Annotated in this window: 42 protein-coding genes (2 of these 42 only partly in view); 15 read left to right on the top strand and 27 right to left on the bottom strand. The window is 59.9% G+C overall.

Translation table 11 applies throughout. The features are described from left to right. Positions 1-120: the start of a flavin reductase family protein gene (locus QWJ34_RS18505; protein ID WP_302730129.1), read on the bottom strand. 522 nt of this gene lie to the left of the window's left edge; only the first 120 of its 642 coding nucleotides appear in the window; the start codon lies at positions 118-120; its stop codon lies off the left edge, out of view. Positions 121-454: 334 nt separating this feature from the next. Here QWJ34_RS18505 and QWJ34_RS18500 point away from each other — a divergent pair, with 334 nt between their 5' ends. The 4 genes from QWJ34_RS18500 (at position 455) to QWJ34_RS18485 (ending at position 7395) form a co-directional block, all read left to right on the top strand. Continuing rightward, on the top strand, positions 455-1501 hold the full coding sequence (locus QWJ34_RS18500) for an ABC transporter substrate-binding protein (protein WP_302730120.1): 1047 nt from the start codon (positions 455-457) through the stop codon (positions 1499-1501). A gap of 421 nt (positions 1502-1922) precedes the next feature. Continuing rightward, a complete protein-coding gene (locus QWJ34_RS18495; protein WP_302730118.1) occupies positions 1923-3842 on the top strand; it encodes an AraC family transcriptional regulator in 1920 nt (639 codons plus the stop codon). Between the two features lie 173 nt (positions 3843-4015). Beyond that, positions 4016-5053, top strand: a complete 1038-nt coding sequence (locus tag QWJ34_RS18490; protein WP_302730116.1) for an ABC transporter substrate-binding protein — start codon at positions 4016-4018, stop codon at positions 5051-5053. A gap of 722 nt (positions 5054-5775) precedes the next feature. Continuing rightward, on the top strand, positions 5776-7395 hold the full coding sequence (locus tag QWJ34_RS18485) for an AraC family transcriptional regulator (protein ID WP_302730114.1): 1620 nt from the start codon (positions 5776-5778) through the stop codon (positions 7393-7395). Here QWJ34_RS18485 and QWJ34_RS18480 read toward each other — a convergent pair. The 5 genes from QWJ34_RS18480 to QWJ34_RS18460 form a co-directional block, all read right to left on the bottom strand. Further along, positions 7373-9052 (bottom strand): GDSL-type esterase/lipase family protein, encoded by a 1680-nt coding sequence (locus tag QWJ34_RS18480; RefSeq protein WP_302730112.1) that lies wholly within the window; start codon positions 9050-9052, stop codon positions 7373-7375. The genes QWJ34_RS18485 and QWJ34_RS18480 overlap by 23 nt on opposite strands. 99 nt (positions 9053-9151) lie before the next feature. Continuing rightward, positions 9152-10039 carry an aldo/keto reductase gene (locus QWJ34_RS18475; protein ID WP_302730110.1) on the bottom strand — a complete coding sequence of 296 codons (888 nt, stop codon included), beginning with the start codon at positions 10037-10039 and terminating at the stop codon, positions 9152-9154. Between the two features lie 184 nt (positions 10040-10223). Next, a complete protein-coding gene (locus tag QWJ34_RS18470) occupies positions 10224-11255 on the bottom strand; it encodes a FecCD family ABC transporter permease (protein ID WP_302730108.1) in 1032 nt (343 codons plus the stop codon). Positions 11256-11257: 2 nt separating this feature from the next. Continuing rightward, the gene (locus QWJ34_RS18465; protein WP_302730106.1) at positions 11258-12313 is read right to left on the bottom strand and encodes a FecCD family ABC transporter permease; all 1056 of its coding nucleotides are present in this window, start codon (positions 12311-12313) and stop codon (positions 11258-11260) included. A 280-nt stretch (positions 12314-12593) separates the two neighbouring features. After that, positions 12594-13724: a glycoside hydrolase family 88/105 protein gene (locus QWJ34_RS18460; RefSeq protein WP_302730104.1), complete on the bottom strand. Its 1131-nt coding sequence runs from the start codon at positions 13722-13724 to the stop codon at positions 12594-12596. Positions 13725-13971: 247 nt separating this feature from the next. Here QWJ34_RS18460 and QWJ34_RS18455 point away from each other — a divergent pair, with 247 nt between their 5' ends. The 4 genes from QWJ34_RS18455 (at position 13972) to QWJ34_RS18440 (ending at position 18151) form a co-directional block, all read left to right on the top strand. Then, the gene (locus QWJ34_RS18455) at positions 13972-14625 is read left to right on the top strand and encodes a DUF998 domain-containing protein (RefSeq protein WP_302730102.1); all 654 of its coding nucleotides are present in this window, start codon (positions 13972-13974) and stop codon (positions 14623-14625) included. Between the two features lie 139 nt (positions 14626-14764). After that, positions 14765-14956 (top strand): hypothetical protein, encoded by a 192-nt coding sequence (locus tag QWJ34_RS18450; RefSeq protein ID WP_302730100.1) that lies wholly within the window; start codon positions 14765-14767, stop codon positions 14954-14956. Positions 14957-15212: 256 nt separating this feature from the next. After that, entirely contained in the window at positions 15213-17345 is a 2133-nt protein-coding gene (locus tag QWJ34_RS18445) for a methyl-accepting chemotaxis protein (RefSeq protein ID WP_302730098.1), read from the top strand. A gap of 218 nt (positions 17346-17563) precedes the next feature. Continuing rightward, entirely contained in the window at positions 17564-18151 is a 588-nt protein-coding gene (locus QWJ34_RS18440) for a GNAT family N-acetyltransferase (protein WP_302730096.1), read from the top strand. 145 nt (positions 18152-18296) lie between these two features. Here the strand turns inward: QWJ34_RS18440 and QWJ34_RS18435 are convergent, their stop codons facing one another. The 4 genes from QWJ34_RS18435 to QWJ34_RS18420 all read right to left on the bottom strand — a co-directional run bounded on the left by QWJ34_RS18435 (position 18297) and on the right by QWJ34_RS18420 (position 21765). Next, the gene (locus tag QWJ34_RS18435; RefSeq protein ID WP_302730094.1) at positions 18297-18572 is read right to left on the bottom strand and encodes an HPr family phosphocarrier protein; all 276 of its coding nucleotides are present in this window, start codon (positions 18570-18572) and stop codon (positions 18297-18299) included. 251 nt (positions 18573-18823) lie between these two features. Then, a complete protein-coding gene (locus QWJ34_RS18430) occupies positions 18824-19657 on the bottom strand; it encodes a hypothetical protein (RefSeq protein WP_302730092.1) in 834 nt (277 codons plus the stop codon). Continuing rightward, entirely contained in the window at positions 19644-21161 is a 1518-nt protein-coding gene (locus QWJ34_RS18425) for an aminotransferase-like domain-containing protein (RefSeq protein ID WP_302730090.1), read from the bottom strand. Before QWJ34_RS18425 ends, QWJ34_RS18430 begins: the two co-directional genes overlap by 14 nt. 178 nt (positions 21162-21339) lie before the next feature. Next, complete coding sequence (locus QWJ34_RS18420; protein WP_302730088.1) at positions 21340-21765, bottom strand: MerR family transcriptional regulator; 426 nt, start codon at positions 21763-21765, stop codon at positions 21340-21342. A 149-nt stretch (positions 21766-21914) separates the two neighbouring features. On the opposite strand from QWJ34_RS18420, the gene QWJ34_RS18415 reads away from it, so the two are divergent. The 3 genes from QWJ34_RS18415 (at position 21915) to QWJ34_RS18405 (ending at position 24091) form a co-directional block, all read left to right on the top strand. Further along, positions 21915-22832: a helix-turn-helix transcriptional regulator gene (locus tag QWJ34_RS18415; RefSeq protein WP_302730086.1), complete on the top strand. Its 918-nt coding sequence runs from the start codon at positions 21915-21917 to the stop codon at positions 22830-22832. Positions 22833-22936: 104 nt separating this feature from the next. After that, positions 22937-23452: a DinB family protein gene (locus QWJ34_RS18410; protein WP_302730084.1), complete on the top strand. Its 516-nt coding sequence runs from the start codon at positions 22937-22939 to the stop codon at positions 23450-23452. Between the two features lie 30 nt (positions 23453-23482). Next, the gene (locus tag QWJ34_RS18405) at positions 23483-24091 is read left to right on the top strand and encodes a YdeI/OmpD-associated family protein (RefSeq protein ID WP_302730082.1); all 609 of its coding nucleotides are present in this window, start codon (positions 23483-23485) and stop codon (positions 24089-24091) included. A gap of 23 nt (positions 24092-24114) precedes the next feature. Here the strand turns inward: QWJ34_RS18405 and QWJ34_RS18400 are convergent, their stop codons facing one another. Then, positions 24115-24510 (bottom strand): response regulator, encoded by a 396-nt coding sequence (locus tag QWJ34_RS18400; RefSeq protein WP_302730080.1) that lies wholly within the window; start codon positions 24508-24510, stop codon positions 24115-24117. A gap of 172 nt (positions 24511-24682) precedes the next feature. On the opposite strand from QWJ34_RS18400, the gene QWJ34_RS18395 reads away from it, so the two are divergent. Further along, positions 24683-25582 (top strand): helix-turn-helix domain-containing protein, encoded by a 900-nt coding sequence (locus QWJ34_RS18395; RefSeq protein ID WP_302730078.1) that lies wholly within the window; start codon positions 24683-24685, stop codon positions 25580-25582. A gap of 208 nt (positions 25583-25790) precedes the next feature. On the opposite strand, the gene QWJ34_RS18390 is transcribed toward QWJ34_RS18395, so the two are convergent. The 10 genes from QWJ34_RS18390 to QWJ34_RS18345 all read right to left on the bottom strand — a co-directional run bounded on the left by QWJ34_RS18390 (position 25791) and on the right by QWJ34_RS18345 (position 40187). After that, a complete protein-coding gene (locus QWJ34_RS18390) occupies positions 25791-27491 on the bottom strand; it encodes a M3 family oligoendopeptidase (protein ID WP_302730076.1) in 1701 nt (566 codons plus the stop codon). A gap of 126 nt (positions 27492-27617) precedes the next feature. Next, entirely contained in the window at positions 27618-29333 is a 1716-nt protein-coding gene (locus QWJ34_RS18385; protein ID WP_302730074.1) for a M3 family oligoendopeptidase, read from the bottom strand. A 135-nt stretch (positions 29334-29468) separates the two neighbouring features. After that, entirely contained in the window at positions 29469-29660 is a 192-nt protein-coding gene (locus QWJ34_RS18380; RefSeq protein WP_302730072.1) for a hypothetical protein, read from the bottom strand. Positions 29661-29901: 241 nt separating this feature from the next. Continuing rightward, positions 29902-31005 carry a glycoside hydrolase family 18 protein gene (locus tag QWJ34_RS18375; RefSeq protein WP_302730070.1) on the bottom strand — a complete coding sequence of 368 codons (1104 nt, stop codon included), beginning with the start codon at positions 31003-31005 and terminating at the stop codon, positions 29902-29904. Between the two features lie 112 nt (positions 31006-31117). Beyond that, complete coding sequence (locus QWJ34_RS18370; protein WP_302730068.1) at positions 31118-33988, bottom strand: transglutaminase domain-containing protein; 2871 nt, start codon at positions 33986-33988, stop codon at positions 31118-31120. Between the two features lie 6 nt (positions 33989-33994). Beyond that, positions 33995-35041, bottom strand: a complete 1047-nt coding sequence (locus QWJ34_RS18365; RefSeq protein ID WP_302730066.1) for a carbohydrate-binding family 9-like protein — start codon at positions 35039-35041, stop codon at positions 33995-33997. Continuing rightward, positions 35041-36447 carry an alpha-L-fucosidase gene (locus QWJ34_RS18360; RefSeq protein ID WP_302730064.1) on the bottom strand — a complete coding sequence of 469 codons (1407 nt, stop codon included), beginning with the start codon at positions 36445-36447 and terminating at the stop codon, positions 35041-35043. The genes QWJ34_RS18365 and QWJ34_RS18360 overlap by 1 nt, the downstream gene beginning before the upstream one ends. A gap of 197 nt (positions 36448-36644) precedes the next feature. Continuing rightward, the gene (locus QWJ34_RS18355) at positions 36645-38249 is read right to left on the bottom strand and encodes an extracellular solute-binding protein (protein WP_302730062.1); all 1605 of its coding nucleotides are present in this window, start codon (positions 38247-38249) and stop codon (positions 36645-36647) included. A 45-nt stretch (positions 38250-38294) separates the two neighbouring features. Then, the gene (locus tag QWJ34_RS18350) at positions 38295-39200 is read right to left on the bottom strand and encodes a carbohydrate ABC transporter permease (RefSeq protein WP_302730060.1); all 906 of its coding nucleotides are present in this window, start codon (positions 39198-39200) and stop codon (positions 38295-38297) included. Between the two features lie 33 nt (positions 39201-39233). After that, the gene (locus QWJ34_RS18345) at positions 39234-40187 is read right to left on the bottom strand and encodes an ABC transporter permease (RefSeq protein WP_302730249.1); all 954 of its coding nucleotides are present in this window, start codon (positions 40185-40187) and stop codon (positions 39234-39236) included. A gap of 595 nt (positions 40188-40782) precedes the next feature. Between QWJ34_RS18345 and QWJ34_RS18340 the strand changes: the two genes are divergently transcribed. From QWJ34_RS18340 to QWJ34_RS18330, 3 genes are all read left to right on the top strand, one after another. Further along, positions 40783-43101, top strand: a complete 2319-nt coding sequence (locus QWJ34_RS18340; protein ID WP_368046839.1) for a helix-turn-helix domain-containing protein — start codon at positions 40783-40785, stop codon at positions 43099-43101. Positions 43102-43261: 160 nt separating this feature from the next. Continuing rightward, positions 43262-43852 (top strand): YjgB family protein, encoded by a 591-nt coding sequence (locus QWJ34_RS18335; protein WP_302730058.1) that lies wholly within the window; start codon positions 43262-43264, stop codon positions 43850-43852. A 233-nt stretch (positions 43853-44085) separates the two neighbouring features. Beyond that, the gene (locus QWJ34_RS18330) at positions 44086-44712 is read left to right on the top strand and encodes a nitroreductase family protein (protein ID WP_302730056.1); all 627 of its coding nucleotides are present in this window, start codon (positions 44086-44088) and stop codon (positions 44710-44712) included. Positions 44713-44860: 148 nt separating this feature from the next. On the opposite strand, the gene pepF is transcribed toward QWJ34_RS18330, so the two are convergent. The 6 genes from pepF to QWJ34_RS18300 all read right to left on the bottom strand — a co-directional run. Further along, positions 44861-46672 (bottom strand): oligoendopeptidase F, encoded by a 1812-nt coding sequence (gene pepF, locus QWJ34_RS18325; protein ID WP_302730054.1) that lies wholly within the window; start codon positions 46670-46672, stop codon positions 44861-44863. Positions 46673-46855: 183 nt separating this feature from the next. Continuing rightward, complete coding sequence (locus QWJ34_RS18320) at positions 46856-48565, bottom strand: cellulase family glycosylhydrolase (protein ID WP_302730052.1); 1710 nt, start codon at positions 48563-48565, stop codon at positions 46856-46858. Between the two features lie 228 nt (positions 48566-48793). Then, positions 48794-50035 carry an MFS transporter gene (locus QWJ34_RS18315; protein WP_302730050.1) on the bottom strand — a complete coding sequence of 414 codons (1242 nt, stop codon included), beginning with the start codon at positions 50033-50035 and terminating at the stop codon, positions 48794-48796. Positions 50036-50565: 530 nt separating this feature from the next. Then, positions 50566-53445: a GH36-type glycosyl hydrolase domain-containing protein gene (locus QWJ34_RS18310; RefSeq protein ID WP_302730049.1), complete on the bottom strand. Its 2880-nt coding sequence runs from the start codon at positions 53443-53445 to the stop codon at positions 50566-50568. A gap of 63 nt (positions 53446-53508) precedes the next feature. Further along, the gene (locus QWJ34_RS18305) at positions 53509-56754 is read right to left on the bottom strand and encodes a cellobiose phosphorylase (protein WP_302730048.1); all 3246 of its coding nucleotides are present in this window, start codon (positions 56752-56754) and stop codon (positions 53509-53511) included. A 253-nt stretch (positions 56755-57007) separates the two neighbouring features. Further along, positions 57008-57671 carry the 3' portion of a LacI family DNA-binding transcriptional regulator gene (locus QWJ34_RS18300; protein WP_302730047.1) on the bottom strand. It continues 344 nt past the right edge of the window, so the window shows 664 of its 1008 coding nt (coding positions 345-1008); its start codon lies off the right edge, out of view; the stop codon is at positions 57008-57010.

Here is a 57671-nt window from a genome sequence, read left to right as displayed (position 1 = left end):
GACGATTCCGTGCCCGCTCGCAAACGAAGTCACCCACGCGACCGGTCTCGGCACGATCGTGCCGGTCATGAGTTTGTACAGAAGCTTGTTGTCCAGCCGCTGCGGATCGAAAATAGGCATGATGGATCGGAACTCCTTTCGGGTACTGTTTTTCATTCTCCGGTTCTTCCTTTCTATTGTAAGTGCCGAATCGGCAATCTCCAAATCCGCGAGCGGCAAGTTTGCTGCATGGCCCGCCTCCTCTGCCCGGCCTCAAAACAGGATATGAGCGCGTTCTCCGTTTCCGAAGCCCGTGTTTCCTCCGCCGGTGTCTCCGCCGCCGAATCGGACTTTGCACAAAAATCCCGCCGCGCTTCGCAGGTTTGTGCATTGAGCGGAAGCGGCGTTTCTTTTATGCTGTTATTCATGATAATGGTTCTCAATCAAATACATAATCGTACAGGGGGAAAAAGTCATGATTTACAGCAGTCTTTTCAAATGGGGAGCGGGCCTGTTGACGGCGTCGCTGCTGGCGGCGGCCGTCGGCTGCTCGTCCGACGCGACAACCTCGGACGTCGGCGGCAAAAGCGCCTCGGACGCCCCGGCTGCCGGTTCACAAGCCGAATCCGCCGAAGCCGCGGCTGCCGATTCCGGCGGGCCGGATACGGAGGAGACCCAGCCGGGCGGCAGCGTAAGCTATACCGATTACATGGGGCACACGGTCGACATTCCCGCGCATCCGCAGCGCATTATCTATTACGGCGAGACGCTCGGCGACCTGCTCGAACTCGGCGTCGCTCCGGTCGGCACCGCGACCGAATATCTTGCCGGACGCATATTCAGCGGCGAAGTGCCGGATATCCAGGATGTCGGCACGCCGCCGGACCCGGAGAAATCGCTCACGCTGGCGCCGGACCTGATTATCACGGCGAATCCCGACGAAAAAGAATTCGCCACGCTGTCCAAAGTCGCGCCGGTGATTCTGTTCGATACGTTCGCGCCGCTCGAAGAGCGGATGCAGGAGCTCGGCGTGATCCTGAACAAACGCGGCGAAGCCAAGCAGTGGCTGGCGCAGTATGAAGCTTCCGCCGCGAAGATGTGGGACAACCTGCGCGCACAGGGCGTCGGCGCGGACGAAACGGCCGCCGTATTTACGTTCTATCCCGGCAACCGGCTGTTCGTGATGGCCAATTCGGGACTGCCGCAGGCACTGTACCAGAAAGGCGGCTTTACCGCCCCGCCCGCGATCCGGACAATCCTCGACGAAGGCACGGGCTTCGTGGAGATCTCGCCCGAGGTGCTCGACGAATATGCCGCCGACCGCATTTTTATCCTGAACGCCGTCGCCGACGAAGCGCAGGAATCGACCGAAGCGCTGCTGAAAACGGATATCTGGAAAAAGCTGCCCGCCGTGCAGGCCGGACACGTCTACCGCATCGATATCCTCAAAGCGACCAGCGACGCGTACACGCTCGAATGGCTGCTCGACGAACTGCCGCGAATGCTTGAAGCCGGAAAATAACGCCGCAGGCACAATTGGTTTGAACCGAACGCCGCTCTTTCTTCAAATCATTCGATTGGAATCAATGGTCGGGGAAAAGACTGGAGAACCAAAGCGAGCGGAAGGACGAATCTGAATAGCTGCGTATATACCCTTATTCAGGCTTGATCCTGCGTTTTCGGGAAAATAACGGCGCTGATACATCTATTTCGAGTTTTTTCGCTTCGATTCGGCGTTTGGCCCCCGAATAATTGCACCTGCGCCGCTATTTGAAGAAATCGAAGGGTTTTGCTCCAAATAAATGTATCTGTGCCGCTATTTTCCGCGCGGAACCCTGCCCGGCTTTCTCGACATTCTGCGGAGCTTTTCGATTTTTATTGAAAAGCTCCTTTTTCGCGCGCTACAATGATAACGGTTATCATTTGTCAAAGGAGCGATGTCGATGGACACCGAATTTTATGCGCAGGACGGCCGGAACGGCCGCGGCAGCGGGGCGCTGCCGGAAGCGCTGCGCTGCCACCTGCTGGCGTCGGAGCGCGTCGAACTATGCGGCGGCGATCGGCTCGCCTACTCGCCCGTCTATCGATTGCTGTTCGCCAGCGCCGGTTCGCTGCGCGTGGACGTCGGAGACGGTCCGCTTACGCTGCAAGCGGGCGAAGTCCTGCTGCTCCCTCCCGGCTCGGCCGCGGAGATCGGCGCCGCGGGGGAAGCTTCCCGGCACGGTACGCCGGGAGAAAGCATGCCGGAATCCGGCATGCCGAAGCAAAGCGCGCCGGGACAGAATGTTCCCGCGCGAAACCCATCGGAATGCGGCGCGCAGAGACCTGCCGCGCCGAGGCAAAGCGCGCCGCCCGATGCCCGGCGGGCGGCCGATACCGGACGGGCGGCGGGCCCGCTTCCGCAGGGTCCCGCCCCGGCGCCGCCCTGCCCCGCGCCTGCCGGCGGCGGCAAGGCGGTCTACTGCCGCTTCGACTTCACGGCGGCCGATCTGACCGAACCGGAGCCGGCGCGCTATGCCGGCGAACTGCCCGGCTTTGCCGGCGGCCTCGCCGCCGCTTCGCCGGAAGCGTCGGCGCTGGCGGAAGAACTGCACGCGCTGCGCTTCGCGCGCACGGATGCGACCCGCCGCCGGCGCCAGGCCGGCTTCGAGCGGCTGCTCGGCCTGCTGGCCGCATCCGAAGAACCGGCGTCGGTTCCCTCCGAGGCCGCGCGCGCCGTCGCGGACGGCATCGCGGCGCTGGAACGCCGCTTCGCCGAGGACTGGACGGCGGCCCGGCTCGCGGAAGCCGCCGGGCTGACGCCGCGGCGCTACGCCGCGGTGTTCCGGGCCATCACCGGCATGGCCCCGCTGGAATACCTGAACGCGCTGCGCATCGAGCGCGCCGGGCAGATGCTGCGCAGGGGCGACGGCCCCCTGCGCGAGATTGCGTCGCGAACCGGCTTTCGCGACGAGTATTACTTCAGCCGCCGCTTCCGGGCGGCGACGGGCAGCGCGCCCGGCCGCTATGCGAGGCGGGGCGAAGGCATGCTGACGGTGCGCGATTCGCTGCACCGCCGGGTGAGCGTGCCCGCCAAGCCGCGGCGGGTGCTGTATGTCGGCGAAGCCGTGGGCGACCTGCTGGCGCTCGGCATCCAGCCTGTGGGCGGACACTGCATGCCGGCGCAGAGCGGCTTCTGCGGCGAACGGCTCGGCGGCTTTATCGAACTGTCATCCGACGACGACCTGCGCGGAGCGGCCCGAATTCATCCGGACCTGATCGTCTGCACAAGCATGGACGAGCGGACCAGCCGGCTCTGGTCGAAGATCGCGCCGGTGCTGGTGCACGATTCGTGGAGTCCGCTCGGCGAGCGGATACGGCTGCTCGGCCGCTGGTTTGGGCGCGAGCGGCAGGCCGAACGCTGGCTGGAACGCTATTTCGAAGCGGAACAGGGCATGTGGCGCGGCCTCGGCGGCGGTTCGGGTTCGGGAGGCGTGCGGGAAACCGCCTCCGTGTTTTTGTTCGAACGGGGACGATTTTTCGTGATGGGCAAGATCGGTCTTTCTTCGATGCTGTATCATCCCGACGGGCTTCGTCCCGCGGAGCCGGTTCGCAGCATGCTGATCCGGGACGAAGGTTACATGGAGATCTCGCCGGAAGCGGCTTCCGTTTATGCGGCGGACCGGATCTTTATGCTGATGTCGTCTTCGCAGCCGGACCGGCGCGCCGCGGACGACTTCATGCGCGGTCCTCACTGGAAGAAGCTGAGTAAGGCCGCGGTCCGGGGCGTACACGTAGTCGAATCTTCGCGCTGGAACGCGTTCGACGCCTACAGCCGCAGCCGGCTGCTCGGCGACCTGCCCGCTTTGTTGAACGGCCGATAGACTTCCGGTTCTCCGAAGTCTATGCCTTCGGCTTGTCTTCTTCCTGCATTTTGTACAAAACAAAATCTGCATTTTTTCTATTGTTCCATGCCTGCAAAGCGATTATGATACCTTTTAGCGATAGTGATAATGATTATCATTATCTGAATATTAGACAAAAAGGAGTCATGATCATGTTCAAAACGATGAAACTTTTCCGGCCGCTGCTGCTGCTGACCCTGCTGGCGCTGCCGCTGTCGGCCTGCGGCGCCGATTCGACCCCGGCCGCCGGGAGCGCCGCGCCGGAGCAGCAGGCGGCTGCGGAAAGCCCGGACAGCCAGACCCAACCCGAAGCGAAAACCGCGGAAACCGCGGAAACGGAAGCGGAAGCTTCGGGCACGCGTACATATACGGACAGCGCCGATCGCCAAGTCGAAATCCCGGTTTCGCCGCAGCGGATCGTTTACGTGGGAAGCGAACCGGGCGACCTGCTCGCCCTGGGCGTCAAACCGCTCGGCGCTCCGCTGAGCGTAATCGGCACCCAGGTCGCTTATCCCGACCTGCTGGACGGCATCGAAGATATCGGCGTCCCGTATTCGCTGGAAAAGATCATGTCGCTGAATCCCGATCTGATCGTATTCAACGACTGGGACGAAGAGCAGTTCGCATCGCTGGAGAAGATCGCGCCGACCGTCGTAACCGGGAAAAGCGGTCCGACCGATATGCTCGACCGCGTGCGCACGCTCGGCGATATCGCCGGCAGGACGGAAGAAGCCGAAACCTGGATCGCGGGATACGAGAAAAAGGTCGAAGAAACAAAGGCTTCGCTGGACCTGCCGGAAAATGCCACCGCTTCTTCCCTGCTGCTGCTCGGCAAAACGATGTACATCATGGGCAATCAGGGCTTTAACCAGACGCTGTACGGACGCCTCGGCCTGAAACCGGCGGAAAACGTACAGAAGCTGATCGATAAAGGCGACCGCTTTATCGACGTGTCGAGCGAGCTGATCCCCGACTATGTGGGCACGGAAATTTTCGTCCTGACGAACGAAGCCGATACCGAAACGATGGAGACGCAGAACGCCCTGCTCAAAAGCTCGGTCTGGAAAACGATCCCCGCCGTCGAGAAAGGCCGCGTGCATATTCTGGACAGCAAATGGAACTTCGACGATCCGATCACGAGCGAGCGCCTGCTGGACGAACTGGCGAAAGTCATCAACGAAACGGAGTAACCCGCAGGAGTTTCCAGACATGCCGCCGGCCGCGCCCGCGCGGATTGGCATCGGAGCGCCGCCCGCAGCAGGCGGCGCTCCAGGACGCCAAACCGAAAGACTCCGCCAAGACTCCGCCGTTCGCAGCACGGGCGGAGTCTTTCGGCTGTGGAGAAAGCCGGGTAGAGTTCCAAACGGAAAATAGCGCCGCAGGTACACTTATTCGGGGCGAAACCCTTCGATTTCTTCAAATAGCGACGCAGGTGCAGCTATTCGGGCGCCAAAAGCCGAATCAAAGCGAAAAAATTCGAAATAGATGTATCAGCGTCGTTATTTCCTCGAAAACGTAAGATTAAGCCTAAATAAGGGCATATACGCAGCTATTTCGATTCTACTTAACCTTTGCTTTATTTCTCCCGAAGGGCCCTTTCCGCAACGTTTCCTGTCAATCGAACTTACCCAGTACCTTGACCGCATCAAATCCAAGGGTTGCGTTCATCGGAAACACGCACGGCTCAAGCGGGTTTTCGATGGGCGTAACCTTACCTCTTAAGCGGTCATGGTACCAGTTAGGCTTACAGCCAATTCTTTCTCGACAATCCGAGACTTCGCCGTGCGCAGCACGGGCGGAGTCTTTATCTGTCTAGACGCGGCGGGGACCCGGACGCCTGCGTCCGCGCACGCGTGCTATAATCGTCGATAGAACAAGGAACAAACCAGAAGACGTCAAAGGAGTGAGAGCAATGCGGCAGAGCGACCGGTCCGAATGGCCGTTCGATATTCAGTGGCTGGGGATGTACGCCTCGGCGCAGCAGGTCCCCCGCGAGGCTTACATCTGCGAGATCGCAGCCGGCAAAGCATGCCGGGCCCGCCTGCTCGTCCCGGACGCGCCGGAACGCGAAGACCGCCGCAGCGCCGCCGAGGTCCCGGAAGCGGAAGAACCCGAAGCGCGGCGGCTGCGCTTCGCTTTTCTTCTGCATAACCGCGCGGCGCGCGGCGGAGCGGAGTCCCCGGCCTCCGGCCTGCCCGGCGGCGGCGAATGGAGAACGCTGCCGGCGGCCCCCGCGCAGCGGATGCTGGCGCGGCTTGAGGCCGAGCCGGACGGGTCGCCGCAAAGCGCGCTGCGCCGCCGCATCGCCGCGCAGGAACTGCTCTTAGCGCTGCTCGAAGCGCGCGCGGAAGCCGCGCCCGGCGGCGCGGCGGCGGACAGCGTGCGCGAAACGGTGGACTATCTCCACCGCCACTACCGCGAGTCGCTGACGGTCGGCGAGCTGCTGAAGCGCTCGGGGGTCGGACGCTGGCAGTACAGCGCCCTGTTCCGGCAGATGACCGGCCGCGCTCCGCTCGATTACCTGAACGAGCTGCGCCTGGACAAAGCGCGCGAGCTGCTGACGCGGACGGACGATCCGCTGCGCGAGATCGCCCGCAGCGTCGGCTTTCGCGACGAATACTATTTCAGCCGCCGGTTCAGCCGGTTTATGGGCGTCTCGCCCCGCTACTATGTCCAACTGGCCCGGCGGCGCACGCAGGCCGTGCGAACGGCGGGTTCCGCGCCGGAGGGAATCCCCCGGCGCATCGCGGTCTCCGGCGGCTTGACCGGCGACCTGCTGCGGCTCGGCGTCAGGCCGGCCGCCGCTTCGCTGGCTATCGTGCGCCATCAGGTCGCTTACGGCGGCGAGCTTGCCGGCATCGCCGATGCCGGCGTTTCGCTCGACGAGCAGCGCCTGGCTCCGCTGCGCCCCGATCTTGTGATCTGCGAGAGCGCCGACGACGTCCGGCTCGAGAAGCTCGGCGCGCTGTGCCGCGCCGTATCGATCGAGCGTTTCGTGCCGCCCGACGAGCGCCTGCTGCGCATCGGCGAACTGATCGGCCGCCGGAGCGAAGCGGCGGCCTGGACTGCCGCGCACGCCGACGCTCTGCGCGGCGCATGGGATGCCGCCGGCATAGCGGACGGCGAAACGGCGGCCGCGTTCGTGCTGGTCGACGCGCGGCTCTACGTAATGGCCGGCCAGGGCCTGGCCGCCACGCTGCACCGCACGGGCGGCTTCCTCCCGTGCGCCAAGATCGCCCGCATGATCGAAGCGGGCGTGGGCTTCCGCCTCGTCCGGCTGGAGGAACTCGGCGAGTACGCGGCGGACCGCTTGTTCCTGATGCGCGGCCGCGGCGAGGCCGCGCACAAACAAGCCCGACTGCTCCTGGAGTCGGGCCTGCTGCACCGGCATGCGCCGAGCGTTCATCTGCTCGACGCCGAATGGAACTTCGACGACGCCTGGACGCGTCAGCTTCTGGCCGAAGCGCTGCCCGCCCTGCTGCGCGAAACGGCCGCCGCTCCCGCCGCGCTCACTTCGCCGGCGAAGACCTGACGAAGTCCACCACCGGCTGCGGATGTTCCAGGCCGTGCGGATGGTGCCCGCAGTCCGGCTTGACGATCTGCTCGATGACGCCTCCGCATTCAAGATAGCGCCGCGCCAGGATTTCGCCGTTTTCCGCAAACGGCACCGCTTCGTCCGCTCCGCCGGCCACCAGCAGAATCGGGATGCCGGCCCGCGCCGGGACCGCAAGCATTTCCAACAGTTCGTCCGTAACTTTGGCCGCGCCCGTGCCCGTACCTTCGGCCGCACGATATGCGCCGCGCGGGATTCCGTACACATCCAGGCAGTCCTCCCATTCCTCCGGCGAGCCGTGCCCCGCGCCGAAGCCGCCCGGCCAGCTGGCGATATCCACGACCGGCGCGTCCAGATACAGGGCGCGCGTATGCTGCGGAAACGTCTCCGCGTAGCGGACCGCGTACAGCCCGCCCCGGCTGAAACCAAACAGCACGGGTTTGGAAGCAAGATCGAACCGCCGCGCCGCGTCGCTGCGGAACACTTCCATTTCCCGCGCCGCAAACGGCGAACCGTACAGATGGCTGAGCCCGATATACCCGATATGCCAGCCCAGGCGCGCCAGTTCGAGATCCGCGTTCGCGAAATCGCCGAAGAATTCCGTCCGCCAGATCCAGGGACGCCCGTCCGCCGGTGTCCGCGGTTCCACGACCAGGCAGGAACGTCCGTTCAGTTTGTAATCCCGCCGGACCAAACCGTTCCAATCCGACAGCCGCTCGTCCAACTCGCCGCCTTCCCGCCGCGCCGCTTCGCGGATCGCAGGCAGCAGCTCTTCCACCCGCTTCAGCGCTTCGCCGAGCGGCAGCGCGTCGAGTTTGTACGGATTGCTGTGTCCCACATGCTCGCGCCAGGATGCTTTGAGCAGTTCCCTGCGCTCCGTCACAAGGTGAAGAAATTCCCCGTCTTCGCTCAGCCACTCCGGCATCTGTTCCCATTCCAGCCGAAACACCTTTTTCAGAATCGTATGCGCAATGACCGCGTGGCCGGCTTCGTCCGGGTGCACCCCGTCGCCGTATCGGAAATCCGGATTCCGCTCCCGATTTTGTTCGATAAACGCGTGCAAAGGGCGACGGATATCGACAGTTTTGAGTCCTTTTTCGCGTCCGTACGCCAGCAGCCAATCCGAGTAGAAGCCCAATACCTCGTCGTATTTCCCGTACGGATCGTCGAACGAATAATCCGGCAGGCCTTCCGGCTGCGGACGCCCGTTGACGGACAAGATATCGAACGGCGGCGGAGTGAGCAGAATAGGCTGCGCGCCGGCCTGCTCGATTTTGGCGACCATTCGCTCCATCCCGCTCCGGTAAGCGTCGAAGCGCTCCCGCGCAAACGGATGGTAGATGCCGTCGTTCATCCCGTAGCAAACAAACACCCAGTCCGGCCGGGTCTCCGCCAGCGCCCGGTCCAGCCGTTCGTGCACGTCCGGGCGCGGGAACGGATGCGTAATCTCGTGCGTGCCCGCCGCCGTTTCGCTGCTGACCCCAAGACCGATCCATTCGATCCCGCACTGCGGCAGAAGCCTGGTAAACACCGCGTCCAAATCGCGGATATAGGTACCGTTTTCCGTGATGCTGTCCCCCAGAAACAAGATGCGCTTACTGCGCGGAATCTCTGTTACTTCCGTCCACTCGCTCATGCCTTTTTCCTTCTTTCCCGCAAAATAAAACCGTTTTCGCAAAAAGCCGGCCCGCATCGCCGCAGCGACGCGAAAACCGGCTTGTTTCATTTTAACGGTTTACAACTCCAGTTCCGCCGCCCGCGCGTTGGATTCGACCTGCTCGACGCTTTTGCAGCCCGGAATGACGCAGCTGACCGCCGGATTCTTGAGACACCAGGCCAGCGCCCATTCCGCCATGCCCACGCCTTCCGGCACTTCGCCGCGGCGGATCTCTTCGACCTGCTTCAGCTTCTCGTCGACTTCTTCGCGTTCGCGCCCTTTGCGCACATTGTCTTCGAACACCGCGCCCGGTTTGTATTTTCCGCTCAGGAATCCGCTCGCCAGCGGCACTCTGGCCAGCACGCCCAGATCCTGACGCTCGCAGGACGGGAATACGCGCTCTTCCGGCACGCGGTCGATCCGGTTGTATACGACCTGAATCGCTTTGGCATTGCGTTCGGTCGCTTTGTCGGTCTGATACAGATTGTCGTTGCTGCCGATCGAGATGCCCAGGTTGCGAATCTTGCCGGCTTGAACCTGTTTGTCGAGCATCGTCCACAGCTCGTCGTTGTCGAATGCCTCGTCCGAACCCGAATGGAACTGGTACAGATCGACGTAGTCCGTTCGGAGCGCGCGCAGCGATTCTTCCAGCTGGGTGCGGATCTGGTCGACGCTCCAGGCGTTCTCCCAATGATCGTGCCAGTGATGGCCGAACTTGGTCGCCAGCACCCAGTCTTCGCGCCGGTCGCGGGACAGGAAATCCCCGATCAGGCTTTCCGACAGGTGATCCGGCCCGTAGCACTCCGCCGTATCGATCAGGTTGATGCCGAGCTCTTTGGCCCGGTTCAAGATAGCGTCCGCGTCCTGCTGGCTGTAATCTTGGCCCCAGTCCCCGCCGAACTGCCAGGTTCCCACGCCGACGACGGATACGTCCAGCCCGGTCTTGCCCAATCTTCTGTACTTCATCTCGCTTCACCTCTTCATGATGTTGGGACATCCGAGCAGCCCGTCCGCTCAACCGCTCTTTAGCCTTTTGGGATAGCGTTTACATGATAGGCGATCGGCGGGCTTTTTTCAAGTTGGATATGCTTTATACATGAAAAACAAAAACCGCTCCCCTTATCGGAGAGCGGTTGGACTGCCGGAAAAGTCATACTTTCGTTTTTGCCAGCAGATAGAGGAAATACGGCGCGCCGATCACGGCGACGACGACTCCGGTCGGGATATCGGTCGGCTGGAGAATCCAGCGGCCCAGCGTGTCGGCGACAAGCACGAGCAGCGCGCCGGCGAGTGCGGATACGGGCAGCAGCGCCTGGTGCTTCGGTCCGACGAGCCGGCGGCCCAGATGCGGCCCGATCAGGCCGACGAAGCCGATACCGCCGCTGACGGCGACGCACGCTCCGGCCAGGCCGACGGCCGCCGCGAGCAGCAGCAGACGCTCCCGTTCGATATGCGTGCCGAGTCCCGTCGCCGTCTGGTCGCCCATATTCAGCACGTTCATGACTTTGGCTTTGTAGAAAATAAACGGCAGGAAGATAATCAGCCACGGCAGCAGCGCCGCGACGAACTTCCAGCTCGCGCCCCAGATGCGTCCGGCCAGCCAGGAAGCGACAAACTGGTACTCGTCCGGGTTGAGCCGCAGCGTAAGCACGATCATCGCCGCGCTGATGCCCGCCGCCACCCCGATCCCCACAAGCAGCATGCGCGTCGGGACGAGACCTTCGCCTTTTTTGTACGACAGCACGTAGATCACCACCGCCGTCGCGCCCGCGCCGATCAGCGCAAGCACCGGCAGCAAGAACACCGAACCGGACACGCTCGACGAATAGAACGAAACGTACAGCATGACCATCAGACCCGCGCCGGCGTTGACGCCGAGGATGCCGGGATCGGCCAGCGCGTTGCGTGAAATGCCCTGCATCACGCAGCCCGAAACAGCCAGGCCGGCGCCGATCAGGATCGAGATCACGATGCGGGGCAGGCGGAACTCGAACAGGATCAGATGCTGCTGCGCCGTGCCGCCGCCGAACAGCGTGCGCACGACGTCGAGCGGCGACAATCGGATAAAGCCGGTGTTCATGCTGATAACAAAAGCAATCACGATCAGCACCGCGAAAATGCCGATAACCAGAATGCTCCGGTTGCGCTTGTGGCGCTCGGCCTGATGAATCGTCGATTCCATGCTCACAGGGCCCTCCTTTCTTTAACCGCCAGATAGAGGAAGAACGGGACCCCGATCAGGGCAACGAGAGCGCCGATCGGCGTCTCCTGCGGCGGATTGATCATCCGCGCGGCCAGATCGGCGAAGACGATCAGCAGACTGCCGAGCACGGCGGAACACGGAATGATCCAGCGGTAATCGACGCCGACCAGCTTGCGCGTCAGATGCGGAATAATCAAGCCGACGAAGCCGACCGAGCCGACGATCGACACGGCCGTTCCCGCCAGCACCAGCACGATCAGCACGCCGAACAAACGGACCGTGCCCGTGCGCTGGCCGAGTCCGGTCGCGATATCGTCGCCGAGACTGAGCAGCGTAATCGAGCGCGCCAGCGCAAAAGCGCCCAGCAGCGCCACGATTACGACCGGCAGAATAATCTTGATCTGAAGCCACTGGGTCCCGGCGACGCCGCCCGCGTACCAGAAAGCCAGATCCTGGCCGATCTTGAAATACAGCGCGACGCCTTCGCTGAGCGCGGTGAACAGCGCGCTGACCGCGGCGCCCGCGAGCACGAGCCGGATCGGCGTCAAGCCGCCTTTGGAACGCGAGCCGATGCCGTACACCACGCCCACGCCGGCTCCCGCCCCGAGAAACGAATACATCATCAGACCGAGGAACGACATCCCCGGCGCGAAAGCGAAGCACAGCGCCAGCGCAAACGCCGCGCCGGAGTTCAGGCCCAGCAGGCCGGTATCGGCGAGCGGGTTGCGGGTCATGCCCTGCATGATCGCGCCCGCCACGGCAAACGCCGCGCCTACCACGGCCGCGCCCGCGACGCGGGGCATGCGCAGCTCGCGGATAATCTGATGCTCGGTCAGGTCCGGATTGAAATGGAAAACGGCGTTCCAGACGTCGGGCAGCGCAATATCTTTCGCGCCGATCGCGATCGCCACCGCCATGCCGAGCACCAGCAGAATCACCCCGCCGACCAGAATCAACGAAGCCGCCCAGGGGCGCGAACGGACCTTGACCTGTTTCAGCGCCTGCTGCGGATCTTCAGGCAAAGCGGACGAATTCATACGCTTCCGTCCCCCTTGTACACTCTTGCATTTGTTTCACGACATCACCCTTTTCCGAGTACACCAACAGGAACGTACGCCCAATTGAGATTGATTATCAGTATAGCAGGCAAAAAAAGATTCGTCCATCACCAAGCGGCGCGAAAAACCGCTTTAAAGGCGGCTTTTTCCCGCCGCGGCGGGAAGTTAGCGCACAAAAAAAGAACCGCCTTTGCGGCCGCGGAAGCCGAAAAGACGGTTTTTTTTCCAAGAAGCTCATGTCGAAACATAAAAGCCTGCGTTACGCGCGCGGCGAAGCCTGGCTCAGTTCCGTACACATCAGGATAAAAGCGCCGGCCCCGTGCAGATCGTTCTCGCTTGTCGGACGGTTCACATAGAACGTATAATCGCCGACATTGGTTCCGACGCATACGTTGCCGATAATCACGTTCCCGGTGTCCGGATCGAACTTCAGCGCGGCGATCGAGCCGTCGTAGCCTTTCCAGGCGGTCTGCATATATTTCTCGTCCAGATAACCCAGCCGGACCGCTCTGGCGATCGCCTGGGTGTACAGCGCGGAGCAGGAACTTTCCAGCCAGTTGTCCGGCCGGCCGCCTTTATCGACGACCTGATACCACAGACCGGTCCGCTCGTCCTGGAATTTGCTCAGCGCGATCAGCAGATCGCGCAGAATCTCGATCAAACGGCTTCTTTGCGAATGGTCTTCGGGCAGGTATTCCAGAATATCCAGCAGCGCCACCGGGAACCAGCCGATCGAACGGCCCCAGAATTCCGGGGACAGCCCGGTAACGGGATCGGCCCATTCTGCTTCTTTGGTGATGTCCCAGGCATGGTACAGCAGGCCCGTGTCGGGATCTTTCATATGGTCCGCCATCAGCACGGCCTGGCGCGCGATCAGGTCGAAGTAATCGCCGTCCCCGAATGTGCGTCCGAAGCGAACGGCGATCGGCCCGCCCATGTACAAGCCGTCCAGCCACATCTGGTTCGGAAAATGTCCTTTGTGCCAGAAGCCGCCGACGGAGTTCGTCGGCCACGGCTTGATCAGCGGCACCAGCTGGTGGAGCGCTTTCTTGTAACGGTCGTCCCCGGTGCGTTCGTACAGATTGAACAGCAGGATGCCCGGTTGAATATCGTCCAGCTCTTCTTCGTGGAATTTTTTGACGACGCCTTCTTCGGTAATCTGGCTGTCCACCCAGCGTTTCAGATAATCGTAATATTTTTCTTTGCCGCTCAATCTCCAGCATTGTTCCATTCCCGACAAAAAGACGCCCTGGTGATAATGAAAATAGTTCGGCGGCAGCTGCTCCGGCTCGAATTTGGCCATCAGGGCGTCGCAGGCTTTCTCGGCCCATTCAAGCGGGGACTGCGTTTCCCCGGCGGATTGATTCCGATCGATCTTCGGTGTGTTCACGACTGAATTCCTCCTTGTGATTGCGTTGCTCTTCGAAATCCAGCATAGCAGAAAGGAATGTACGTTTTTTGCCGAAAAACCCGAAAACTATTCATATCTTGCGGCGGCGACCGATGTGCGAATTTCTTCGCAGAGACATGTGTACTTCCCGCTTCTCTTCCTTTAGCATAAAAAGTAGGATATAAAGCAGAAGGTTCAATCCGCAGATCAATAGACTTCGCCAGATTCGAAAAAGGAGGCCGTTTCCATGAATGTCATTCGAACAGTCCGTACGGGCGCCGCTTTGTTTCTGACCGCCTCGATTGTGTATCTGGCTTCCGAAACGATCGCCGCGGGCGCCTGGACGCAGCCGGCTTACCGGTACGCTTTTAACAACATCAGCGATCTGGGCGTGCGCATCGACACGATCGTCGACGGCCGGTTGATCCATTCCCCTCTTCACGCGGTCATGAACGCCGGTTTTGCGCTGCAGGGCCTGCTTTTTCTGCTTGCGCATTTGTTTATTCTGTCTTTGTTCCCGGCCGCGTTCAAAGTTCCGGGAGCGCTGCTGGCTTTTGCCCACGGGATCGGGATGGTTCTGGTCGCGGCTTTCCACGGCGTCCATTACGAAGCGCTCGATCCCCATGTAATCGGAGCGGGAATGGCGATCGTCGGCGGCAACGCCGCGCTGATGCTGACGGCCGCCGCGCTGCGATCCCGGACGCCCGCTTCTTTCCTGCCGACCGTGTCGATTGCGCTCGGCGGCCTCGGAATCGCGGCGGTGGTCTTGATGGTCCTCCATCCGTTCGGGTACCCGGCGGTATTCGAACGGATTTCCGTTTATGCGATTACGCTGGGTCAGGCGCTTGCGGCGGTCCGGCTGCTGCGGATCTCTTTGTTTTTCCGCTCCGTTTCGGGGTAAGAATTCCGCTCGCTCCTCTTTTTTGCATTTTCTTCATAAATATTGTCCACAATACGATTGGATGATCCGAAGAGAGGGTAATGTAAGGTTATCAAAATCAAATTCAACAAGAGATCAAGCTTATAAGGGGGCCTGCAGCATGGCAGCTCAAGAGATCAAAAAAGCCGTGTCCAAAGAAGAAGTGCTGCGTCTGCATTTAATCAGCGGAGAATTCTATACGGGTCCCTGTTATCCGGACACGGACCATACCGGTTTTTTTAAAGTCGATACGTCGGGGAAATCCGTTTCGCTGCCTTATTGGGCGGTTAAACGCTTCGAGCGTTTGCACTGAAAGCCGGCCGCGCGTTTTTCTGAAGTTGAACGGCTATGTCTTTTCCATATCGAATGAATAAAGATTCCGTTTCTGCGCCGGCGCGCCTGCGGAGTCTTTTTTGCGTGCGACGTTTTTTCTATACGATATTGTAGATTTTTGTCGTTTTTATGACTTTTCCTGCTCATTTTGCGGCGATTCTACCGATATATACGGTATATCAGATTTCGCCGACCAGCTTGTGCTGTCAAAAGGCGAACAAGTGGAGGATTGCCGTATGATGTCCAAATTGCTGTACCCGTTCACCCGAATTCTGTCGCGTCTGAAATATGCCCAGAAATTCGCTTTGACCAGTGTTCTGTTCGCGATTCCGCTGGCTTTGCTGTTCAGCCTGTGGCTGTCCGATACGCAGAAGCAGATCAGGACCGCCGATGCCGAAACGCACGGCGTCAAACAAATCGACGCGGTGCTGCCTTTTCTTTTATCGCTTCAACAGCACCGCGGCCAGGCCAACGCTTACTTGAACGGCGGAAGTTCGGACAGCGAAAGCAAGTTGAACGAAGCTTCCAAGCTTACCGACGAGAACGCCGCGCGCGTCGCCGAAGCGATCGGCGTTTCGGGACTGAGCGCAACCTCGTCGCAGTGGCAGGAAATCTCCGCCTCCTGGACCGCGCTGGAGAAAGAGACTCCTTCGCTTCCGGCCGCCGACAGTTTCTCCCGGCATACGGAATTGATCGAAAACACTCTGGATTTCGTGGTTAAAACGGCCGACGAATCCGGATTGTCGCTGGATACGCAGATCGATTCGTTTTATTTGATGGATATTTTTGTAAACGAAATCCCTCCGCTGATCGAACAGACCGCTTTGATCCGCGGCAGCGGAAACGGCCTGCTCACCCGCCGCGAAGCTTCGAAAACCGAGCTGACGGATCTGGCGGTCATTCATAACGAAGCTTCGCGTCAATCGGATAAGCTGAACAAGTCGCTGGACCGGTATGCCGGCCTGAACGCGGCTTCGGCGGCGCGGCTGGAAGCGGACAAACAAAAAGCGGATTCCGCTGTCGAAAGTTTTCTTACGCTTGCGCAGCAGCAGCTGCTGGACGCCAAGACCCTTGCTTATTCGCCGGCGGACTTCTTCTCGGCCGGCACGGCGGCAATCGATGCGTCGAACGCCCTGTTCCGGCAAACTTCCACGGAGCTGACCGGCCTGCTGGATCAGCGGATCGACCGCATGACGTTCAACCGCAACCTCGTCGCCGCGGTTACCGCCCTGGCTCTGCTGCTGGTGCTGCTGTTCTACGCGGCGTTCTACCGCAGCGTAAGCGGCGCCGTGCGCCTGCTGAAAGAACGTTCGTCCGCTATGTCGGAAGGCGACTTCTCGCATACGATCGCGATCGAAACGCGCGACGAGCTGGGACAGGTCGGCGATTCGTTCAACCGCATGATCGAAGCGCTGAACAAAACGCTGAGCGGCAGCCAGGACGCGTCGAGACATTCCGCTTCTTCTTCGCGGCAGCTGAGCGAGATCTCGCGCGAATCGTCGCTGGCGATGCGTCAGGTCGCCGCCGCCGTGCAGGCGGTCGCCGAAGGCGCCGATACGCAGAAGCGCATGACCGAAGATACTTCGCTGGCGATGAACGAGATGGCCGTGGGCGTCGGACGCATCGCCGAATCTTCGGCTTCGGTGGCCGACTCTGCCGCCGAAGCGTCGCAGCGCTCCGAAACCGGCGGACTCGAGCTGTCGGCCGCCGTCGACCAGATGCAGAGCATCCGCGAGTCGGTTGTGCATTCCGTCGGCAGCGTGGAGCGTCTGGACGAGCACTCGCGGCAGATCGACGAGATCGTGGCCGCGATCAAAGCAATCGCCGGGCAAACGCAGCTTCTTTCGCTGAACGCCAATATCGAAGCCGCCCGCGCCGGCGAGCACGGACGGGGCTTCGCCGTCGTCGCTTCGGAGGTCGGCAAGCTGGCCGAACAAACCCGTCTGTCCGTGGAAACGATCTCGACCCGGATCGGCGATATTCGCGGCCTGATCGGCCAAACGGTCGAACAGATGCGCCGCACCGACACGGAAACCGAAGAAGGCATCGCTTTTATCGGCCGCGCCAGCGCGGCGATGCAGGAGATCGGCCGGGCTTCGCGCGCCGTCAACAACCAGATCCAGGAAGTATCCGCAGCTTCCGAGCAAATCTCGGCGGGCGTGCAGCAGGTTACCGCTTCGGTCAGCGAAGTGGCGCGGGTCGCGCTGCGCTCTTCCGAAGAAGCGCAGTCGATGGCGGCCGCGGCCGAGCAGCAGCTCGCGGCGCTCGAAGAAATCGGTTCGTCCGCCGAAGAACTCAGCGGAATGGCCGACGGCCTGCAAAGCGATCTGGGCCGGTTCACCCTGACGCGCGGCGAAGACGCTTCGTAAGCCGACAGCCGATCCGGCGCTTTCTCGCCCGGCGGGAAGCCGCGCTTTATCCTTTTTTCAACAAGCCGTTTTCTGTGCGCTCCGGCGGACGGAAAACGGCTTGTTGGCGTGCCGGCGTTTTGCCGGTTTATTCAAGCGGTTCCAATCCGGTTAACTTTCTGGTAAGATTCCCGTCCATCCGCGGCGCTACTATCTCCAGACGAAAGAAGGACGTTTTTATGAAACCATCGACCGAATCCGCTCCGCTGCAATTTCATACGGTTTCCGACTGGAGCGACGAATTCTGGGAACGCATCCGCCCCGTCTACGAAGCTTCGTTTCCCGAGCATATCCGCAAACCCGAAAGGATCGTGCGCAACATGCTGTCCAGAATGGATGCTTTTTTGCATGAAGGCATGCTGGACGGCGTCCCGTGCGCCATGGCGCTGAGCGGCCTGAGCGCGGACCGCCGCCTGCTGGTCGTCGATTATCTGGGAGTCGCGCCGGCGTTCCGGCGGCGCGGAGCGGGCCGGCAGATGGTGATGGCGCTGGCCGATTGGGCCCGGGAGACGCCGGGCGCCGAAGGCCTGCTGATCGAATCCGAAGCGGACGACAGCGAAGAAGGCCTCGGCCGCGAACGCTTCTGGACCGGCTGCGGTTTCGAATCGACCGACTACGTCCACTCCTATATCTGGGTGCCGGAGAAATACCGCGCCATGCTGCTGCCGCTCGGCGGCCCGGGCGAACAGCGTTCCGATCTGCCCCGAAGCGGCGAAAAGCTGTTCGAATACATCGAGATGTTCCATAAAGCCAGTTTCGCCCGCTGATATCGTCGTGTTTCGAAAGCGCTGTTCGAACAGCGCCGATCGCCTATATTCAACCCGGACGACGCAAAACGGCCTCGTCCTCCGCATCGAAGCGGAGAGCGAGGCCGTTTTTTGGGGAGAGGCCGGGCGATACTTTAAACCGTAATCAATGCGGCAGGCAGCCGTGATGTTCGAACAAACCGCACATATATTCCAGCGCTTCCAGCTCGTCTTGTCCCCTGGCGCTGATGCGCACCGTGCTTCCGTCGTAAATCGGCAGCAGCATCATGCCCAGCAAACTTTTAACGTCCACGATGCGCGGATTCTCGTCCCCGCCGAAGATCAGCTTGATATCGGAAGCAAACTGGGAAGCAAGCGATGAGATGCGAAGCAGTTCATCGCGCTGAAGATCGCCTTCAATAGTAAATTCGTGCACTCTCATGGCTCGGTTCTCCTCTTTTCCGGAATGACTTGATAACGCTTCCATATTTTAGGTTGAAGAAAAACTCAGCAGCTGCGCCGAGCTTTCTTCCCTTTTCTATATATCGGCTTTCCCTGTTCGAAAGTTAGCTACCTCGATCAACGAAATGCGCTCGCCCTGGAACGAACAAGTTAATGCCTTTTTAGACATTGCGTTCGGGCTTGAAACGAGTTTGAACAAGCTGCGGAAAATAAATGGAAAAATTTATTCGGTTATTCCGACGGCGCGTCGATCGGCTCGTTTTGCGGCTGCGATCCCAGCGTCGTTTGCGCTTCCCAGCTGGCGACGCCGCCGCTGCCGTCGCGGAAATCCAGCCGGATCGTCCCCGACTGTCCGGAGCGGTCCGCGCCGTACCGATAGCCGATACGCTGATTGTCCGCGTCGACAAAGAACCCTTCCGTTCCGGCTCCTCCGGCGATCACCGCTTCCTGATACGTCGAGCGCACCGGTTCCGGCGCGGTCTCGGCGGTTTCCGCCGCGTTCGGCGAGTCCTCGGACGCCGCGCCGTCTTCGGCGTCCGAGGCCGGGGACGATTCCGCCTCGCTTTGCGCGTCCGGCTGCCAGACGAACCCCGATAGGGAATATCCGGCCGGCAGACGATTCAGGTCGAGCAGCAGCAGCCGCTGCGAATCTTCGCGTTCGACTTCCACTTCGATCTTGTCTTTCCCGTTTTCTTTGGAAGCTTTGCCGGAAGCGTCTTGATCCGCCGTATCCGCGGCGTCGCCCGATTGGCCGTCGGCCGAGCCGTCGTCGCCCTGCGCGCCGCCGGCTTCCTGCGGATCTTGTTCCGCCGAAGCGCCGCTTTCATTGCCGCCGGTTTCGTCTGCGCCGCCGTCCGCTTCTTCCTGCCGCTCCTGCGCCGAGCCGCTCTGCTGCTCTTGATTCTGCGCCGTGCTCATCTCGTCCGCCTGCGGCCCGAAGCGGATACAACCTGCGAGCAGCAGCGAAGACAGCATCAAGCCGGCGGCTGCGAGGCGAAGAACGCCCCGGCGCGCGGTTCCCGCCGCTGGAGCTTCGGCTGTCCGATTCGGTTTACGCTCCGTCAATATGATCCCCTCCCGCTTCCGGCACCTTTCGCTTATCGCGCTCTGCCGCTTTTTTTTGCTTTCCGAGTTCTTTTACCACGCCGCCGATGATTCGAAGCCCTTCCCCGATCTTCTCTTCCGATACCCGCGAGAAGCCGATCCGCAGCGTCGATTGTCCGCCTCCGTCGGTATAGAACACATCGCCGGGCATAAACACGACGCCGAGTTCCCGGCAGCGCTCCAGCACTTCTCGCGCACTCAGCCCGTTTTGAAGCTCCACGAATACGTGCAGGCCGCCTTCGCCGCTCATGCTCTTCATGGGGATATGCTCGCGGCAGCCCTGGACGGCCAGCTCGTATTTGCGTTTGTACTCCGTGCGGGCTCTTTTCAGATAACGTTCGAAATTGCCGTTGTGCAGATACTGGAACAGCAGCGCCTGGTCGAGCGTGGACGTATGGATGCTGCGCGCCCGCTTGAGGCTTTCCAGATAACCGATCAGCTCGCGGTCCGCCACGACCCAGCCCACCCGGATGCCGGGAAACAGGATTTTCGAAAAGCTGCCGATATACGCCACCGAATTGCCGGCGCCCGCGCAGGCGATCAGCGGAGCCGCATGGGCGCCGGAGTAGCGAAGTTCTTCGTTGAAGCCGTCTTCGACCACCGGGACTTCGTATTCGCCGAGCAGCCTCAGCATCTCCATCCGCTTCTCCGGCGACGTCACGATTCCGGTCGGATTGTGGTACGACGGGATCAGGTACGCCAGATCGAACGAACCGCCGTCCAGCGAAGTTTTCAGTTCTCGCATACTCATGCCGTCGCGCTCCATCTTTACCCCGGCCGGTTCGAATCCGTGCAGCTTCATCATCTTGATCGCTGTCTGGTGCGTCGGATTCTCGCACAGGATGCGCCCGCTGCCGCGGCGAATACCGCTCAGCAGCAGATCGAATCCTTCCGTAAACCCGTTGGTGATCAGGATGTCTTTGCCGGTCGTATCCACGCCTTTGCTCTGCATATATTTCATCAAATGCCGCATCAGCGGGCGATAGCCCTGGGCATAACCGTAATTCAGCAGCACGTCTCCTTCAAGCGCCATCCGGTCGAGAAAAGCGCGTTTGACGCCGTTCATATCGAACAAACGCTCGTCGGGCGCGATGCTCGTAAACGCGATCATGCCTTTTTCCCAGCGGACGCCGTGCTTCATCAGGTCCATCTCTTCGGCCAGCAGCGCACGGTCGCCCATCCGTCCGCCCCAGTCGATCGTCCCCGGCGGATCTTCCAGGTGCGCCGCGGCCCGGGCGACGAAATTGCCGCGGCCTTTGACCGCTTCGATCCAGCCCGTCCGCTCCAGTGCTTCGTACGCGCTGATGACGGTGCTGCGGCTTACGCCGAGCAGTCCGGCCAGTTCGCGCGTCGACGGCAGTTTATGATGCAGAGGCATCAGCCCCTGGGTAATCAGCGTTTCGATGTATTCTTTCAATTGGATATATGCGGGGCTTTCGCCGTCCGCCCTGAAATCGTTAAACATTCGCTCAGCTCCTTACCCTCTATCATTTCACATCCGCCCGGCAAAGAAAAGAACCGCGCCGCGGGGCATTCGCACAGGCTGTGGAATGTTCCGGCGTCCGGCGCGGTACGAGAAGTAAGGGTTGAAAAACGGCTTCGCCCCGCGATTCGGGACAGCTTCGATACTTTCGCTGCAAGAATTACGAGCCGCTGCCGGACGTCGCGCGCGCCGTATCCCAGCTGGCGGGATTGGTGGCATCCGGGATGCCGCTCTCCAGCACCGCTTGATAATGGACGATCTTCTGCTCCATATGCGCGACGCGCTGCTTGGCTTCTTCGAGCTGGACCAGCGCGGCGTCCCGGTAGGCCTGCATCATCTCGTAGCGCTGCGGAACGGTCGCATCGCCTTCCAGGCAAAGATCGACGTAGGTCTTGATACTTTCGATCGCCAGCCCGGAGCGTTTGAGGCATTTGATGCCGTACAGCCAGTTGATCGCTTCTTCGTCGAACAGCCGGATATTGTTCTCGCTGCGCCGTACGCTCGGCACCAGCCCTTTGTCGGTATAGAAACGCACGGCGTGTTCGCTGAGTCCGGTTCTGATCGCCGCTTCTTTGACGGTATACATAGCTATAGATTCCTCCTCGAAAAAACATGGGAAAGCGTCAGGCTTATTTTAACGGAAATCGGCGGCGGAAGAAATACGCGCCGAGAAGCCGTGCTATAATGAATGCACCAAACTGTAATCCGGCAAGGAACAGAAACGAGGAACGGCTTATGAAACTGGAACGGATGATCGCGATCGTTTACAAGCTGCTGAACCACGAGGTGCTGTCGGCTTCGACGCTGGCGGAAGAATACGGCGTATCGCAGCGGACCGTCTACCGGGATATCGACGCGCTGTGCGCCGCGGGTTTTCCGATCGTATCGTATCAGGGGCAAAGCGGCGGCTACGGCATTATGGAAGGTTATAAAATGGATAAAAGTCTGCTAGGTTCCTACGATGTGGAGTCGCTGGTCACCGTGCTGCGCGGTCTTTCGACTGTATTCGAAGACGATCGGGCGCAGGGGACGATCGAACGGCTGCAAACGGTCGAGCCGAATCGGCAGGGCCCAAGCGTATCGGTCGCGTTCGAGACCCGTTCGGTCGAGCCGGAAGCTCTGCCGAAACTGCGGACCGGTATCGCGCAGCGGCAGGTCGTCCGCTTCGATTATGTGAACGCCGGCAACGAACGCCTGGAGCGGGAACTCGAACCGCTGCGGCTGGAATTCAAATACCGGAACTGGTACGTGTACGGCTTCTGCCGAATCCGTGGCGACTACCGCGAATTCCGGCTGTCGCGCATGTTCCGGGTCGAATTGACGTCCGAAACGTTCGTCCCGCGCGGCGACGCGCCGCCGGACGTATCGGATCCCAAAGCCCCCCTGCCGCTGTCGGAAGTCGTGATCCGCGTGCGCCCGGAAGCGCTGGCCGAAGCGCTGGATCATTTCCAGCAGGCGGACAAGCAGTTCCACCCGGACGGCGGCATGACGCTGCGCATCGAAGTCCCCGGCCCGCTCGACGCCGGCTGGCTGCGCGCCATCCTGCTCGGTTTCGGCAGCGGCGCCGAAGTCCTGCACCCGCCCGAACTCCGCCGGCTGCTGAAGAACCAGCTGCGCGAAATGCTGGTACTGTACGAAAACGAAGAAAAATGAATGAAGGTGAAAAAGAAGTCTGACAGACTGTTGTCAGACTTCTTTTTGTATGCTGAATTCGAAAGCAAATCACGATAACTCGAATTCAAAGGAGACCGTAAACCATGAACCATCCGCTGCAAATGCTTCGCTACAACGCCTGGGCCAACCAGACCCTGCTGAACCGCATCAAAGAACTTCCGCCGGAAACGCTGCATCGGGAAGTCAACACATCCTTCCCGACGATCGCGCATGCTTTCGCCCATATGCACATGGTCGATCAAATCTTCTACGCCGTGCTAAGCGGAACGGAGATGCAGGAAGCCATGAACGCCCGGATGCCGCTCGCCGACCAACCGATTCACGACACGCCGGACGAGCTGTCGCGCCGCTTCGCGGAGCTGAATCGGCAGTTCGAAACATGGATCGACGCCGGGCCGGATCTCGAACAAACATTTATACTGAACAATCCCTATGTGGGCCCACGGGAAACCGGACGTTCCGAAATCGTACTGCATCTGGTGAATCACGGCACTTACCACCGGGGCAACGTATCCACCATGCTACGTCAGCTCGGACACGCTTCGACGATGACGGATTACATCTTCTTCTGGTACCAGGATCAGGCTCCAGCCCAATAACGGAATTATCGAAAAAGGAGTGAACCGCTTATGCGATCGGGCGAACCTTTGCTGACGGAAATTACCACGCGCGCGGAACTGAGAAGCTGGCTGGACGTTCATGCCGACACCGCCAAAGCCTGCTGGGTCGCCGTAAGCATGAAGCCGGAAACCGGAAAACTTTTTTATCTGGACGTGGTCGAAGAATGCCTGTGTTTCGGATGGATCGACAGCACCAAGCAAAAAGTGTCCGATGAGCCCGGCGCCGGCGCGGCGCAGCGGCTGTCGCCGAGAAGCCGCCGCAGCTCGTGGACCGAGCTCAACAAAGAGCGCATCCGGCGGCTGGAGCGGCTGGGATTGATGCGCGACGAAGGCCGGAACGTTCTGCCCGATCCTCTTCTGCATCCGTTCAAGATCGACGAAGCAATCGAAACCCGGCTGAACGAAGATCCGCTCGTCTATCGCAATTTTCTAGCATTTCCCGAATTGTACCGCCGTATCCGGATCGACACCATCCAGAGCTGCCGGCGAGAGCCGGCACGGTACGCCGCTCGGCTGGACAAGTTTATCGCGTATACGCGCGAGAATCGCATATACGGACAGTGGGACGACGGCGGGCGGTTATCGGAGCGGCTTCCGGCCGAATCCGAAGCGCAGTAAACGTTTGGCAGTCAAGCCGGCGTTCAGCAGCACGATGCGCAGCCGGCGTAACCGGGCGGCATCGCATTCGCATTTTCGATCAGGCTGTAAATGCCCGCTTCGTCGACCGGCTTCAGTACATAATCCCGAACGCCGAGCTTGATCGCTTTCTGCACATCGTAGAAATTTTTGAACTCCGACATGACAAACCAGCAGATTCCGTAACACAAACGTTTATGGGCTTCGATAAAAGAAAGACCGTTCATTTCGCGCATCTCGATCTCGGAAAATACCACGTCGATCCGTTTGGACTGGAGTACGCTCAAAGCGTCGCGCGGAGTGAACACTTCAAAAATCGTACACGACGCGTCGAAATCGCAAATCGCTTTCTTGATGGCTCTTTTGATGTAAGGATCGTCGGATATTATTAACATATTCATCTTTGTCACACTCCTGTTCGCGCAAGCGGGCGGCCTGTCCCGTGCGGCTGCACGCTGTTTTGGAAAAACCCCAAGTATTGATCTATCAAAATTGTACAATAAAAACATAGCGCTCGCTCCGAAAATCGGGTATTATACTAGCAATATCGTATAGAATTTGGAGAGAAGCCGCATGGAAAATATGTACAAACCGCTTGAGATTTTTTCCGACTTGTCCGAACGATTGACTTATAACGTGTCCGACTTTCCGCTGTGCGTGTACAAAGGGTCCCTGCGTTTCTACGATACGAATTCTTTCGCTTACCACTGGCATACGGATCTGGAATTCGTGCTGATCCTCGAAGGCACCATGACTTATTTCGTGAACGGACAGACCGTCGAAGTCGACAGCGGGCAGGCTATTTTCGTCAACAGCAAACGCCTGCATCGCGGTGCTTCGTTCGGCAGCGGGAACTGCTCGTATATCGTCGTTACCGTGCATCCCTCCCTGCTGGGCGAAGGTTCTTTGGCCGGCAAAGCTTACCTGGACGAAAAGTTCGGCTTGAACGCGGAAGATTTCCTGCTGCTGTCCCCGCGGGTCGACTGGCAGCGCGAAGCGATCGAACTCCTGGTCGGCATTTACGATCAGCTACAGCGCAATCCGGACAATCTGCTGCATCTGCTGTCCCGTTCGGCCGATCTGTGCGCCCGCATGGCCGATCATATCCGGGAATATTCCGCGCAGTATACGGATACCAACCAGCTGGCGATTATTCACGAGATGACCGGCTACATCCATCGGCATTACGATTCCAGACTGACGATCGACGAGATCGCGGCGGCCGGTTCGGTGTGCAGAAGCCGGTGCTGCGAGCTGTTCAAGAAGCATATCCGACTGACGCCGAACAATTATCTGACCCAGTACCGGATTCAAAAAAGCTGCGAGATGCTCAAAGACACCAATCGTCCCGTATCGGAAATCGCGATAGCGTGCGGTTTCCAGACCGCCAGCTACTTCTCGCACGTGTTCCATAAACAGATCGCCCGGACTCCGCAGGAATTTCGCAAAGAAGCCTCCGATTCCGTTTCCTGAGCAAAAAAAGCATAAAATCCGGTTGTGCCCGGATTTATCCTTTTGATTGTCGAGAAAGTCCTATTCGTAAAGAAGCCCTGAACGCTACAGAGAAAACCGAACTTCTTCAACACATGAAGGACTAAAACAAAAAGGCTAAATCCGAGCTGTGCCCGGATTTAGCCCTTTTTTCATCGTATTAAAAGTTTTCTTTTTTTCGCAGAGAGCCTTACAAAGCTTTATCGTCCACGCTGTTCAGCCATTCCTCGATCGAACCGATGACCGACGACACGCAGCCGTCTTCGAACGGGGAGATCAAGCCGGCTTCGCGCACCAGATTGGTGAAAGACAAGCTGCCGCCCAGACCGCACAGATGCACGTAATCTTTCCAGGCCGCTTCGCGGTCTTCTCTCGAACGCTTCCAGAACTGGAACGCGCAGATTTGCGCCAGCGTGTAGTCGATGTAATAAAACGGCGCGGTGAAAATATGACTCTGCTTGTGCCAGAAACCGCCCCGCTCCAGATAATCGTTATCCGAGTAGTCTAGATGCGGCAGATACTTATGCTCCAGCTGCCGCCAGGCGGCTTTGCGCTCATCGGGCGACGCGTCCGGATTGCCGTACACGAAGTGCTGGAACTCGTCGACCGCCACGCCGTAAGGGATAAACTGAAGCGCGCCCGCCAGATGATTGAAACGGTATTTGTCCGTGTCTTCTTCGAAGAAACGGTCCATCCACGGCCAGGCGAAGAATTCCATGCTCATCGAATGGATCTCGGCCGATTCCAGTGTCGGCATGACATACGCCGCGTTCTCGAAGTGGCGGCTCCGGTAGTCCTGGAACGCGTGTCCGGCTTCATGCGTTAGCACATCGATGTCCGCGGCCGTCCCGTTGAAGTTGGAGAAAATGAACGGCGCTTTGTAATCGAACAAAACCGTGCAGTATCCGCCGCCCGCTTTGCCTTTTTTACTGACCAGATCCAACAATTCGTTCTCGCGCATGAATCGGAAAAACTCGTCCGTCTCCGGCGACATTTCCTTGTACATGTCTTCGCCGTGCTTCACAATCCAGTCCGGATCGCCTTTGGGCGCCGCATTGCCGGTCTTGAAACCGAAATTCAGATCGTAGTAGCGCAACTTGCCGACTTCGATCCGCTCGGCCTGGCGCCTACGCAGACGGGTGGCCGCCGGCACAATCTCTTCCTGCACCTGCTTGCGGAAATTTGCAACCATGGCGGCGTTGAAGTCGGTCCGCTTCATCCGGTCGTAGCCCATCTCGATAAAGCTCGGATAGCCGAGTGTGCGCGCCATGCGCGTGCGCACTTTGACCAGTTCGTCGTAGATCCGATCGAAATCGCTCTCATGCTCCGCCATAAACGCATACCGCGCTTCCGACGCTTTTTGGCGCATGCCCCGGTCGACCGACAGCTCGAACGCCTCAAGCTGGGACAGCGTGCGATCTTCGCCTTCGAACGGAATTTTGGCCGACGCGATCAGCTGCTGGTATTCGGTGGACAATTTGTTTTCAAGCTGCATTTCTTCGATAATCTCGCGAGCGAATACGCGGCTCGACGCGTCGGCCAGCTTGAACAACTGCGTTCCCCACAGCTTCTCCAGATCGGGGCGGAACTTCGAAGCGATCAGCATCCGGTTGTACAAGGCTTCCATTTCTTGAATCAAAGGCACGTTTTCGTCCATGAATGCTTTCTCGCTTTTGTAAAACTCGTCCGTCGTATCGATCGAATGCCGGATATTGACCAGCACAAACTGCGTCGCGAAAGCAGTGTACAATTTATTGTAGCCGCGGTTCGCTTCCACCTGCTCCTCGACGGTCTCCGCCGCTTCGAACCGGTCGATCACTTCTTTGAAATCGCGGGTATAAGCCTCGATATCGGGTCTATTGTACGGATAATCTTTGAATGTTTGCGCCATGCTTATCCACTCCTTTTTCGATGCGTGCAGCCTGCTTTCTTTCCCAATTAAGCCCTTATGTAAAAAGAGCCCGCCGCCCGCGGCTTGCGCGAACGACGGTGCTCATGATGACGGAAAACGAACGGTTTACAGCGCTTTGTCGTCCACCCCGTCCAGCCATTCCTCGATCGACCCGATGACCGACGATACGCAGCCGTCTTCGAACGGGGAGATCAGGCCGGCTTCGCGCACGAGTCCGGTGAAGGACTGCGTGCCGCCGAGACCGCACAAATGGATGTAATCTTTCCACGCGGCCGCGAAATCTTCTCTCGAACGCTTCCAGAACTGGAATGCGCACAGCTGCGCCAGCGTGTAGTCGATATAGTAGAACGGCGCGCCGTAGATATGGCCCTGTTTCTGCCAGAAACCGCCGCGCTCCAGATAATCGTTGCCTTCGTAGTTGAGGTGCGGCAGGTATTTCTTCTCGATGTCTCTCCAGGCGGTCTTGCGCTCGTCCGGCGTGGCATCGGGATTGGCGTATACGAAATGCTGGAATTCGTCGACGGAAACGCCGTACGGAATAAACAGCAGGCTCGACGCCAGGTGATCGAAACGGTATTTGTCCGTGTCTTCTTCGAAGAACTTCTCCATCCACGGCCAGGTAAAGAACTCCATGCTCATCGAATGGATCTCGGCGGACTCGTAGGTCGGCCACAGGTATTCCGGCACGACGTGCTCGCGGCTGGAATACACCTGGAACGCGTGTCCCGCTTCGTGCGTCAGCACGTCGATATCGCCCGACGTTCCGTTGAAGTTGGAGAAGATGAACGGCGCTTTGTAGTCCGGGATGTACGTGCAGTAACCGCCGCCCGCTTTGCCCTTTTTGCTCACCAGGTCCATCAAATCGTTCTTCAGCATGAATTGGAAAAATTCGTCCGTCTCCGGCGACAGTTCCTTGTACATGTCTTCGCCGTGCTTCACGATCCAGTCCGGATCGCCTTTCGGTTTGGCGTTGCCGCTCTTGAAGCTGAAACCATTGTCGTAGTAGCGCAGCGTATCGACGTCGATCCGCGCCGCCTGGCGTTCGCGCAGGCGCGTCGCGGCCGGCACGATCTCGTCAAGTACCTGTTTGCGGAAGTTGGCTACCATCTCGGCGTCGTAGTCGGTGCGCATCATGCGGTCGTAGCCCATTTCGACGAAGCTCGGATATCCGAGTTTCTTCGCCATCTTGGTGCGGACTTTGACCAGTTCGTCGTAGATGCGGTCGAGTTCCGGTTCTTTTTCGGTTAGGAAACCGAATCTCGCTTCCGAAGCCTTTTTACGCATATCGCGGTCGGTCGATAGCTCGAACGGCAGCAGCTGCGGCAGCGTGCGGTCTTCGCCTTCGAACGGAATCTTGGCCGAAGCGATCAGCTGATCGTATTCGGTGGACAGTTTGTTCTCAAGCTGAAGATCCTCGATGATCTCCGGGCTGAACGTGCGAATGGCGCTTTCGGCCAGCGCAAAGAGCTGCGTGCCCCATTTGCTTTCCAGCTCGGCGCGGAATCGGGAAGTGGTCAGCGCGCGGTAGTAATCGGATATGTACTCCTGCACGACCGGGCCGACTTCGTCCATAAAGTCCTGTTCCGCTTTGTAGAATTCGTCGGTCGTATCGATCGAGTGGCGAACGCTGACAAGCTGGTTCTGGGTGTCGAAGCTGTTGCGCAGTTGGTTGATCTCGTGAATCACCGTTTCCTGCTCGCCGGCGCTTGCGGCCGATTGCAGCTTCGCGATCAATTCCTTGAATTTAATCTTCAACTGGTCAATATCGGGGCGTACGTATTCGAATTGTTGAAAGGTCGTCAAAGGTTCTCCTCCTCGCATATGGCAGACTCTTTTTTCAGTATACGGAATCCGGCGCATAATAACCAGAACATTTGTAAAAATATTCGTCTCTCGCGGAAGGTAAGTTGACATAACGAAAGGAGGAAAGCGATTGATGCCAGTCGTTAAGTCGGCTTACTTTTTCCGGCAGGCGCATACCATAAAATAGGTCTCTTCTGTCAGCGGCGTTTCTTCCCAATCGGCATACAGCGCTTCGAAAGCAAAACCCGCGCGTTCCAGCAGCCGCGGAAGCTCCTGCGGATACGTATAGCGCAGGCTGATGCGAGTCGAGCTTTCGGAACCGTCTTCGCGCCGGCGGATCTTCATTGGTCAGAAAATGCTGAAAACCGTTACCGGTCATATAAGCGAAACCGGCCTTGTCGATAAAGATTCGGGATTTGCAGGGTTAGAGGTTTGCAGTTCGTTTATCGGTTTTTGATTCGTCATGGTTGGATCAATTCCTTTCTGCGGCGACTTGCTCTTGTTCGGGGAAATCAAAAAAAGCCCGGCTTCTCGCGAAGCCGGGTTCCATCAGGCAAGTCGGCCGATTCGATTGTATAGGGCGGCTTTACTCGTGTCCAGCAGTCGACGAAAGCAGTCCTTGACGGATCGCTTCCAGCAGCAGGCCGGTCCGGTCGCAGCGGTATTCCCAGAACATGACGCCGCCGAGGCCTTCCGACTGCACGTATTTACACTTGTGCGCGATGGATTCTTCGTCGTCGTACGTGATAAACGTGCCGCCGTCATGCTCGCCGCCGTCGTACAGATAAGGCGCTTTCGCTTCGTCGTCCCAGTAGCGCGCGTAGCCGTTACGGTCGATATAACTTTCGTGCAGCTCGGTGAACTCCGGGCCGTAGCCGCCGCTGCCGCCGGCCATCTGGTACAGCCCGTCGTTCACGTTCGGTACGCCTTTCCACATCCGGGAATAGAACGCCGCCCCGATCACCAGCTTCTCGCGCGGCACGCCGGCCTGCTCGAACAATCTCGCCGACGCCTGCGTGCTGATGCGGAACAGATCGCCGGTCGGCGTATACAGATTCGTATGATGCCCGGTCAGGATTTGAAAACCGCCGCGCATATCGTACGTCATCAGCTGCACGTAATCGAGGTACTGCTGAGCCTCGTCCATCCGGGTGCCGTCGATATAATACTGGTCCGCGCCCGCCGCGATCGTCAGCAGATAATGGACGCCGTCCTGCGCGCCCTGCCCGTCCAGCGCTTCGCGGATCGCGCGCAGCAGCAGGGTAAAGTTGTCGCGGTCGTCGGGGCTTGCGGCGATGCCTGCTTCGGCGTAGCACGGATACTCCCAGTCCAGGTCGATCCCGTCGAGCCCGTAGGCCGACAGGACGTCCAGCGACGACTTGGCCATCGCGGCGCGGCCGGCTTCGGTGGAAGCCGCTTCGGAGAAGCCGCCCGCGCTCCAGCCGCCGACCGACAGCAGGATTTTCACCTGCGGGTGTTCGCTTTTGAGGCGCTGGATTTCATCCATGTTTTGCAAATGTTCGGTCACGATGCGGTCGCTTTGCACATGACCGAACGCGATATTGATATGCGTCAGCTTGAGCAGGTCTTCGGTGCTCAGGTCGCGCAGGTCGGCGGAGCCGACATAGCCGACTGTGCGATAACGCGGAGCCGCGCCGGAATGAAGCTCGGAAGATGGGGATTGGGTCATCTGATGTCCTCTTTTCTGTTCGCGCATAGCGTGTAATCGATCTTTCTGTTTCGCTGACGGTCCGAAACGAATCGTCAAGCAGCTCAGCCTGCGGATTGCGGCGGCCGGTTCTTTATCGGCCGCGCACGGACAGCAGCACATTAAGCGCTTCGCGGCAGCTGCCCGGCTTGTAGCCGGATTCCGCATAGCGGATATTCAGTTCGGAATCGAGCACATACAAATGCGGAAACTCCGTTCCGGACGGCGGGCAAACAGCCGTTATTTCGGCCAGAGCCGCGCCGGAGGGATCGTGCGCAAATCCCGCGCCTTCCGGAAGCGGGGCGGGCACGAACGGCCGGACGGCTTCGGGCACGCCGCCCGCAGCCGGGCCGCCTGCCGCGCCGCGCGCAGGCAGCGGCGCTTCCCGCGAAATAAACAGCAGCCGCGCAGCGGCCTGCTCCAGTTCGGCTTTCAATTCTCCCGCTTCGCGCAGCAGATGGCGGGTCGGTTCCAGCCGATGGTCGATCCAGGCGACGATCGCGCCGCCCGGCCCGGCAAGTCCGGCCAGCGTTTCTTCGCCGCCATAGGATACGGTGAGGATAGAGCCGCCGGGAGCCCCTCCGAGTACGGCGGCTTCTTCGCCGGGATGCCGGAAGACCGGCGTCAATCGACTTTCTTGGCCGGCTTCAATCCGGATGTAGAACATCCGGCCGAGCACGCGGCCGTCCTGCAGCCGGATGCCCGTCGTCATCCGGTAATCTCCCGCTTCCAGCTCGAACGGATGCCCGTACACATCCGACAGCCGGAACGGATAAGTCAGCGTGCTGTAGAAGCCGTGCTCCAGAAGGGCCAGCGTAAAGTTCTCGCGGTACGACGCTTCCGGCGTGCCGACCGCTGCCTGCGGGTCGCGCAGCAGCCGCAGCGCGCCCATGTTACCGGAGCCGGAAGCCGCGGAGGCTTCTTCCGGCGAAACGGAAGCGGCAGCAGAGCCCGCTTCCCGCGCGTTCTCGCCGGGTCGAATCCCGGCTTCCGGCGGCGCAGCCGCTTCTGCGGCCCGCGTCGTCGCGCCGACGCCGGCAAACGCCGTTTCGACCGGGCGCTCCAGATCGCGCCACGCGCCGCCGATCAGCGCCTGCGGCTGCTGCGAAGCGGGATGCAGCCGCGCCGGGATGCCGAAGCTTCGGCAGAGGGCGACCAGCAGGATCTCGGCCGACTCGCGGTCGCCCGCCCGCAGGCCGAACGTGCCGGCCGGCGAAGCTTTGCCGGGAACCGGCGTCAGATCCCGGTACGATGTCCAGTCCGCCGCGATCCGCCGCGCAAGGGTCTGCGGATCGGCGCGAAACGCCGCCTGTTCCGCTTCGGAGAAAGCGCCGCGCAGCCGCGCCCGGTAAGGCGCCAGCCGTTCATGGCGAACGCGCGGGCACAGCACGTATTCGGCGAATGTTTCTTCGCCGGCGGACGGTTCGGCGCCTGCTCCGTCTTCTCCCGCTCCGCTCCTCCCCGTATACTCCCGTAATTCATCCAGCGCTTCCAGCCCGTGCAGCAGATGGTCGTCCAGCGTAATCCGGTCCGTGTCGATCAAGTCTTTGGACGTCAGACTTTCCAGCAGTCTCAGCGGCCACTCGCCGTGTTCCGGCGTTCGCGCTGCAAGAAAATCCGCGATCTCTTCCGCACTACCGCGCGCATCGCCCAGCGCTTTGAATACGCGCTGCGCGTCGAGTCCGAGCCGCGCAGCCAGCTCGCCCGCCTGCTGCCCGGTCGCAAAAGTCTTTTCGTAAGCGGCGCGAATCCGCTCGCCTTCGGACATGCGCTCCCGATGAAGCCGAAGCGTCCGCTCCGTCAGCGGTTGTGCTTCGCCCGGCGCCGGAATTTCTCTCGGCGGCGTCAGGTCGAAATCGACCGTGCCTTCCGGCTGCCCGGAACGGTCCAGCGTCAGTTCGATCGTTTCTTCGCCGGCCGCGCCCGCCGCGCCGCCCGGCACCGCCGCTTCGGCCCACCGCCCGTCCAGCGCGGCCCGCACGAACAGATCGCCGTAGCCGGTCGCAAACCGCACGGAGCCGGAAGCGTCCGCAATCATCGAAGCCATCGGGTGCAGCTCGGCGTAGTTGTAGAGCTGGAACTGCACCTGCGCGCCATCCGCGGGCCGTCCCTGCGCGTAGTTCACGCGCACTTCGAGCGTGCGCACCGGCGCATAATTCGCCAGCAGATTGATCTCCGTATGCGCGCTGTCGGCATACGTGACCGGCTCGGGTCCGGCGTAGCCCGCCGGCACGCGGGTATGCACCAGCATGGCCCGCCGCGCCGGGCCGTCGAACCAGCCCCGGTCGAGCCGCGGTTCGGGCTCGCACGCCCCGATAAAATGCCAGGCGCCGTCCGCCCACGCCTCGACCCAGGCGTGGTTGTCGTCGACATGCGCCCAACGCGGCGTATAGCACTGGCGCGCCGGAATGCCGACGCTGCGCAGCGCCGCCGTCGCCAGCGTCGATTCTTCGCCGCAGCGCCCTTTGGCGCTGCGCATCATGCCGAGCGGCGAGATCGTCCGCGCGTCGCTGCCGGTGTACGTCGCTTTCTCGTAGCACCAGTAATTCGTTTCCAGCACCGCGTCGGTCATCGACAGCCCGGAGACCCGGTCCGCCAGCTCCGCGGCGATCACGCTGCGGTAATCTTCCAACCGTTCGTTGTTAATGCGAACAGGCAGCACATAGTGCAGGAACAATTCGTCCGGCACCGCCGCGCCCCACGGCATGCGCGAGCGCATTTCCAGCGCGTGGCGCACCTGGATCAGAAACAATTCTCCGTCGTAGTCCGCCAGATCGTTGACCGGCATATTCGCATACAGGAATTTAAGCGCCCACTCTTCTTCTTCGCTCAGCGGACCGGCGAATATGCCGAACAATTCTTCGTCCCGTCCGGCCGCAAGTTTCCTGCGCGAGGCGAACTTCTCCTCGATCGCGGCGCGCTGCGCCGCTCCGAGCGACAGCACCGCATTCTCTTCCGTTTGCATCCGCGCTCACTCCTTCCACAGTTTGCCGTCTTCGCGAATCCAGTAAGCGCCGGCGCCGTCCGCCGAAGCGGCGCGCATCCGGAACGAGCGCGACGTCGTTTCGATCAGCAGCCCTTCCGCCGCAAGTCCCGCCAGTTCGCCATTCTCGTCGCCGGCTTCCAGCAGCGGTTCAATCCGATCCGCGAAGACGCCCGATCGTTCGTAATGATTCCGCTGGCGGTAGTACAACCGGCGCAGCTTCCATTTAACGATTTCGTCGTCCGGCAGTTCGAACGACTCCGGCGTTTCTCCGTCCGCGAACAGTACATATCCCCACAGCTCCGGGTAATGCATATTGATCACGCCCTGCGGCGACCAGACCCAGTTGTCTTCCGGATACGGACGGCCGGTTTCCGGGTTGATTACTTTGCGGTAAGCGCCGTCCGCTTTGTCCACCCGCCACTGCACCCGAGAAAAGTTTACCCGCCAGTTCGCTCCGGCTTCCGGCGGCTGCTGCCCTTCCGCGCATTCGCGCAGGATGCTCCACGGCATCGCCACTTCGACGCTCCAGCTCCGGTTGTCCGCGTCCGGGTTGTTCAGTTCGCCGTCGATATGGACCGCCGTCCGCAGTCCGCGGATATCCCAGCCGTTGATCGGCGGTCCTCCGTCGCGATAAGGCGTAACCAGCAGCAGATCCCAGACCGTGTTCAGCGCGTTGATCTCGAATTCGTAATACTGGTGCGTATCGCCGTCGGGATCGATAAAAATCTCGAAGTCGTTGTCGTAAAAAATAACCGATTCCCGCTCCGTCAGCGTCGCCCAGATCTCGTCTTCTTCCAGCTGCGCGCCGAAATAAAAATACTCGTCGTCCCACAGCATTTTGACACGGGTCGATTTATGCGGACGCGGCTTCCGATCGCCTTCGATATCGACGAATTCTTCCGTCCACGGCGCATCCGCCCAGAACGGTTTGTCCAGCCGGCCGTCGAGTTCGGGTTTACCGTTTGCACGCCTGCATACATAAGAACGCGGCGCAAACTCGATCGCCGGTTCGGGTACTCCGCCCAGATTCATCATTGTTCCTCCAGCCGGAACGCCAGCGCGACCGGCGTCTCGCCGCCGCGCGCAGCTTCCGGAATCGTCACGGACACGCCCGACTCCGTCCGCCGCAGCGCAAGCTCGCCGTCGAAACCGACCAGCGAAGCACGTTCGAACGCACCGCTTACCGGAAGTTCGAGCTCGCTTTCCACTTGTTCGCCTTCGGCGTACAGCCGGAGCGCGTAAACGGTATCCCCTTTGCGCGTAAACTGAAGCTTTTTGTCTTCCGACGAATACGGCTCGCATACCCGCGTGCCGTAGATCGCTTCGCCGTTTACTTTCAGCCAGACGCCCAGCCCTTTCATTCCTTGGATCGCCGCGGCCGGAAGGCGGCCGTCCGGCTGCGGACCGACGTTGAGCGCCAGATTGCCGCCTTTGGCGACGATCTCGACCAGTAAGTGCACCAGCTGGCGCACACTTTTGTACGTATCTTCATAATTGAAGGAAAACGACGTCCCCATCGTGATACAGCTTTCCCACGGCACGTTGATCGGCCGCTCCGGCAGCGTTTGCTCCGGCGTAATCAGATTCTCGTACGGTCCGCCGACCGTGCGGTCCGCCGACAGCAGCCACGGCTGATGGTCCCGCCGGATGCGGTCGACCAGTTCGCCGAGCCGGATATCCTGACCGCTGTGCTCGTTGACCCAGCCGGCGTCGAGCCAGAGCATGTCGATCCGGCCGTAGCGGGTCATCAGTTCGGTAATCTGCTCGTGCGTGAACCGCACGAACTTTTCCCACAGCCACGGATACGCTTTGGGATCGTAAGACGGCCCGCGCCACATCTTCTCGCCGCGTTCCATGCCCGGCGCCCAGTAATCCGGCGTATGCCAGTCGGCTTTGGAGAAATAGGCCGAAATGGCAAGCCCGCGCGAGCGGAACGCGTCGAACAGATTGCGGCAGATATCGGCGTATTTGTGCCGGTGGAACGGCGTATCCGGCCCGGTGATCCGGTAATCGGTCGTATGCGTGTCCCACATGCAGAAGCCGTCGTGATGCTTGGTCGTGAACGTCAGGTATTTGAATCCGCCTTCGGCGGCCAGATCGGCCCACAGCTCCGGCTGGAACCGGATCGGATTGAACGTCTTGTTCAGATCGAAATATTCGCGCTTCAATTCTTCGCCTTCCACGCCCCAGTCGATGCAGTCGCGCGCCCAGTCGGCGTCCCCGTCGCTCAGCGCCCACGATTCCACCACGCCCAGCTGGCTGTAAGGACCCCAGTGCATCATCAGGCCCAGCTTCTGGTCTTTGAACCATTCCAGCCGCTCCAGCAGCAGCGGATCTTCGGGCTTGACCCACTCGTCTTCGCTGCTGTAATTGTGCACGCCTTCGTGCACGACCGTTTCTTCGGGCTTCGGCTCCTGCGCCGTTTTCGCTTCCGTCATGGGCTCCTCCTTCTTCGTCCGGCCGTTTCTCCGGCAATACGCTCGGCGGGCGGACGGTTGCTCGATTTTTGCGCAGCCTTTTTTCAACAAGCAGGGGCGAAAAACGAAAGCGGGCCCGCCGCTTCGTCTTCCGCCCCTTCCCTCTCCCTTTCGGGCGAAACTTGAACCTTCAATCTTTCTTCGCGTATAACCTCAACTTACTGCGCGTTCTCGCTGTTCCACTGATCGTACGCTTCCTGGTAGATTTCCACGATGCGGTCGCTGCCCATTTTCTTGAGCTGCGCCACATAGCTGTCCCAGTTGCTCAGCGGTTCCTGGCCGGTCACGAATTTGGCTTCCATCTGTTCGACGTACGTGTTCAGATCGGACAGCAGCGCGGATACTTCCGTTTGCGCGTCGTTCGTCAGATACACGTTCGGGAAAGGAACTTTCGCGATCGGTACCAGCTTTTCTTCGTTCTGCTTGACGACCCAGTCTTCCACTTCGCTGCGCAGGCCGTTGGTCAGTTCGGGAATATTGACGCCCGGCGTCACGATACCGTAGTTCGGCGTCAGCGTCGCGCGGTACTGCTCGCGGTCTCCGCCGCCCGGCACGTCGAGGAACTTTTTCTCGTGCGTCGCTTCGTCCACATAATCCCACATTTTGCCCTGCGGTCCCTGCGTCCAGAGCGTCGCGCCGTCGTAGCCGTATTGATAGTCGATCCATCTCATGCTCGCTTCCGGATTCGGGTTGGTCGCGGTGATGGCGAAGTTGCCGTTGGACGACATGCCCGGGTGTTTGCCGTAGACCGGCGTGCCCGCGATTTCGCTGCCGACCGGCGTCATCATCGGGTCTTCCATCGTTTCTTCGGTTCCGCCGAGCGTGAAGTACGGGTAGTAATCGCTGAACAGCGCCAGCTGATTTTTCGCGCCTTTGGCTTTTTTCTGCTCGTCGGTTTGCGAGAACGTTTCGTGATCCAGCAGATCTTCGTTCCACAGCTTGTTCAGGAACGTCAGATAACCTTTATAGCCTTCTTCCTGCGGCGTATAGTGGACTTTGCCGTCTTTGTCGGCGTAGTACACTTCGTTGTAGATGCCCCAGAAACCGAGGAAATACATGCGCAGATCGTTGAGCTTAACCGAAGTCAGCGGAATTTCGTCGGCTTTGCCGTTGCCGTTCGGATCTTCGGTCTTGACGCGTTTCAGGTATTCGTACAGCTCGTCCGTCGTTTTCGGTTCTTCCGTACCCAGCGTTTCCAGGAATTCGCCGTTGTACCACATCGGGCCGCGGTACCAGACGGCGGCGGTGTCGATAAACGGCAGCGCGTAGATATGACCGTCCGTCGTCGTGATCGATTTGCGCACGTTCGGGTTCTCGTCGAGGATCTTTTTGAGATTGGGCGCGTAATTGTCGATCAGATCTTCGAGCGGAATCAACTGGCCCTGCGTGCCGTAGCTGACCTGCTCGGCCGGGGTGATATCCGCCGCGTACAGCATATCGGGCAGATCGCCGCTGGCGAAGACCAGGTTTTTCTTCGTCGCGAAGCTGTCGATCGGCGCCGTCTGGAACTCGATCTTGATATTGGACAGCTTTTCCATCTCCTGCACGACCGGCATGGTGTCCCACGGGGCCATATCGGCGCTCGGCGCGAACACGCTCAGCGTGATCGGCTGTTCGACGATCGGGAAGCCGTCCTTGCTCACGCTTCCGCTCGAATCCGCCGCTTTTTCCGTCGTTCCTCCGGACTGGCAGGCAGTGGCCAGCATGCTCAGCACCATTAACCCCGACAGCGCGGCCGCTCCTTTTTTACGACTCGTTTTCATATCCAAATCCTCCCCTTTTTTTCTGATCGTTACGCTATGGCAAGATCATCCCTTGACGGAACCGATCATGACACCTTGCACAAAATAACGCTGCAGGAACGGATACACCGCGATAATCGGCAGCGTAGCCACGATAATGACGGCATATTTGACGAGCGCGGCGACTTCGGCTTTGTTGTTGAGCGAGGTCGCCATCGAAGCGTCGATCGTGCCGGCCTGCGCCGACATCTGCTGGAGCACCAGGATCTGACGAAGCACCAGCTGAAGCGGGTATTTTTCCTGATGGTTCAGATAGATCATCGCCGAGAAGTAATTGTTCCAGTGCCCGACGCCGAAAAAGAGAGCCATAACGGCGATCAGCGCGCTGGACAGCGGCAGCACAATCCGGAAAAAGAGCCTGAAATTGCTGCATCCGTCGATCTCGGCGGCTTCCTGCAGCTCCCTCGGAATCGAGGACTGGAAAAAGGTGCGGCAGACGATCAGATTCCAGATCGAGGTCGCCCCCGGAAGGATAAGCGCCCACATGCTGTCGACGAGGCCCAGGCTGCGCACGACCAGATAAGTCGGAACGAGGCCGCCGCCGAAAAACATCGTCACCATAAAGATCATCATGAAGATATTGCGGCCGACGAAGTCTCTGCGGCTGAGCGCGTAAGCGGCGGGCAGCGTAAAGATCAAATTGACCAGCGTGCCCACGACGGTATAAATGATCGTATTCATATACCCGCGCCAGATACTCGTATCCTGGAATACCCGCCGGTAGCCTTCGAACGTAATGTCTTTCGGAAGCAGCCACATGTCGCCGGAAGCGACCAGATTCGGATTGGTGATCGAGGCGCTGACGATGTAGATCAGCGGATACGCGACGATCACGAGCGCCACGGTCAATATGAGATACACGAAAGCCAGAAAAACTTTATCCTGCTTCGTTTCTTGAATCGTGCTTATCATGCTTCGTCCCTCCCTTTCGTTTGAGATCGCATCTTACCACAGGCTGTTCTCGCTTGTCCGGCGCACGACCTGGTTCACGGTAATGAGCAGGATCGCGTTGACGACCGAGTTGAACAAGCCGACGGCGGTGGAATAGCTGTACTGCGCTTCCAGCAGGCCGGTGCGGTATACGGAGGTCGCGATCACGTCGGAAGCTTCCATATTGAGCGGGTTTTGCAGCAGCAGGATCTTCTCGTAGCCCACGCCGAGCAGGCCGCCCATATTGAGAATCAGCAGAATGGTAATCGTCGGGATAATGACCGGAATATTGATATGCCGGATGCGCTGCATGCGGGACGCTCCGTCGAGAATCGCCGCTTCGTGCAGTCCGGGATCGACGGCGGTCAGCGCGGCCAGATAAATGATCGTTCCCCACCCGGTCGTCTGCCAGACATCGGACAGGACGTAGATCGTTTTGAACCAGCGCGGATCGGTCAGGAAGCTCGGCGGCGTCACCCCGATCGCTTCGAGCAGATTGACGATCATACCGGTCGACGGCGTCAGGAACGTGATAATCATTCCGGCCATGACGACCATCGAAATAAAGTGCGGCGCGTAGGTGACGGTTTGGACCGTTTTCTTGAATTTGCCGTTGCGCACTTCGTTGAAAGCCAGCGCCAGCAAGATCGGCAGCGGGAATCCCACGAGCAGCCCGTACAAACTGATGCTGAAGGTGTTCCACATCAGATCCCAGAAATAGTAGGAGTTGAAAAAGCGTTCGAAATGATCGAAGCCCACCCACTTGCTTGCTCCCATGCCCAGTGCCGGGATATAATTTTTGAATGCGATCTGGATGCCGTACATCGGTATGTAGTTGAAGATCACTACGGTCAGCAGCGCCGGCGCCATAAAGATGTACAACTGCCAGTTGCGGAGCACCTTTTTGAGCGTTTTGCTTTTGCGTTTGGCCGCCGAAGGATCGAGTACGGCTTTCGCGCTCCCATGCATCATGTTCGTCACTCCTTCCAATTAGTGTCGGCTGCCCGGATGAAGAGTGCCGATTGCGACGCTTTGCACAAAGTCAGCTTACCTGACAACTTCTGACCGGCTTTCCCGGTTTGCTTTGTCGGCGTTTTTTCCTCGGCTGCCGCGCTTCAAAAAAAGAAAGCGCATACGCGGAAAACGCCGCGGTTCGAAAAAAAGGTCTGCAAGCGTCGGGAATGCGATAACGCCGGGAGAAGATTGCTTTGCTGTACCCCGAGTTTACAAAACGTTCGGCCCGGACGTAAATATGTGGTTTTGGCACTGTCCGAAATTCCCCATCCCGCAAAGCCTTTTAAATGTGTTAGAATACATAACAGAAACAGCCGCCATTCATGAAAATAAACAGAAAATTTCACATGGCAAAGAAATATTCATGTATTGTTTTCAAGCCAAAAAGTAAAAAACGACACATTTCCGGTCAAAAGACAGCGCGGAATCGCGCGGTCGGAGCCGGTCAAAACCTACATATTGTCCGACAAGCCCGTACCTTCTACACTTTTTTCATAGAATGAAGTTGCAAAACGGAGATATTTCGCTACCGAGGGGAAGGAGAATAAATATGAAGATCAACGCGCTAAAAATGGAAATGAAGCCGAGCTACTTCAAATCCCGCCTTTTCCTGAAATATATCTCTTCCTATATGTTGATTTTGCTTATTCCGCTGATCTGCCTGACTTTCGTACTTTATCACAATACGGCGGCCAATCTGCGTTCGCAGATCGAGCAGTCGCATTTGAATCAGCTCACCCAGGCCGAAACGATCGTGGACTCCAATATGAAGCAGCTCAACGATATCGCGTCGCGCGCCGCTTACGATTTTCGCCTGAGCCGCTACCGGGTGCACGATCCGTACTACAGTCTGGAAGCCATTAACGCGCTCGGCGATTACAAAGCGACCAGTCCGATTATCGGCGAAATGTTCCTGTACTTCCACGACGATAAACAGATCTATTCCAGCGCCGGCATGTACGACCTGGACGTATTTTCGGAAAAATACCAGTTTCGCAGCTGGGACGGCGCCGCCGCGCTGCGCGATCTGAACGAAACGCGCTTCGCCACGATGCGTCCGGCGGACCTGGTGGGCCGAACTCCGGGATTCGAGCAGTCGATGCTCGTTTATCTGGTGCCGGTCGTGCCGAACAGCCCCAATCCGCACGGAACGCTGATGTATTTCGTACAGGAATCCAGCCTGACGGGATTGATCGATTCGATTCTGGGCGGCTATCAGGGTTCTTCCTATATTTTCGATAACGAAGGCCGGGTGCTTGCGGTCAAGAACAACCAGGAAAAAGGCGTGGACGAAGAAGAACTGCGTTCGCTCGTTTCCTTGTCCACGGGCACGCACAGCATCGAAATCGGCGGCGTGCCGCATTCGGTCGTCTCGGTCAAATCGGAGCAGAACGGCTGGGAATACGTGACCTTGATGCCGAGTTCCCAATTCTTCAGCAGCGTGCTGCATATCCGCAGCTTTATCGCGGCGCTGTTTGCGCTCGTTTTCGTATTCGGCGCTTTCGTCGCGCTGATGCTGGCCCGCCGACTGTACGGCCCCATCTTCCGCCTGTTCGAATTCGCCAATTCCAAAGCGGTGCCGCAGACCGGAGAAGCGGCTGCCGGGGAAAACGCCGTAACGGGCGGCAACGAGCTGGACGGCATCCGTTCCGCTCTCCAGGCCTACAGCACCCGCGCCAATTTGCAGGAGCCGTATGCGCGCAACCACTCCCTGCTGATGCTGCTTCGGCACGGCGGAGCCGCCGGCCCCGCGCCCGAGCTGATGCGTACGCTCGGCCTGTCGCTTGACCGTTCCCGCTACTTCGCCGTCCTGATCGGCGGAGAAGACTCCAGAGCGGCGGCGGACGATCCGCAGGAACGCAAGCTGCTGCTGAGCTTGCTGTCCGAAGCGGAGCTGCCGGAGCTCGGCGCCCGTATCTACGGCGCGGAACTGCCCAAGCCGGATCAGATCGCGCTGATTGTCGGGTTCGATCCGACGGAAGGCCGCGGCGAATCGGAACTCGCCGAAGCCATCGTGCACGCCGTGCGCGATCGTCTGCTCGATATCGGCCGGGCGCAGCCCGCGCTCGGCGTCGGCACCTGCTGCGACGGCCCGCAGCGGCTGAACCAGTCGTTTATCGAAGCATGCTCCGCTTTCGAATCGCGCAAGAATACGGGCAGCGGCAGCATTACTTACTTCAGCCGTCTGTCCGCCGACGGCGGCGAAGCCTGCTGGGTGCCCAAATCGGTGCTGCTCAAGCTGTCCCAGAGCCTCAAGCAGGGCAGCGCGGACGTCGCGGCCCGTTCGGTCGCCGAAGCGACGGAAGCGCTGCGCGCGCCCGGTTTGTCGGCCCGCTACATGCGCTGCATCGGTTTCGATATCCTGAATACGATTCTCAAAGCCGCGCTCGAAGCCGGCGTCGACAATCTGTCTTCCGGCATTCCGCCGCTCGACGCGTTCGCTTCGCCGGACGAACTGGAACGCTGCTGCCTCGATCTGACGGACAGGCTCTGCGCGCAGGTCGAGCAGAAAGAAGAGAAGGAAGCGCATACATTGATGGACCGTATCGTCGCATACATCGACGAGCATTATGCCGACCATTCGCTGAGCCTGGAGACGATCTCGTACAAATATTCGATCTCCATGTCGTATTTTAGCCGTTCGTTCAAGGAAAAAGTCGGCATCAACTTCGTGCAGTATATCTGGCAGAAACGAATGGCCGCGGCGATTGCCGAATTGACCACAACCGACGAGCCGCTCAAAGATATTATCCAGCGCGTCGGCTACCAGGACACGCCGAATTTTATCCGCAAATTCAAAAAAGAAACCGGCTATACGCCGGGACAATACCGCAAACTGTTCGCGGGCAAAACGGCGGAAATCGGTTGAATTTCACACAAAGAAAAAAAGCCGGAACCGATCGCCGATTCAACTCGGTTAACCTATCGGTTAACGTAATTGTAACCGCGCGGTAACCATTTTGCTCCTGTTTCATCCTCCGCCAAACAGGTAATATGTAAAGAGCAACACACTAAGGAGGAGATAAACGATGAACTTTTCCAACAAACTGCGCAAAACGATTCTGGCATTCTCCGTGACCGGCGCCGCCGCTTTCGGCGCGCTCGGAGTCGGTTCCCATACGCTGCTGCCGAGCGCTTCGGCCGCCCAGGCCGCCGCTTCTTCCGACAGCCAGATGGCCCAGCAGAAGCTGAACACGTTCTACAAGCCGGCGCTCAAAGGCCACTTCCCGGACCGCGCCGAAGATTTCGTCATCGGCCAAACGACCCGCAGCGAAGTCATGGACGCTTTCGGTTCGCCGGACGTCGCCCGCACTTCCGCTTCCGGCTTCGACAGCTACACCGCCAATATGGGCAACCCGGGCTATTCGCTGTCTTATACGTCCGGCAATGTGCTCAAAGAAATCCGCTACTTCGGCACAAATGTGGAGCGCCAAACGAATATCGGCGGTATCACCGTGCAGATGGTGAAGAAGAACTGGTACGCGCCGACTTCGACGACCACGATCAAGAACGGCAAAACGACGCAGACCAAGCTGACTTACAAGCGCGGCGATTACCATATCGAATTTATCTTCGACAGCCCGACCAAGCTGTCGCATATCAATCTGGTCAAAGGCTGAGCCGCAAACCGGAACCGGTCAAGAAAGCCGATACAAGACCCGCAATACCTACAACGGCCGCGAGCACTCGCGGCCGTTTTTTGCCGTCCATGTATTCGTCAGCGCAGTATGTTCGTCTTCAGGTATTTAATTTCCTAAAACTCATTGACTTACTTTTAAATAGTTATTATTATAAAGATACAAAGTTTCCAACTTAAAAACTCTTATATCAAAAGAAACGAAGGTGTCTTTCCATGTCCGATCTGACAAACCTGGTTCAATCCCGCCATTCCGCCATCAAATTTATGTCCGATACTCCGATTTCCCCGGCCGAGCTGAACGAAATCTTCGAGCTGGTCAAGCTTGCTCCTTCCGCTTTCAATCTCCAGCACGCCCATTACGTGCCGGTAACGGACGAATCCGTGCGCGAACAAATTTACCAGGCGTCCGGCGGCCAATATAAAATCAAGCTCGCTTCCGCCGTGATCGCCGTATTCGGCGATACCAAAGCCTACTCCCGCATTGCCGAAATGAACGAAGGATTTCTGGCGCTGGGCATGATGGACCGGACCGAATTCGATACGACCGTCCGGGACGTGACCGAATTCTACGAGCGCCGCGGCGCAGAGTTCCAGCGCGAAGAAGCTGTGCGCAACGCCAGCCTGTCGGCGATGATGTTTATGCTGCTGGCCAAGGACAAAGGCTGGGATACCTGTCCGATGATCGGCTTCGATCCGCAGGCGGTCGCCGAGGCCGTCGGCGCGCCGGAAGGCATGCTGCCGGTCATGCTGATTACGATCGGCAAAGAAGACCGTTCCAAACCCCGTCCGCGCGGCTACCGCAAACCGGTCGCCCAATTCGTTTCTTACGACCGCTTCTGAGCCGCCTTTTTCTTTCCCCGTGCTCTGCGCAGTACGCAGAAAAGCCGCTGCGCGTTGGCGCGGCGGCTTTTCTGCTGCGGTATTTTACTGCGGTATTTCGTGCTTTCAAGCCGCGGCGAAAAGCAGGAGCGCGCAGCGCGGGTAAAAGTCAGGCTTCTTCCTCGAACAGCTCGCACAATTCGCCGACCAGCGAACCCACATACTCGACCGCTTTGCGGATCGCCGCCGGATCGGACATGTCCACGCCGGCCATCTTCGCCAGTTCGAGCGGAGTCTTCGATCCGCCCGCTTTCAGCACTTCGAGCCAGCGGTCGACCGCCGGTTGGCCTTCTTCGCGAATGATCTGCATCACGTTCGTGGACAGCGTAAGACCGGCCGAATACGTATACGGATACAGTCCCATATAGTAATGGGGCTGGCGCATCCAGGTCAGCTTGGCGTCTTCGGTCAGTTCCAGCGCGTCTCCCCAGAACGAAGACAGCACGTCGCCTTTGAGATCGCCGAGCACCTTGGCCGTGATCGCCTGGTCGTTCATCGCCCGGTCGTATACCCGGCGCTGAAGCTCGCCTTCGAGCAGATGGGTGATAAAGTTGTGATAGTACGTGTTCAGCAGCTGCATGATTACCCAGCGGCGCAGGCGTTTGTCTTCCGACTGCGAGCGCAGATGCTCGGCCAGCAGGAGTTCGTTCATGGTCGACGGCGCTTCGATAAAGTACATCGAAGGACGCGAATTGACCATCTGCTGGTAGCGGGCCGCCAGCATGAGATGTCCCGCATGGCCCACTTCGTGCGCCAGCGTGAACGCGCCGCGCATATTGTCGGACCACGACATCAGGATATACGAATGCGAGCCGTAGGTCGACGAGCAGAAAGCGCCGGTCGATTTGCCGACATTGCTCGCGTGGTCGACCCAGCGCTGGGTAAACGCCGCTTCGACGATCTCTCCGTACTCTTCGCCCAGCACGCCGAGCGCGTCCTGGATCGTCCGGCAGGCTTCCTCGTAAGTGATGGACGGGCTGTATTCCGGATCGAGCGGCGCTTTGAGATCGCAGTAATACAGCGTATCCAGCCCCAGCACTTTCTTTTTCAATTCGGCGTATTTGCGCATATGCGGCGCAAGCTCGGATTGAATTGTATCGAGGATCGCCGCGTACATCTCCTGCGTCACCTGCTGCGGCTGAAGCAGCATATCCGTGACGGATTCATAGCCGCGCGTCCGGGACATGACGACCTGGCGCTTTACTTCCGCAGCGTACGCTTCGGCGAACGTGTTGCGGTAAGCGTGCAGCCCGCGGCTGAACGAAGCGAACGAGCTGCGGCGCAGCTCCGTATCCGGATTCATTTCGTAGTCGGTTTCGTACGTCGCGAACGAAACCGGATATTCGCTGCCGTCCACCGTTACGTCGTCGAATGTCATATCCGCCAGCTTGCCGCGCAGATATACGCGATAAGGAGCACCGTGCACTTCCGACAGCGAAGCCAGCACTTTTTCCGTTTCCGGCGACAGGCTGTACGGCTTGCGGCCGAGCAGCAGCTTCAAGCTGCGTTCGAATACCGCCAGTTCCGGTTCTTCGCGCAGATAGCGCTCGATCGTGCCGTCTTCCAGCTCCAGAATTTCCGAATCGATAAACGTAAACTCGGACGACAGCGTGGTCAGCACATCGCCGGATTTGGCCGAACGGGCCTGGTTGTCGGGATTCGTGCCGTCTTCGGTCTGGCGCAGATGCGCGTACGTGCCCACTTTGCGCGCGCGTTCGATTACGGATTCATGCGCGTTCAGGCAGTCCAGCAGCACGGAGGCACTTTCGCCCAGTCGGCCTTTGAACTTCGTTACCTCGCCGGCGCTCTGCCGCACCGCTTCCAGCTCCGCCGCCCAATCTTCTTCCGTCAAAAACAAATGTTCCAGATTCCATGTGGACGATTCGGGCACTTCCGCCCGCGTCAGCACTTTCTCGCTCAATACATTCACTCCCCGGCATAAAATGAGGCGCGGCGGTCGCACGGCCCGGGAATAGTCCCGCTGCCCGTACGCCGCCGTGCCGATCGGTTCACCCGGCTCTTGCGCGGGCATGCTTTACTATTTTATCGCGGCAGACCGACAGTTGCAAAAATGTCGCGGCCTGTCAGCTTTATCCGGGCGGCTTTAAGGCTGTTTGCCGTAAACGACTTTGCCGCCGACCGTCAGCACGACGCGGCTCCACGTTCCGAACTGGAGCTGCCCGTCTTTGTACGAATAATCGTCGGTCTCGTCGTAACTGCTCCAGTCTTCTTTATGGATGCGGGACTGGATCTCCCCGCTTTCCCCGCCCGCCGGAACGCTGCCGGATACAAAGCTCAGTTCGACGTAGTCCGCCGCGCCTTTCGGCGCGCCCAGCGTGCGGCCGAACGAGGCTTTGACGTTCGAAGCGCCGATCTGCGCCCAATCGCAGAAGTAGTTCTGCTTGACGCCGCCTTCGTTCGTATAATAGTAGCGAATCTTGACGTTCTTGAGATTGACGGCCGAAGCGCCGTCGTTGCGGATATTGAACACGGGACGCAGTGCATTGTCCGACGGATTGTCGTCCAGATTGCGGTACAGCAGCGTCAGTCCGCTCGTTCCCGATCCGCCGGAGTCGGCCGGATCGCCCGGCACCGCCGGGGCCGGCGGTTTTGGCGAAGGCGTCGCCGGCTGCGTCGGGGAAGCCGGCACAGCGGTCGAAGACTTCGCCCCGCTCAGCATGCGCTCGCGGACGAATTTGCCCGATTCGCTGAGCTGCGACTTTGTCCAGCCGCCCGACACGCTCGCGCCCGGCTTCAAAGCGGCGGAGGCTTCCTGCTTGTCGGCCAGCGACCAGTTGATCCAGCCGATGCCGCGTTTGTCCATAAAGTCGGTCCATTCTTTCGCTTTGTCCAAATACGGACCGCCGTTCCCGGAAGCGTCGCTCGTTCCCCATTCGCTGACGAAGACGGCCAGCCCTTTTGCCTGCGCCGCGTCAATCCGGTCTCTCAGCCATGCCCCGTGCGTTCCCGCGTAAAAATGCACCGCATACAGCACATTCGAAGCTTTGAGCGGCGAAGCGGCGGCGTCCTGGATATCCTGGCTCCAGGTCCCCGTGCCGACGACGATAAGATTGTCCGGATCTTCCGCGCGGATCGTTTGGATCACGTCTTCGGCATACGGCTTGATCTGTCCGCTCCAGGTCACGCTGCCGTTCGGCTCGTTCGCGATCTCGTAAATAATATTGGGCTTGTTTCCATAGGCTTTTGCCATTTCTTTAAAAAAAGCTTTCGACTGCGTTTTGTACGTATTCGGGTCGCCGTCGGACAGGATATGCCAGTCGACGATCACGTAAATGCCCAGCTCGACCGCGGCGTCCACGGCTTCTTTGACTTTTTTCTTCACGGAAGGGTCCTGGATATAACCGCCTTCGTTCGTATACATGGCGACCCGGAATACGTTCAGCCCCCAATCGTCGCGCAGCCACATCATGCTTTTCTTGTTGACGTACTGTCCGTACCATTGAAGGCCGTGCGAACTGATGCCTTTAAGCTGCACCGGTTTGCCCGCCGCATCGACCAGTTTGCCTTTTTGGACCGACAGCTGTCCGTGCGCGCCGACAAAAGTGGACGCCGCCCTGCCGCTGCCGTAAGCGGGTTCGAGCTCTCGCGAAACGACGGCGGTTTCCTGTTTCTGCTCCCGCGGCTTTGCGGATGAATCCGCCGCCGGTTCTTTGTTCGATTCCGCCTGCCGGGACTGCTCCGCATTCGTTCGCCCGTTCGCGGCGCAGGCCGACAGCAGCCCGGCGCAGGCGCACAAAACCAATATTGAAATCCAGACGTTGGGCCGCAGACTTCTTAGAATGAATGATCGCATACGCATAAATTTCCTCCTCCGCCGCTTCAAGGTGTTCTTGTTTATAAAATACCCCATTTTTTGTAAAACGGAACTGGGGCGTGTCTTCAAATCCGCTTCCATCGAGGTTTGAAGACACGCCCTAAGGCGCAGGTCCGTGCTTCGGGCTGGAAGAAGCAAAAAAAGCCCGGCCCCTGGCGGGAGCCGGACTCGGGCGGAACGAACGATTGCGACAGAGGGACGTTTTGTTTAATTCTCCAGTTCCGTGCCCTTGGTTTCTTTGCCCAGGAAAGCCACGGCGGCCGCGCCGACGAGGATCGTGATGCAAAACATGGTGAAGATCGACGAGATGGCGACATTTTGCGAGATCAGCCAGCCGACCAGGAACGGAGCGATAATGCCGCCGATCCGTCCGAAGGAAGCGGCCAGGCCGGCCCCGGTGGTGCGGATCTTGGTCGGATAATGCTCAGGCGTGTAGGCGTACAGCCCGCCCCAAGCACCGAGGTTGAAGAACGAAAGGCAGATGCCGGCCGCGATCAGCGCCCCCGTCGTATCGGCCATGCCGAACCAGATCGCGCTGGCCGCGGTCAGCACCAGGTAGACGACGAGCACGAATTTGCGGCCGAATTTCTCGATGAAGTAAGCGGCGGTAAAGTAGCCCGGCAGCTGCGCAAGCGTCATAATCAGCACGTACTCGAAACTTTTCGTTAGGCTGTAGTCTTTATAGACCATGACCTGCGGCAGCCACAGGAACATGCCGTAGTAGGAAAAAACGACCGTGAACCAGAGTATCCACAGCATGATCGACGTCTTGCGGTGCTCCTTCGCCCAGACGAGCGAGAAGCGCTGGCCGAGCGTAAGTTTCTCCCGCTTGACCTGCTGCTGCGAGACGAACCGGGGCGAATCGTCGATCTTGCGGCGCAGATACAAAGCATATAAAGCCGGCAGCGCGCCGAGCGCAAAAGCGATGCGCCAGCCGGACTGGAACTGCGGAATAATAAAGTAAGCGATTAAAGCGGCGAGAATCCAGCCGCCGGCCCAGAAACTTTCCAGCAGCACGACGGTTCGTCCGCGTTCGCTGGCGGGCACCGATTCCGATACGAGCGTGGATGCGACCGGCAGCTCGCCGCCCAGGCCGAATCCCGAGATAAAGCGCAGGATGCAGAGCATGACGAATCCGGTCGCTACGGCGGACAATCCGCTCGCGAGCGAGAAGATCAACAGGGTCCAGAGCAGGACCGATTTGCGGCCGAAGCGGTCCGCGAGGATGCCGGCGCATGCGGCTCCAACCGCCATGCCGACCGAGTTGATCGCCGTCAGCACGCCGATCTGCTGCGAGCCGAGCGACCACTGCGCCGCCAGGGCGGCGGCGACGAACGAGATAAGCGCGACGTCCATGGCGTCGAACAACCAGCTCATCCCCACACTGACCAGCAGATTTCTCCGCTCGGGCTTACTGAGTACCTGTGCGCTTGCGTTTGCATTTTCCATTTCTTGTTCTCCCCATTTCCTCTTGTTGGGCGCGGCCCCGGGCAGCGGTTTCAAACTTGAAGCCGCCGGGCTTCCGGGACTGGCGGCGGGACCGTTTCGGCTGCCGGGCCGCGGTTGCGGACGTTTTTCTTTACTCCGCCATGGATGCGAAGATTTGTGAAAAACATCTCAAACAAGCGAAACCCGTTCCCCGATTCGGAACCGACGCACGCGCCGGGATTCATTGAATCTGCCTCATAGTCTATCCTTTCCGAACGTTCAAGTAAAGGTGTTTCGTGTAATTTTTTTCACAGCGAAAAACCGCGTTATTCTTCTAATCGAAGAATAACGCGGTCGAAACGATAAAGCTCGCTGTTATGCTGTTTGGACGAACAACCGTATCGGGAAGATTTAACGCGCCGCGGCAGGTTTGTCGGCTTCGTGAACGAACGCTCGGGACGCCCCCATGCTTCAATGTTCGGTCCTTTCCCCGTTCCGCTTGAAGCCCGGCGGCATACCGCGCTTCAAGCCGCCGCACATACATTCGCCGCTTACGCCAGTTCAACCTCCAGCCGATGAACCCCGCCGGCCGGAAGGGCCGTCAGCACGTCTTTTTTCAGCAGGCACCCGGCCCCGGCTTCTCCGGCGGATTCGTACGGCACTTCGACGCCGTTCAGCCGGCAGGCCGCAACGGAGAATTCATCGTACTCGCGTCCGGCCGGATTGAGATACACGATCTGCAGATCGCGGTCGGCGAAGCGCGTGCGCACGGAGACTCGTCCTTCGACGCCGTACTGCCCGGCCGGCAGTCTCGGCGCGAGCAGCAGATCGCCGAAGTTCCCGCGGACGCCGTACGCTTCCATCAGCACCGTAAGCAGCATCCAGCTCGCCGAGCCGGTCAGATAATGGTACATGCCTCTGCCCCGGGCGTTGATGTACTCCGGGATGCCCGGATAGATCCGGCTGCGTTCGAAGTCCGAACTGAGCCTGTATACGGAATCCAGCACGGCGTGTCCTTCGCGCGCGAAGCCGCGCTTGTACAGCGCATTCGCGTACATAACCGTCATATGGCTGAACATCGCGCCGTTTTCTTTGTGCCCGAACGCGAAGCCGAACGCGCGGCCCAGATTCTGCCGGATGCCGCCGAAGTCCGTATTGAGCCGGTAGCCGATGCCGGGATCGAGCAGATGCCGGTCGGCGGCTTCGATGACCGAACGAACCTGCTCCGGCGTCGCGACGCCGCTCATAACCGGGAATACCTGGCCGGTCAGCGTCATATGGATGCCGCCTTCCCGGTCGCCTTCGACCGGCTGTCCGTCGTTGTCGTAATAACCGTTGAACCAGCCGTTTCCGCTCTCGGACGAGATCCATTCCTGTTCGCGAATCCGGCGCTCGGTCCATTCCGCTTTGCGCTCCAGATCGGCCGCAAGCGCGCTCAACCGCACCGTGGCGAGCCTGCCGCTTACCCCGCCCGCCACCCGTTCGAGATAGCGGTCCAGGATCGCGTGCTTGCCGTCGATCGAATCGTAGAGCGAGCCGTCCGCCGGCGCTTCGCCGCCTTCTGCGCCCGGCCGGTCCAGCAGCTCCAGCATTTCTTCGGCCAGCTCGATCGTGCCGCTTTCCGTCCGCTTTTCCAGCTTCCGCAGCACATCGGCGAGCGTCCGCATATTACCCGCATAGAACGCGGTAAACGCCACGCTTTCGCCGCGCTCGGCCGCCATATCCAGGCCGTCGTTCCAGTCGGCGCCTTCGAGCCGCATCATATTGTGCTCGCCGGCCGAGTAGAACGGCGTCAGATGCTGGAGCAGGATATGCTCCAGCACGCTTCCGCGGTAAACGGAGCCGTCCGCCGCTTTCAGCAGGCTGCCGTCTTCCGGCGTCCACGCTTCGTCGCGCCGCTTGCAGCGGTGGGTGAAAGCGTCCCGGAAGTACGTCTGCTCCTGCAGCAGGAAATCCAGGTCGCCGCTCTGATGGATATACAGCATGACCGTCAGCAGCGGCCAAGCGCCGTGGTCCATCCAGACGCGCGGAATATTGTTGCGGTCCGCGACGAACTCGCCCGGCAGGCGTCCGATAATCGTCGCGTTGCTGCCGTCGATCCGCACGCCGGCGAAATTGTTCAGCAGCAGCTCGCGCACTTCGTCCGGTTCCATGACCATCAGCGCCAGGCAGTCCTGCCACAGATCGCGCCAGCCCCGTCCTCCGCGGCCGTAGTCGTGATGCGGCATAAACGAGTTGCCGTACAGACGGCGCAGCACCGGCTGGAGCGTGACCCATTTCATCCACAGATCGAATTCCCGGTCGCCGGAACGGAAACCGACCGTCCCCACTTTGTCCCGCCAGAAGTCTTTGCACTCCGCAAGCAGCCGATCGAAATTATCTTCCGTCAGGTATTCCCGGCGCAGAGCGGCTTCGTCCGGCCGGTCGTCCGACACGAGCATCGCCAGCACATAAGAACGGGATTCGCCCGGCCGCAGCTCCGCACGCTCGAACCGGAGGGCGCCGACCGCTTCCAGACCGTCGATCCGCTCGCCAGGCCCGCAGACCGGCGGCAGGTTGGAAGCGACCGCTTCCGGCCAGTCGTACGCGCCGCCTTCGCCGACAAACGATTCGGCCGAAGGGAAAAAGCCGACAGGAAGCGTCCCGTTTCCTTCCGCGCCGAAGACGGAGTAGGTCGCCGTATTCATCCGGTGTCCGCGTTCGTCGAACGACAGCGTCGGCTGGACTTCGACGCCGGAAGGCGCCGTATAGATCCGGTGCAGCAGCGACGTGACATGCCGATGATCGCGCAGATCGTCCGCGGAACGGGCGTACAGCGGAATCGCCGCCGTCGGGACAAGCGAGATCGGAGCCGAACCGGCGCCGCCCGTGTGGGTCAGCGTAATCTTCATCAGCTCGATCCGGTCCGCTCCGGCCGGCACGAAGTTTACCGTCTCCGCGCGCAGCGGCAGCGACGGATGCTCGCGCGTCACCTTATGCCAGAGCAAACCGGCTTCCAGCACCGCCTGCTCGCCGCCTTCCGCCCCGGTTTCGTCCGCGGCATCGGCTTCGGCGGAGCCCGGCCCGCCGAACCTCGCGGCCTGCTGCCGGGCCGAGCTTCCGCCGCACGACCAGGCGCCGTCGCCGTCGGCGTAGATCCAGAAATTGCGCGCGGCGCGCGAATTGTGCAGCGTTTCGGCTGAAACGGGTTCGGTCAGGAACGTATTGTGCCCCGTCTTGATATCGCCGTGCAGAGTCGGCGTGATCGAAGACATCATGCCTGCTTCGTTTACGAGCGGAAAGTACAGGAAGCTGCTGAACTGGGGATGCTTCAGCGTGAAATCCCCTTCTTCGCCGACAAAAGACCATTTGTCGGCGCGCGCGTTCCCTCCGCCGCTTGGGCTGCCGCTTTCTTTGTATTCGTTTCGGTTGGCATCGGTTTGCTCCGGCATATCCATAACTCCTTTTATTTGAAGTCTCGTTTGAAATCTTGTTCGAATCCCGCTCCGGCTCCGTTATCCCAATACGATCCCGATCTGCGGATACCGGCCTTCCCGCACGGCAAGCGCCGCTTCGCCGGTCAGTTCGCCGCCTTCGACCACGCTTACGCCGCCGCTCTCGTCCGTCAGAATAAACGTCCGTACGCTCAGCGCGTTCTCGCCGTACGTATTCCCCCGCCGTTCGCCGCGGTAGGTCACGGTCGAAGTCCCCAGGAACCGGAACGACAGCCGTCCTTCCGCGTCGAACAGCCAGTCCGGCAGCACCGGCTCCGGCTTGAAGACCAGCCGGCCTTCGCCGTCCAGCCGGAACGGCCGCGTGCCGGTCATCATCGTGCGCCAGATGCTGAGGAATTCCGCCGTCGAGCCGCTCAGCCGCGCCACATAGCCTCGCCCGTGCACCGACGGGTCCGGATTGACCGAACTGGCGATAAACGAAGAATTTTCCAGCGTGCTGCGCCCGTATGCCGCCGGATCGCGGAACGGAACCAGCGTGTCTTTGAATTCGGCGTAGAACTCGTCGTGCAGCCCGCTTTTCAGCAGCTCCAGCAGATACTTGTAAGACATATGCAGGAAGATGGATTCCCGCTCCAGCCAGCCCGGCGTAAATGCCCGGATACGGCCGATCTCGTGCCCCTGCCCTTCCAGGCTAACCGACGTTTTGTACATGCGCAGCTTTTCGTCGTACAGTCCGCTTTCGCGCACCCTGCGATGCAGCTCCCGCGCATGCTCTTGATCGCCGGCCGTTTTGAGCGCGTGCATCGGGCCTTCCAGAAACGCCGGCAGCGGTTCGGCGCGCAGCGACGTCACCACGGCAAGCGGCAGTCCGTAGCTTCCGATAACCGGATCGCCCTGCGCGTTGGTCTGCGGCTCGTGGCTCTCGGCTTCGAACCGGAAATACGTCGGCACCAGTCCGCCCCCGAGCTCGGTCGCCCGCGCTTCGCCGCGGTCCAGCTTGCGCAGAAATGCGCGGTAAGCGTCCAGCAGCTCTTCGAGCGGCACCTCTTCTTCCGCCCCGTCGATGCCGAAGCGGATTTCTTCCCGGTACGCTTCGCGCGCCGCAGCAAGAAGATCCCAGCAGGCAAAGTCTCCGAGCCCCCCTTCCTCCTGCTCCGTAAGCGCCGCGCGCACGCTGCGCAGCAGACGCGTCATTTCCGCCGGCAGCTTCGCCGTGCGTCCCGCCGGTTCTTCGCGTTCGCGCAGGCTTTCCAGCGTCCGCGCCACGAATTCCACGATCCGCCGCAGTTCGAACGTTTCGCCCATGCCCGACCCGAACAATCCCGGCAGGCCGTTCATCGCGTCGTTCCAGCCCGGTTTGTCCGCTTCCATCTCGATGCCCATTCCGTACGGATCGAGCAGCGACATTTTATTAAGCGACAAACTGAGCAGTTTGACGAACAGATTCGTCCGGTAAATGCGCCCTTCCCCCCGCTCCGTCCGCAGCCAGGCGGTGTCTTCCGGTTTGCGGCCGAGGCGGCGCAGTTTTTCCTCGTCATGGGCCGTCGCGCCGTACTGCCGCACTTCGCCGCCGCTCAGCACCGTTTTCTCCCGGCGCGGCAGAACGCGGACCGGTCCGTCGAAAAACGTGCAGGTGTCCGGTTCGAACAGCAGACGCTCGATCCGATCCGGGAACACCGCTTCGTAGCTGTCCACCAGATCCATATTGTACGTCCAGTGGTCGATCCAATATCCTTCGCCGAAGTTCGCTTCGATCTGCTGGTCCGCAAAACTCAGCAGGCGCTCCAGAAATTCATGTTCCGGGATCGGCGGTTCGACTCCGTTTTCTTCCAGGGCGCGCACGATCTTCCCCGGCGTAAACGGCTGCAGGCACATCTTCGCCAGATTTCCCGCGTATCCGCCGACCGTCGGCTCCAGCCAGGATTTCAGCCGCTCCAGCCGTTCTTCCGGCACGCGGAACGTGCTGCCTTTGACCTGAAGCGGATTGTAGCCGTCGGCCTGCATCAGACTGAAAAACATATAGACATTGAACGCGCCGGCATCCGGATGGAAAAAGACGTCGCTGCGCCGGTTCTGGTTCATGTCGCGGAAGTTGCCGTTGCCCTGCGAGTAATATTCCGGCTCGATCGTAAAAAAGTTGTAATCGCGCTCGGGATCGCCGTGTTTGCGCGAAAAAAGATGATACACTTTCGCTTCTTCGCCTTTGCCCAGCAGCAGCGGATAGCCGCCGCGCAGAAAGTTGTCCAGGTAACTCTGGCGGCAGTAGGCGTCGAACAGCGCGGACGAAGTGCTTGTCGCGATATCGTCGGTCAGCCGGTCGGTCAGCTCGGACGCTTCGATTCTTTTTTGTTCGAAATAAACCGGGGAAGCGATCCGCCCGGATTTGCCGTTGATCGATTCGACCGAACCGGCGTGCCCGACCAGCGTATGCAGGTTCAGGCTCGCGCCCGCTTCCAGCCGCCCGGAACGCCCCGCAAAGCCGCACGGCACTTTGTTGGCCGTAATCTGCGGCCGGGCGGCCAGCTCTTCGGCGGAGCTTTCGGCAAAGCCGGTCGGGTGCGACAGCGACGTATCGGGTCCGAACAGCAGCTCGAAATCGACGATCGGCGCAATCTTGCGCCCGTCGTCCCCGAACGCGAGATAAAAGTGTCCGCTCGTGACTTCGCTGACTTCGGCTTCGTCTCCGGTGCTGGAGCGCACCCTGTAGAACGGAACGCCGTGCTCGCGGTTGTACACTTCCATCCAGCTGCGCAGCAGGTTGCCCATCGCTTTGTAGCCTTCGCTGCTGACGCCGTAAGGCAGGATTTCCGGCAGCCCGTCGACCATTTCCAGCTCGAGCGCCGCGTCTTCGGACAGATTGGTCAGTGTAACGCGGCGCGCCAGCGCGGCGAAGTCGTCGTTTGGCACGTTGAAATACACGACCTCCGTTTTCAGTTTGAGCGTATCGTGGATCTCCTCGATCCGCAGCTCGTTGCGTCCGATGCGCATGGTGCGGCGGATGGCCGGATCGGCGGGGCCCGAACGGAACGGCTCGTAAATGTCGCGGCTGCCGTTCAGCCTGAGGAAAGTGCGGAAGCCGCCCCGATCGGTCGTTTTGTAACCGATATTGGCGGGCGAGAACTCCAGGATCGGCGAGTTCTTGTCGCGCACGCCGAAGCTTGCGATCGCCTGGCCGCGGTTGACGTAGAACGTCCACAGCGGGATGCCTTTGATTCCGGCGAGGCCGGGCAGAAAGCTGGAAAAAGTCTTGGCTTGATCGAACCGGTCGATCACGAAATACGGGTCTTCGTAACGGTAATCGGACATGGATTTGCGCCTCTCTTTCTTTATCGAACATTGATCGAAATCTATTTCGTAAATACCGCCGCGCGTCCGCTCGGCTGCATTCGCAGCCGAGTACGCCGATGCGGTTAGATCCGCGGCTGGAGCATGCGAACCTTTTTCGGAGCGTGAAAAGTTCGATTCGAACGCAAACTTACTTTCAAGTGCGATCCGCACACGAAGTAAGCGCCTTCATCTTTAGTCCGGCTGTCCTGCCGGACGACCGGTGCCGGCGCGTTCAAAGCCGCCGGCAGGACTCCCGTACAATCAGTTCGACAGGCAGCACCGCCGCGGGCGGCATATCTTCGCTTTCGATCGCGCCGATCAGCATGCGCGCCGCTCGAGCGCCCATATGTCCCACATCCTGGCGAATCGTGGTCAGCGCCGGACGGACGAGCGAAGCCGCTTCGATATCGTCGAAGCCGACGATGGACATATCGCGCGGCGCTTCCAGATTGCGCTCTTCCAGCGCGCGGATCGCGCCCAGCGCCAGATTGTCGCCCGCGGCCAGCACCGCGGTCGGCGGCTGCGGCAGATCGAGCAGTTCAAGCATCGCCTGCCGTCCGCCTTCCACCGAGAAGAACGGACCGCCGGGCACGATCAGGCGCTCGTCCGCGGCCAGCCCGAGCCGCCGAAGGCCCTGCTCGTAACCCAGACGACGCTGCTGGCCGACGAAGGTATCGCCTCCGCCGGAAATATGCGCGATGCGGCGGTGTCCCAGATCGTGCAGGTGCTTGAGCGCCAGATAGCAGCCGTCGATGCTGTCGGAAGAAACGCAGCCCGGACGTTCGTCGTCGAAATCCAGCAGCACGCACGGGATATCGCTTTTTAGCAGGTTCTGCAAGCCTTCGTCGCCGCGGTCCGCCAGCATGACGATCACTCCGTCCACGCTGCGGAAGCGG

The organism is Saccharibacillus sp. CPCC 101409 (genome assembly GCF_030518235.1).
Classification (GTDB): Bacteria; Bacillota; Bacilli; order Paenibacillales; family Paenibacillaceae; genus Saccharibacillus.
The sequence above is the reverse complement of the archived record's forward strand: the minus strand, read 5'-3'. Positions and strand labels throughout refer to the sequence as shown.

Coding starts and splice junctions, on each gene's coding strand:
- QWJ34_RS18500 (WP_302730120.1), top strand. CDS start 455: ATGATTTACAGCAGTCTTTTCAAATGGGGAGCGGGCCTGTTGACGGCG.
- QWJ34_RS18495 (WP_302730118.1), top strand. CDS start 1,923: ATGGACACCGAATTTTATGCGCAGGACGGCCGGAACGGCCGCGGCAGC.
- QWJ34_RS18490 (WP_302730116.1), top strand. CDS start 4,016: ATGTTCAAAACGATGAAACTTTTCCGGCCGCTGCTGCTGCTGACCCTG.
- QWJ34_RS18485 (WP_302730114.1), top strand. CDS start 5,776: ATGCGGCAGAGCGACCGGTCCGAATGGCCGTTCGATATTCAGTGGCTG.
- QWJ34_RS18480 (WP_302730112.1), bottom strand. CDS start 9,052: ATGAGCGAGTGGACGGAAGTAACAGAGATTCCGCGCAGTAAGCGCATC.
- QWJ34_RS18475 (WP_302730110.1), bottom strand. CDS start 10,039: ATGAAGTACAGAAGATTGGGCAAGACCGGGCTGGACGTATCCGTCGTC.
- QWJ34_RS18470 (WP_302730108.1), bottom strand. CDS start 11,255: ATGGAATCGACGATTCATCAGGCCGAGCGCCACAAGCGCAACCGGAGC.
- QWJ34_RS18465 (WP_302730106.1), bottom strand. CDS start 12,313: ATGAATTCGTCCGCTTTGCCTGAAGATCCGCAGCAGGCGCTGAAACAG.
- QWJ34_RS18455 (WP_302730102.1), top strand. CDS start 13,972: ATGAATGTCATTCGAACAGTCCGTACGGGCGCCGCTTTGTTTCTGACC.
- QWJ34_RS18450 (WP_302730100.1), top strand. CDS start 14,765: ATGGCAGCTCAAGAGATCAAAAAAGCCGTGTCCAAAGAAGAAGTGCTG.
- QWJ34_RS18445 (WP_302730098.1), top strand. CDS start 15,213: ATGATGTCCAAATTGCTGTACCCGTTCACCCGAATTCTGTCGCGTCTG.
- QWJ34_RS18440 (WP_302730096.1), top strand. CDS start 17,564: ATGAAACCATCGACCGAATCCGCTCCGCTGCAATTTCATACGGTTTCC.
- QWJ34_RS18435 (WP_302730094.1), bottom strand. CDS start 18,572: ATGAGAGTGCACGAATTTACTATTGAAGGCGATCTTCAGCGCGATGAA.
- QWJ34_RS18425 (WP_302730090.1), bottom strand. CDS start 21,161: ATGTTTAACGATTTCAGGGCGGACGGCGAAAGCCCCGCATATATCCAA.
- QWJ34_RS18420 (WP_302730088.1), bottom strand. CDS start 21,765: ATGTATACCGTCAAAGAAGCGGCGATCAGAACCGGACTCAGCGAACAC.
- QWJ34_RS18415 (WP_302730086.1), top strand. CDS start 21,915: ATGAAACTGGAACGGATGATCGCGATCGTTTACAAGCTGCTGAACCAC.
- QWJ34_RS18410 (WP_302730084.1), top strand. CDS start 22,937: ATGAACCATCCGCTGCAAATGCTTCGCTACAACGCCTGGGCCAACCAG.
- QWJ34_RS18405 (WP_302730082.1), top strand. CDS start 23,483: ATGCGATCGGGCGAACCTTTGCTGACGGAAATTACCACGCGCGCGGAA.
- QWJ34_RS18400 (WP_302730080.1), bottom strand. CDS start 24,510: ATGAATATGTTAATAATATCCGACGATCCTTACATCAAAAGAGCCATC.
- QWJ34_RS18395 (WP_302730078.1), top strand. CDS start 24,683: ATGGAAAATATGTACAAACCGCTTGAGATTTTTTCCGACTTGTCCGAA.
- QWJ34_RS18390 (WP_302730076.1), bottom strand. CDS start 27,491: ATGGCGCAAACATTCAAAGATTATCCGTACAATAGACCCGATATCGAG.
- QWJ34_RS18385 (WP_302730074.1), bottom strand. CDS start 29,333: ATGCGAGGAGGAGAACCTTTGACGACCTTTCAACAATTCGAATACGTA.
- QWJ34_RS18380 (WP_302730072.1), bottom strand. CDS start 29,660: ATGAAGATCCGCCGGCGCGAAGACGGTTCCGAAAGCTCGACTCGCATC.
- QWJ34_RS18375 (WP_302730070.1), bottom strand. CDS start 31,005: ATGACCCAATCCCCATCTTCCGAGCTTCATTCCGGCGCGGCTCCGCGT.
- QWJ34_RS18370 (WP_302730068.1), bottom strand. CDS start 33,988: ATGCAAACGGAAGAGAATGCGGTGCTGTCGCTCGGAGCGGCGCAGCGC.
- QWJ34_RS18365 (WP_302730066.1), bottom strand. CDS start 35,041: ATGAATCTGGGCGGAGTACCCGAACCGGCGATCGAGTTTGCGCCGCGT.
- QWJ34_RS18360 (WP_302730064.1), bottom strand. CDS start 36,447: ATGACGGAAGCGAAAACGGCGCAGGAGCCGAAGCCCGAAGAAACGGTC.
- QWJ34_RS18355 (WP_302730062.1), bottom strand. CDS start 38,249: ATGAAAACGAGTCGTAAAAAAGGAGCGGCCGCGCTGTCGGGGTTAATG.
- QWJ34_RS18350 (WP_302730060.1), bottom strand. CDS start 39,200: ATGATAAGCACGATTCAAGAAACGAAGCAGGATAAAGTTTTTCTGGCT.
- QWJ34_RS18345 (WP_302730249.1), bottom strand. CDS start 40,187: ATGCATGGGAGCGCGAAAGCCGTACTCGATCCTTCGGCGGCCAAACGC.
- QWJ34_RS18340 (WP_368046839.1), top strand. CDS start 40,783: ATGAAGATCAACGCGCTAAAAATGGAAATGAAGCCGAGCTACTTCAAA.
- QWJ34_RS18335 (WP_302730058.1), top strand. CDS start 43,262: ATGAACTTTTCCAACAAACTGCGCAAAACGATTCTGGCATTCTCCGTG.
- QWJ34_RS18330 (WP_302730056.1), top strand. CDS start 44,086: ATGTCCGATCTGACAAACCTGGTTCAATCCCGCCATTCCGCCATCAAA.
- QWJ34_RS18320 (WP_302730052.1), bottom strand. CDS start 48,565: ATGCGATCATTCATTCTAAGAAGTCTGCGGCCCAACGTCTGGATTTCA.
- QWJ34_RS18315 (WP_302730050.1), bottom strand. CDS start 50,035: ATGGAAAATGCAAACGCAAGCGCACAGGTACTCAGTAAGCCCGAGCGG.
- QWJ34_RS18310 (WP_302730049.1), bottom strand. CDS start 53,445: ATGCCGGAGCAAACCGATGCCAACCGAAACGAATACAAAGAAAGCGGC.
- QWJ34_RS18305 (WP_302730048.1), bottom strand. CDS start 56,754: ATGTCCGATTACCGTTACGAAGACCCGTATTTCGTGATCGACCGGTTC.